This window comes from Mycolicibacterium novocastrense, assembly GCF_001570485.1.
GTDB classification, from domain to species: Bacteria; Actinomycetota; Actinomycetes; order Mycobacteriales; family Mycobacteriaceae; genus Mycobacterium; species Mycobacterium novocastrense.
In genome coordinates, this window is record NZ_BCTA01000036.1 from 1 (window position 1) to 56,621 (window position 56,621).

Annotated in this window: 56 protein-coding genes (1 of these 56 running past the window's edge); 17 read left to right on the forward strand and 39 right to left on the reverse strand. The window is 67.9% G+C overall.

Features of this window, described 5'->3' with window-relative positions:
• The 6 genes from lgt to RMCN_RS13025 form a co-directional block, all read right to left on the reverse strand.
• A partial coding sequence (gene lgt, locus RMCN_RS13000) for a prolipoprotein diacylglyceryl transferase (protein ID WP_067389756.1) occupies positions 1-1,734 on the reverse strand: 1,734 nt, incomplete at its 3' end.
• On the reverse strand, positions 1,731-2,519 hold the full coding sequence (trpA, locus tag RMCN_RS13005; protein ID WP_067389759.1) for a tryptophan synthase subunit alpha: 789 nt from the start codon (positions 2,517-2,519) through the stop codon (positions 1,731-1,733). The genes trpA and lgt, both read right to left, overlap by 4 nt.
• Positions 2,516-3,775: a tryptophan synthase subunit beta gene (gene trpB, locus RMCN_RS13010; protein ID WP_067389762.1), complete on the reverse strand. Its 1,260-nt coding sequence runs from the start codon at positions 3,773-3,775 to the stop codon at positions 2,516-2,518. Before trpB ends, trpA begins: the two co-directional genes overlap by 4 nt.
• Before the next feature lie 3 nt (positions 3,776-3,778).
• A complete protein-coding gene (gene trpC / locus RMCN_RS13015) occupies positions 3,779-4,597 on the reverse strand; it encodes an indole-3-glycerol phosphate synthase TrpC (RefSeq protein ID WP_064416203.1) in 819 nt (272 codons plus the stop codon).
• 77 nt (positions 4,598-4,674) lie between these two features.
• Positions 4,675-5,268 carry a TIGR02234 family membrane protein gene (locus RMCN_RS13020; RefSeq protein WP_067389765.1) on the reverse strand — a complete coding sequence of 198 codons (594 nt, stop codon included), beginning with the start codon at positions 5,266-5,268 and terminating at the stop codon, positions 4,675-4,677.
• Positions 5,265-6,791, reverse strand: a complete 1,527-nt coding sequence (locus tag RMCN_RS13025) for an anthranilate synthase component I (protein ID WP_067389767.1) — start codon at positions 6,789-6,791, stop codon at positions 5,265-5,267. Before RMCN_RS13025 ends, RMCN_RS13020 begins: the two co-directional genes overlap by 4 nt.
• 191 nt (positions 6,792-6,982) lie before the next feature.
• Between RMCN_RS13025 and RMCN_RS13030 the strand changes: the two genes are divergently transcribed.
• Positions 6,983-7,447, forward strand: coding sequence for a peroxiredoxin (locus RMCN_RS13030; RefSeq protein WP_067389770.1), 465 nt, complete (start codon positions 6,983-6,985; stop codon positions 7,445-7,447).
• 28 nt (positions 7,448-7,475) lie between these two features.
• On the opposite strand, the gene RMCN_RS13035 is transcribed toward RMCN_RS13030, so the two are convergent.
• From RMCN_RS13035 to hisD, 9 genes are read right to left on the reverse strand one after another with little or no spacing between them, the layout of a single operon-like run.
• Entirely contained in the window at positions 7,476-8,387 is a 912-nt protein-coding gene (locus RMCN_RS13035; RefSeq protein ID WP_067389773.1) for an alpha/beta fold hydrolase, read from the reverse strand.
• Entirely contained in the window at positions 8,384-8,728 is a 345-nt protein-coding gene (hisI, locus tag RMCN_RS13040) for a phosphoribosyl-AMP cyclohydrolase (protein WP_064406212.1), read from the reverse strand. The genes RMCN_RS13035 and hisI overlap by 4 nt, the downstream gene beginning before the upstream one ends.
• Positions 8,725-9,507 carry an imidazole glycerol phosphate synthase subunit HisF gene (gene hisF / locus RMCN_RS13045; protein ID WP_067389777.1) on the reverse strand — a complete coding sequence of 261 codons (783 nt, stop codon included), beginning with the start codon at positions 9,505-9,507 and terminating at the stop codon, positions 8,725-8,727. Before hisF ends, hisI begins: the two co-directional genes overlap by 4 nt.
• A complete protein-coding gene (locus RMCN_RS13050; protein ID WP_067389780.1) occupies positions 9,507-10,322 on the reverse strand; it encodes an inositol monophosphatase family protein in 816 nt (271 codons plus the stop codon). The genes hisF and RMCN_RS13050 overlap by 1 nt, the downstream gene beginning before the upstream one ends.
• The gene (priA, locus tag RMCN_RS13055; RefSeq protein ID WP_276019088.1) at positions 10,322-11,104 is read right to left on the reverse strand and encodes a bifunctional 1-(5-phosphoribosyl)-5-((5-phosphoribosylamino)methylideneamino)imidazole-4-carboxamide isomerase/phosphoribosylanthranilate isomerase PriA; all 783 of its coding nucleotides are present in this window, start codon (positions 11,102-11,104) and stop codon (positions 10,322-10,324) included. The genes RMCN_RS13050 and priA overlap by 1 nt, the downstream gene beginning before the upstream one ends.
• On the reverse strand, positions 11,101-11,721 hold the full coding sequence (gene hisH / locus RMCN_RS13060) for an imidazole glycerol phosphate synthase subunit HisH (protein WP_067389783.1): 621 nt from the start codon (positions 11,719-11,721) through the stop codon (positions 11,101-11,103). The genes priA and hisH overlap by 4 nt, the downstream gene beginning before the upstream one ends.
• Complete coding sequence (gene hisB / locus RMCN_RS13065; protein ID WP_064419785.1) at positions 11,718-12,332, reverse strand: imidazoleglycerol-phosphate dehydratase HisB; 615 nt, start codon at positions 12,330-12,332, stop codon at positions 11,718-11,720. The genes hisH and hisB overlap by 4 nt, the downstream gene beginning before the upstream one ends.
• Positions 12,329-13,459, reverse strand: coding sequence for a histidinol-phosphate transaminase (locus tag RMCN_RS13070; protein ID WP_067389787.1), 1,131 nt, complete (start codon positions 13,457-13,459; stop codon positions 12,329-12,331). The genes hisB and RMCN_RS13070 overlap by 4 nt, the downstream gene beginning before the upstream one ends.
• Positions 13,456-14,799 carry a histidinol dehydrogenase gene (gene hisD, locus RMCN_RS13075; RefSeq protein WP_201028835.1) on the reverse strand — a complete coding sequence of 448 codons (1,344 nt, stop codon included), beginning with the start codon at positions 14,797-14,799 and terminating at the stop codon, positions 13,456-13,458. Before hisD ends, RMCN_RS13070 begins: the two co-directional genes overlap by 4 nt.
• Before the next feature lie 36 nt (positions 14,800-14,835).
• Here hisD and RMCN_RS13080 point away from each other — a divergent pair, with 36 nt between their 5' ends.
• On the forward strand, positions 14,836-15,246 hold the full coding sequence (locus tag RMCN_RS13080) for a nitroreductase family deazaflavin-dependent oxidoreductase (RefSeq protein WP_067389791.1): 411 nt from the start codon (positions 14,836-14,838) through the stop codon (positions 15,244-15,246).
• 1 nt (position 15,247) lies between these two features.
• On the opposite strand, the gene RMCN_RS13085 is transcribed toward RMCN_RS13080, so the two are convergent.
• Positions 15,248-16,273, reverse strand: coding sequence for a zinc-dependent alcohol dehydrogenase (locus RMCN_RS13085; protein WP_067391068.1), 1,026 nt, complete (start codon positions 16,271-16,273; stop codon positions 15,248-15,250).
• A 64-nt stretch (positions 16,274-16,337) separates the two neighbouring features.
• Between RMCN_RS13085 and RMCN_RS13090 the strand changes: the two genes are divergently transcribed.
• On the forward strand, positions 16,338-16,904 hold the full coding sequence (locus tag RMCN_RS13090) for a TetR/AcrR family transcriptional regulator (protein WP_067389794.1): 567 nt from the start codon (positions 16,338-16,340) through the stop codon (positions 16,902-16,904).
• A gap of 1 nt (position 16,905) precedes the next feature.
• Here the strand turns inward: RMCN_RS13090 and RMCN_RS13095 are convergent, their stop codons facing one another.
• From RMCN_RS13095 to nadA, 4 genes are read right to left on the reverse strand one after another with little or no spacing between them, the layout of a single operon-like run.
• Positions 16,906-17,388, reverse strand: a complete 483-nt coding sequence (locus RMCN_RS13095) for a hypothetical protein (protein WP_234787655.1) — start codon at positions 17,386-17,388, stop codon at positions 16,906-16,908.
• 22 nt (positions 17,389-17,410) lie between these two features.
• A complete protein-coding gene (gene nadC / locus RMCN_RS13100) occupies positions 17,411-18,268 on the reverse strand; it encodes a carboxylating nicotinate-nucleotide diphosphorylase (protein WP_067389797.1) in 858 nt (285 codons plus the stop codon).
• Positions 18,268-19,845 carry an L-aspartate oxidase gene (locus RMCN_RS13105; protein ID WP_067389799.1) on the reverse strand — a complete coding sequence of 526 codons (1,578 nt, stop codon included), beginning with the start codon at positions 19,843-19,845 and terminating at the stop codon, positions 18,268-18,270. Before RMCN_RS13105 ends, nadC begins: the two co-directional genes overlap by 1 nt.
• Positions 19,842-20,885: a quinolinate synthase NadA gene (gene nadA, locus RMCN_RS13110; RefSeq protein WP_067389803.1), complete on the reverse strand. Its 1,044-nt coding sequence runs from the start codon at positions 20,883-20,885 to the stop codon at positions 19,842-19,844. Before nadA ends, RMCN_RS13105 begins: the two co-directional genes overlap by 4 nt.
• Before the next feature lie 47 nt (positions 20,886-20,932).
• Here nadA and RMCN_RS13115 point away from each other — a divergent pair, with 47 nt between their 5' ends.
• Positions 20,933-21,625, forward strand: a complete 693-nt coding sequence (locus tag RMCN_RS13115) for an NUDIX hydrolase (RefSeq protein WP_064416219.1) — start codon at positions 20,933-20,935, stop codon at positions 21,623-21,625.
• Between the two features lie 42 nt (positions 21,626-21,667).
• A complete protein-coding gene (locus tag RMCN_RS13120; protein WP_067389806.1) occupies positions 21,668-23,005 on the forward strand; it encodes a lipase family protein in 1,338 nt (445 codons plus the stop codon).
• On the opposite strand, the gene RMCN_RS13125 is transcribed toward RMCN_RS13120, so the two are convergent.
• Genes RMCN_RS13125 through bioB form a run of 3 tightly spaced genes read right to left on the reverse strand, consistent with a single transcriptional unit; the run spans position 22,962 to position 24,826 of the window.
• On the reverse strand, positions 22,962-23,618 hold the full coding sequence (locus tag RMCN_RS13125) for a DUF2567 domain-containing protein (RefSeq protein ID WP_067389809.1): 657 nt from the start codon (positions 23,616-23,618) through the stop codon (positions 22,962-22,964). The genes RMCN_RS13120 and RMCN_RS13125 overlap by 44 nt on opposite strands.
• On the reverse strand, positions 23,615-23,806 hold the full coding sequence (bsaP, locus tag RMCN_RS13130; protein WP_064346185.1) for a biotin synthase auxiliary protein BsaP: 192 nt from the start codon (positions 23,804-23,806) through the stop codon (positions 23,615-23,617). Before bsaP ends, RMCN_RS13125 begins: the two co-directional genes overlap by 4 nt.
• A 24-nt stretch (positions 23,807-23,830) precedes the next feature.
• Positions 23,831-24,826, reverse strand: coding sequence for a biotin synthase BioB (gene bioB, locus RMCN_RS13135; protein WP_064346184.1), 996 nt, complete (start codon positions 24,824-24,826; stop codon positions 23,831-23,833).
• 69 nt (positions 24,827-24,895) lie between these two features.
• On the opposite strand from bioB, the gene RMCN_RS13140 reads away from it, so the two are divergent.
• The gene (locus tag RMCN_RS13140; protein ID WP_064416222.1) at positions 24,896-25,501 is read left to right on the forward strand and encodes a TetR/AcrR family transcriptional regulator C-terminal domain-containing protein; all 606 of its coding nucleotides are present in this window, start codon (positions 24,896-24,898) and stop codon (positions 25,499-25,501) included.
• 26 nt (positions 25,502-25,527) lie between these two features.
• Complete coding sequence (locus RMCN_RS13145) at positions 25,528-25,863, forward strand: MmcQ/YjbR family DNA-binding protein (protein WP_067389812.1); 336 nt, start codon at positions 25,528-25,530, stop codon at positions 25,861-25,863.
• Here RMCN_RS13145 and RMCN_RS13150 read toward each other — a convergent pair.
• The 4 genes from RMCN_RS13150 to RMCN_RS13165 form a co-directional block, all read right to left on the reverse strand.
• The gene (locus RMCN_RS13150; protein WP_067389815.1) at positions 25,856-26,377 is read right to left on the reverse strand and encodes a 2'-5' RNA ligase family protein; all 522 of its coding nucleotides are present in this window, start codon (positions 26,375-26,377) and stop codon (positions 25,856-25,858) included. The two genes, RMCN_RS13145 and RMCN_RS13150, sit on opposite strands and share 8 nt — an antisense overlap.
• A 2-nt stretch (positions 26,378-26,379) precedes the next feature.
• The gene (bioD, locus tag RMCN_RS13155; RefSeq protein WP_064416225.1) at positions 26,380-27,045 is read right to left on the reverse strand and encodes a dethiobiotin synthase; all 666 of its coding nucleotides are present in this window, start codon (positions 27,043-27,045) and stop codon (positions 26,380-26,382) included.
• Positions 27,042-28,190, reverse strand: a complete 1,149-nt coding sequence (locus RMCN_RS13160; protein ID WP_067389818.1) for an 8-amino-7-oxononanoate synthase — start codon at positions 28,188-28,190, stop codon at positions 27,042-27,044. The genes bioD and RMCN_RS13160 overlap by 4 nt, the downstream gene beginning before the upstream one ends.
• A gap of 69 nt (positions 28,191-28,259) precedes the next feature.
• Entirely contained in the window at positions 28,260-29,549 is a 1,290-nt protein-coding gene (locus RMCN_RS13165; RefSeq protein WP_067389821.1) for an adenosylmethionine--8-amino-7-oxononanoate transaminase, read from the reverse strand.
• Between the two features lie 23 nt (positions 29,550-29,572).
• Here RMCN_RS13165 and RMCN_RS13170 point away from each other — a divergent pair, with 23 nt between their 5' ends.
• The 4 genes from RMCN_RS13170 to treZ are packed head-to-tail and all read left to right on the forward strand — an operon-like array spanning position 29,573 to position 37,947.
• Positions 29,573-31,750, forward strand: coding sequence for an acetyltransferase SucT (locus tag RMCN_RS13170; RefSeq protein ID WP_067389824.1), 2,178 nt, complete (start codon positions 29,573-29,575; stop codon positions 31,748-31,750).
• Positions 31,750-33,927 carry a glycogen debranching protein GlgX gene (gene glgX / locus RMCN_RS13175; protein ID WP_067391074.1) on the forward strand — a complete coding sequence of 726 codons (2,178 nt, stop codon included), beginning with the start codon at positions 31,750-31,752 and terminating at the stop codon, positions 33,925-33,927. The genes RMCN_RS13170 and glgX overlap by 1 nt, the downstream gene beginning before the upstream one ends.
• 11 nt (positions 33,928-33,938) lie before the next feature.
• Positions 33,939-36,230 carry a malto-oligosyltrehalose synthase gene (treY, locus tag RMCN_RS13180; RefSeq protein WP_067391077.1) on the forward strand — a complete coding sequence of 764 codons (2,292 nt, stop codon included), beginning with the start codon at positions 33,939-33,941 and terminating at the stop codon, positions 36,228-36,230.
• Positions 36,223-37,947 (forward strand): malto-oligosyltrehalose trehalohydrolase, encoded by a 1,725-nt coding sequence (treZ, locus tag RMCN_RS13185; protein WP_067389828.1) that lies wholly within the window; start codon positions 36,223-36,225, stop codon positions 37,945-37,947. The genes treY and treZ overlap by 8 nt, the downstream gene beginning before the upstream one ends.
• A 15-nt stretch (positions 37,948-37,962) precedes the next feature.
• Here treZ and ilvA read toward each other — a convergent pair whose 3' ends face one another.
• Positions 37,963-39,243 (reverse strand): threonine ammonia-lyase IlvA, encoded by a 1,281-nt coding sequence (gene ilvA / locus RMCN_RS13190; protein WP_064416231.1) that lies wholly within the window; start codon positions 39,241-39,243, stop codon positions 37,963-37,965.
• A 29-nt stretch (positions 39,244-39,272) separates the two neighbouring features.
• Positions 39,273-39,710 carry a nitroreductase family deazaflavin-dependent oxidoreductase gene (locus tag RMCN_RS13195; protein ID WP_064416232.1) on the reverse strand — a complete coding sequence of 146 codons (438 nt, stop codon included), beginning with the start codon at positions 39,708-39,710 and terminating at the stop codon, positions 39,273-39,275.
• Positions 39,711-39,798: 88 nt separating this feature from the next.
• On the opposite strand from RMCN_RS13195, the gene RMCN_RS13200 reads away from it, so the two are divergent.
• Positions 39,799-40,029, forward strand: coding sequence for a hypothetical protein (locus RMCN_RS13200; protein ID WP_067391080.1), 231 nt, complete (start codon positions 39,799-39,801; stop codon positions 40,027-40,029).
• Here RMCN_RS13200 and RMCN_RS13205 read toward each other — a convergent pair.
• The gene (locus RMCN_RS13205; protein WP_067389831.1) at positions 40,026-40,439 is read right to left on the reverse strand and encodes an SRPBCC family protein; all 414 of its coding nucleotides are present in this window, start codon (positions 40,437-40,439) and stop codon (positions 40,026-40,028) included. The genes RMCN_RS13200 and RMCN_RS13205 overlap by 4 nt on opposite strands.
• A gap of 30 nt (positions 40,440-40,469) precedes the next feature.
• Between RMCN_RS13205 and RMCN_RS13210 the strand changes: the two genes are divergently transcribed.
• Entirely contained in the window at positions 40,470-41,153 is a 684-nt protein-coding gene (locus RMCN_RS13210; protein WP_110765834.1) for a hypothetical protein, read from the forward strand.
• Positions 41,154-41,155: 2 nt separating this feature from the next.
• Here the strand turns inward: RMCN_RS13210 and dnaE are convergent, their stop codons facing one another.
• The 5 genes from dnaE to lspA all read right to left on the reverse strand — a co-directional run bounded on the left by dnaE (position 41,156) and on the right by lspA (position 47,904).
• Positions 41,156-44,701, reverse strand: coding sequence for a DNA polymerase III subunit alpha (gene dnaE / locus RMCN_RS13215; protein ID WP_064416235.1), 3,546 nt, complete (start codon positions 44,699-44,701; stop codon positions 41,156-41,158).
• A gap of 89 nt (positions 44,702-44,790) precedes the next feature.
• Positions 44,791-45,450: a TetR/AcrR family transcriptional regulator gene (locus RMCN_RS13220; protein WP_067389834.1), complete on the reverse strand. Its 660-nt coding sequence runs from the start codon at positions 45,448-45,450 to the stop codon at positions 44,791-44,793.
• Positions 45,451-45,481: 31 nt separating this feature from the next.
• On the reverse strand, positions 45,482-46,381 hold the full coding sequence (gene rarD, locus RMCN_RS13225; protein WP_064416237.1) for an EamA family transporter RarD: 900 nt from the start codon (positions 46,379-46,381) through the stop codon (positions 45,482-45,484).
• Positions 46,378-47,307 carry an RluA family pseudouridine synthase gene (locus tag RMCN_RS13230; RefSeq protein ID WP_067389836.1) on the reverse strand — a complete coding sequence of 310 codons (930 nt, stop codon included), beginning with the start codon at positions 47,305-47,307 and terminating at the stop codon, positions 46,378-46,380. The genes rarD and RMCN_RS13230 overlap by 4 nt, the downstream gene beginning before the upstream one ends.
• Positions 47,308-47,904 carry a signal peptidase II gene (gene lspA, locus RMCN_RS13235; protein ID WP_067389840.1) on the reverse strand — a complete coding sequence of 199 codons (597 nt, stop codon included), beginning with the start codon at positions 47,902-47,904 and terminating at the stop codon, positions 47,308-47,310.
• Between the two features lie 73 nt (positions 47,905-47,977).
• Between lspA and RMCN_RS13240 the strand changes: the two genes are divergently transcribed.
• Positions 47,978-48,445: a hypothetical protein gene (locus RMCN_RS13240; protein WP_064416321.1), complete on the forward strand. Its 468-nt coding sequence runs from the start codon at positions 47,978-47,980 to the stop codon at positions 48,443-48,445.
• Here the strand turns inward: RMCN_RS13240 and RMCN_RS13245 are convergent.
• Complete coding sequence (locus tag RMCN_RS13245; RefSeq protein ID WP_067389843.1) at positions 48,427-49,797, reverse strand: DNA polymerase IV; 1,371 nt, start codon at positions 49,795-49,797, stop codon at positions 48,427-48,429. The genes RMCN_RS13240 and RMCN_RS13245 overlap by 19 nt on opposite strands.
• A gap of 33 nt (positions 49,798-49,830) precedes the next feature.
• Between RMCN_RS13245 and RMCN_RS13250 the strand changes: the two genes are divergently transcribed.
• Positions 49,831-50,064: an RNA-binding S4 domain-containing protein gene (locus RMCN_RS13250; RefSeq protein WP_064416241.1), complete on the forward strand. Its 234-nt coding sequence runs from the start codon at positions 49,831-49,833 to the stop codon at positions 50,062-50,064.
• On the opposite strand, the gene ileS is transcribed toward RMCN_RS13250, so the two are convergent.
• Entirely contained in the window at positions 50,061-53,213 is a 3,153-nt protein-coding gene (gene ileS / locus RMCN_RS13255; protein WP_067389846.1) for an isoleucine--tRNA ligase, read from the reverse strand. The genes RMCN_RS13250 and ileS overlap by 4 nt on opposite strands.
• A 272-nt stretch (positions 53,214-53,485) precedes the next feature.
• Positions 53,486-54,130: a hypothetical protein gene (locus RMCN_RS13260; protein ID WP_067389849.1), complete on the reverse strand. Its 645-nt coding sequence runs from the start codon at positions 54,128-54,130 to the stop codon at positions 53,486-53,488.
• Between the two features lie 136 nt (positions 54,131-54,266).
• Here RMCN_RS13260 and RMCN_RS13265 point away from each other — a divergent pair, with 136 nt between their 5' ends.
• The gene (locus tag RMCN_RS13265) at positions 54,267-54,638 is read left to right on the forward strand and encodes a DNA-binding protein (RefSeq protein WP_067389852.1); all 372 of its coding nucleotides are present in this window, start codon (positions 54,267-54,269) and stop codon (positions 54,636-54,638) included.
• Between the two features lie 44 nt (positions 54,639-54,682).
• Positions 54,683-55,420 (forward strand): hypothetical protein, encoded by a 738-nt coding sequence (locus RMCN_RS13270; protein ID WP_064348408.1) that lies wholly within the window; start codon positions 54,683-54,685, stop codon positions 55,418-55,420.
• Between the two features lie 19 nt (positions 55,421-55,439).
• On the opposite strand, the gene lipL is transcribed toward RMCN_RS13270, so the two are convergent.
• On the reverse strand, positions 55,440-56,621 hold the 3' portion of the coding sequence (gene lipL, locus RMCN_RS13275; RefSeq protein ID WP_067389855.1) for an esterase/beta-lactamase LipL. It continues 93 nt past the right edge of the window; 1,182 of the gene's 1,275 nt are visible here — the last part of the coding sequence; the start codon falls outside the window, past its right edge; its stop codon occupies positions 55,440-55,442.

The window sequence follows — 56,621 nt, forward strand, 5'->3', positions numbered from 1 at the left end:
CTCAAGAATCTCCTCGGCAGGCGCCTCGTCCACCTCGTCAGCTAGGGCTTCGGCCTCCGCGACCGCCTCCGCCTCTACCTCATCGGCTTCAGCTTCATCGGCCAACTCCTCGGCAGCAGCCTCGCCCTCAACCGCAGCTTCGTGTGCCTCAGCGGCATCCGCGAGCGCGTCGCTGGCCTCTTCGCCCTCGACCGCACCCACACCACCGACGTCGGCCGCTTCACCGGCCTCGGGGACCGCCGCACCGCTTACGTCCGCGCCTCCAAAGGGCTCCTCCGCGGCGTCGACGTCCTTCCGCCCGCGCTTCGGCCAGAACCGCAGCCTGCGTCGCGCCTTCGTTGGTGGCGTCGCAGCCGTCTGCGCGGCCGCCTCGTCCGCCAGCTCCTCGGCTGCTTCCTCGGCCTCGACCGCAGCTTCGTGTGCCTCGGCTGCGTCGGCCAACGCGTCGCTGGCTTCTTCACCTTCGACCGCACCGACACCGTCGGCGTCGGACGCCCGTCTGGCCTCCGCGAACTCCTCCGCCTCAAGAATCTCCTCGGCAGGCGCCTCGTCCACCTCTTCAGCGAGGGCCTCGGCCTCCGCCACCGCCTCGATCTCTGTGGCCGACCCCTCGTCGCCCTCGGCTGCGAACTCCTCGGCCTCTTCCAAGTCGTCCGCCGGCACACCTGCCACGTCCGCGCCGAGGTCGTCCCCCGACACTTCCTCGACCGGGATCTCCTCGCCCTCCGGTACGTCCGCGGTGAGCGATTCGGCTTTCACCGTCTCCGACTCTTCGTCGGCGGCGGCCTTGGCAGCGGCGAACACACCTGTCGTCGACGCCACCGCGGCCAACTCTTCGGTGAGGTCCTCGACGGTCGGCCGTTCCGGCTCGGCCTTACCCCTGAGGGAGGCCGGATCTTCGCGGCCCTTCGGCGCGACCATGATGTATACGACTGCACCGATGAACACGAACGTCGCCGTGAAGGAGTTGATCCGGACGCCTTCGATCAACGTCGCATCGTCGACCCTCAACAGCTCGATCCAGAACCGGCCGACGCAATAGCCCGCAACATACAACGCGAACAGGCGGCCGTGGCCGAATTTGAAACGCCGGTCGACGTAGATGAGAACCGCGAAAACCAGCAGGTTCCAGAGCAGTTCGTACAGGAACGTGGGATGGACGAGGTGAACCACTTCGCCGGTCGACACTCCGTTGAGATTGTCGATCATGCCGGCTGAATCGCGGCGCTCATAGATCTTCAGCGCCCAGGGCAACGTCGTTTCGGCGCCCCAAAGCTCCTGGTTGAAGTAGTTGCCGAGGCGGCCGATCCCTTGCGCCAGAATGACTCCCGGCGCGACCGCGTCCGCGAACGCGGGCAGTGGAATTCCCCTGCGCCGGCACGCGATCCACGCGCCGACGGCGCCGAAGGCGACGGCCCCCCAGATCCCGAGACCACCGTCCCAGATTCGGATCACGCCGGCCAACCCGGCGCCGTTGTCCCCGAAGTAACGCCACCAGTCGGTCGCCACGTGGTACAGCCGGCCGCCGATCAACCCGAATGGCACGGCCCACAAGGCGATGTCGTAGATGACTCCGCGTTCTCCCCCGCGTGCCTCCCAGCGCCGGTCACCGATGATCAGCGCCGCCACGATGCCGACGATGATGCAGACCGCGTACGCCCGGATCGGTACGGGACCGAGATGCCAGACGCCCTGAGCCGGGCTGGGGATGGCGGCCAAGACAGTCGTCGTCACGCAGTAACCCTTCGCCTGACTCCATCCGCAAGCTCAGCCGTCAATGCTCCCACCGCGTCGACGCCGTACTGCAACGCCGACACCAACGCCGACCCCACGATCACCCCGTCGGCGTAAGCGCCGATCTCGGCTGCCTGCGCTCCCGACCGCACCCCCAGGCCCACGCCCACAGGGATGTCCGAAACGGCCTTCACCCGGCGAACCAGTTCAGGGGCGGCCGTCGACACCGCATCACGCGCACCGGTCACGCCCATCGTCGAAGCCGCGTAGACGAATCCGCGCGAAGCCTGCACCGTCATCGTGAGCCGTTCCGGTGTCGACGATGGTGCGACCAGGAAGATCCGGTCCAAATCGTGAGTCTCCGAGGCGGCGAGCCATTCGTCGGCTTCGTCGGGGATCAGATCCGGGGTGATCATCCCGAGACCGCCGGCCGACGCCAGATCGCGGGCAAATGCGTCGATGCCCCACCGCAGCACCACGTTCCAGTACGTCATCACCACGGCTCGACCGCCGGCATTGGTGATCGCCTCGACCGCGGCCAGCGAGTCCCGCACTCGCACTCCCCCGCGCAACGCGGCCTCGGTGGCCGCCGCGATCGTCGGACCGTCCATACCGGGATCGGAGTACGCGATGCCGACCTCCACGAGGTCGCAACCGTTTTCGACCAGTGTCGTCATCGCCGAGATCGACCCGGGCACATCGGGAAAACCGGTCGGCAGATAGCCGATCAGGGCGCTGCGTCCCTCGCTTCGGCAGGTGTCGAACAGCGGTGCCAGCCGGCTCACGGCGCACCGTCCAGCAGGCCGAACCACTTCGCCGCTGTCTCGACGTCCTTGTCCCCACGACCCGACAGATTCACCAACACGATCGCCCCGGGTCCGAGTTCCCGACCCAACTGCAAAGCACCCGCAAGACCGTGCGCGGACTCGATCGCGGGGATGATTCCCTCCGTGCGACAGAGCAACGAGAACGCGTCCATCGCCTCGGTGTCGGTGATGGGCCGATACTCAGCACGGCCGGTGTCCTTGAGGAACGCGTGCTCCGGCCCGACCCCTGGATAGTCCAAACCCGCTGAAATGGAATGTGATTCGATGGTCTGGCCATCCTCGTCCTGCAACAGGTACGAGAAGGAGCCCTGGAATGCACCCGGTGATCCCCCGGTGAAAGTCGCTGCGTGCCGACCGGTTTCGACGCCGTCGCCGGCGGCCTCATAACCCACCAGCCGCACGTTGGGATCGTCGATGAACGCGTGGAAGATCCCGATCGCGTTCGACCCGCCGCCGACACAGGCCGTCACCGCATCGGGCAGCCGGCCGGCCTGCGCCTGGATCTGGGCGCGCGCCTCCAGTCCGATCACCCGCTGGAAGTCGCGCACCATCGTGGGAAACGGGTGGGGCCCGGCGGCCGTACCGAAGCAGTAATAGGTGTTGTCGGCGTTGGTGACCCAGTCGCGGAACGCTTCGTTGATCGCATCCTTCAACGTCTTCGAGCCCGCCTCGACCGACACCACCGTCGCTCCCAGAAGACGCATCCGCGCGACGTTCAACGCCTGTCGCGCCGTGTCGACGGCACCCATGTAGATGACGCACTCGAGACCGAGCAGCGCGCACGCTGTCGCGGTCGCCACACCGTGCTGCCCCGCGCCGGTCTCGGCGATCACCCGGGTCTTGCCCATCTGCCTGGCCAGCAGGGCCTGGCCGAGGACATTGTTGATCTTGTGGGATCCGGTGTGGTTGAGGTCTTCTCGCTTCAGGAAGATCCGTGCGCCGCCGGCATGCTCGGACAACCGCTCGGCTTCGTACAACGGCGAAGGCCGTCCGCTGTAGTGCCGCTGCAGCCGATCCAACTCGTCGAGGAAGGTCTGATCGCCACGTGCCTTCTCGTAGGCCGTGGTGACCTCCTCGATGACGGCCATCAACGCTTCGGCGACGAATCGCCCGCCGTACACGCCGAAGTGGCCACGCGCATCCGGGTCGTGGGCGGTGGGTTCGGCTACGGCCGCGCTGGAACGGGGCAACTCAGGCCCGGCGAGATCGGCCACTTCTCAACGCGCGGGTTTCGGGCACGACGGGTGCGTGCCTGCGGTGACCAGATCGGCGACGGCGCTGCGGGGGTCACCGCTGGTGACCAGTCCCTCGCCGACGAGTACCGCGTCGGCACCCGCACCGGCGTACGCCAGCAGATCGGCGGTCCCGCGAACCCCCGACTCCGCGACGCGGATGACGTCGGTCGGCAGCCCAGGGGCGATCCGCGCGAAGCAATCCCGGTCGACTTTCAACGTCTTGAGATCGCGTGCGTTCACGCCGATTACCGCGGCGCCGGCCGACAGCGCGCGGTCGGCCTCCTCCTCGGTGTGCACCTCGACGAGAGCCGTCATACCCAGCGACTCGGTGCGCTCGAGCAATGACTCCAGCACCGGCTGCTCCAACGCCGCGACGATGAGCAACAACATGTCCGCACCGTGGGCGCGGGCCTCGTGGATCTGGTACGGCCGGACGATGAAGTCTTTGCGCAACACCGGGATTGACACCGCGGCGCGTACCGCGTCCAGATCTTCGAGTGACCCGTTGAAGCGACGCTGTTCGGTGAGCACGCTGATGATCCGCGCACCACCACTTTCGTAGGCGCTCGCGAGTTCGGCGGGGTCCCCGATGGGGGCCAGCTCGCCGCGGGAGGGGCTCGCACGCTTCACCTCGGCGATCACCGCGATTCCCGGCGCGCGCAGCGCGGCCATCACGTCCAGCGGGGGCGGCGCGTCCTTCGCTTTGGCTTTGATATCGGCGAGCGGGATGACGGCTTCGCGGGCGGCGACGTCGGCTCGGACTCCCTCGATGATCGAGTCGAGTACCGTCGCCGAACTCATGAGTGCCGCTTCCCTTCCCCCGGAAACACCGAACGATCTTCAACCACGAAGGGTAGCCGCCACCACAACACCGCCGATCACCGACCCTTGTTGTCCGGATTCGTCGCATCCTGCGTCGGATCGGAACCCGCGTCGAGGGCGTCCCAGATCGCGCGTTCGGACATCTCGCCTGCGGGTTCGTCGGCCGGTGCGACGGTGCGTCGCGAATACCGGGCCGCACTGGAGCGCTCACTTGCCGCAGACCGCATCAACAGCATCGCGCAGGCCAGCGCCACCGCCGCGGCGACCACGGTGATCACCGCACCCACGTAGTGCCGCTGTGTCCCGAGCAGGTCCGCCACGGGCGCCTCCGCGATGTGCGAGGCGCGGACGGCCACGTCCTTGACAACCCACAGGCTGATGGCCAGGTAGGCGGTTCCGGCGCTGGCGGCGGCGACCAGCAGAGCCAGCAGCCGAAGCGGCCATCCACGCACCGCCAAGGCCGCGACGGCCGTCGCCAGCAGCAGGACCGCGAGCGGGATCAGAGCGGTCGACCAGGTGCCTCCGGACAGGGCGACCGTCTTCGGCTCCCCGAGGCCGTCGAACGAGGTCACCTCGACCCAGGTCATCCGCGACGCCACCCACAGCCCCGCCGCCGCGAGCACGAGACCGAGCTGGGCGACCCTGATCATGGCTCGGTCAGCGTCTCGGCGGCAGCAATGGCGTTGAGCACCGCGCGAGCCTTGTTGGCCGCCTCGGTGTACTCGTATGGCCCGTTGGAATCTGCGACGACGCCACCGCCCGCCTGCACGTAGGCGGTGCCGTCGCGCATCAACGCGGTGCGGATCGCGATCGCGAAGTCGGCGTTGCCCGCGAAGTCGAGATAGCCCAGCACACCGCCGTACAGGCCGCGACGCGTCTTCTCGACCTCCTCGATCAGCTCCATCGCCCGGACCTTCGGGGCGCCGGAGAGCGTGCCCGCCGGGAAACAGGCGGTCACCGCGTCCAGTGCGGTCTTGCCGTCGGCCAGCAGTCCCGTCACCGTCGACACCAGGTGCATGACGTGGCTGTAGCGCTCGATGTGGCTGTAGTCCTCGACGCGTACGGTGCCGGGCCGGCAGACCCGGCCGAGGTCGTTGCGGCCCAGATCGACGAGCATCAGATGCTCGGCGCGCTCCTTCTCGTCGGCCTGTAGCTCCTTTTCGAGCAGCAGGTCCTCTTCCTCGGTCGCGCCGCGCCACCGCGTACCCGCGATCGGGTGGGTGGTCGCGCGTCCGTCCTTGACGGTCACCAGTGCCTCCGGGCTGGAGCCGACGACCGAGAAGTCCGGTCCGCCTGCGGCATTCGGCACGTTGAGCAGATACATGTACGGACTTGGGTTGGTCACGCGCAGCATCCGGTACACGTCCAGCGGATCGGCGTCGGTCTCCATCTCGAATCGTTGCGAGGGCACCACCTGGAACGCCTCGCCGGCTTCGATGTCGCGCACCAGTTTCTCGACGATGGCCTCGTACTCCTCGAGCGTGCGTTGAGCGCGGTGCAACGGCTCGGGTCGGCTGAATGTCGCGACCGCCGACGGCAGGTGCTCACCGAGTGCGGCCGTCATCACGTCGAGGCGGGCCACCGCGTCGTCGTAGGCCCAGTCCACCCGCTCGTCGGTGCCGTTCCAGTTGACCGCGTTGGCGATCAGCGTGATCGTGCCCTCATGGTGGTCGACCGCCGCGATGTCGGTGGCCAACAGCAGCAGCATGTCCGGAAGGCCGAGATCGTCGACGGCGAGCGAGGGAAGCTTCTCCAGGCGCCGCACCATGTCGTAGGCGAAGAACCCGACGAGCCCGCTCGACAGCGGCGGCAAGCCCGGCAGCGGCTCGGTCTTGAGGAGTTCCAGCGTGGCGCGCAGCGCCTGCAGCGGGTCGCCGCCCTGCGGCGCGTCCTGCGGCGTCGTGCCCAGCCACACGGCCTGACCGTCACGGACGGTGAGCGCCGACGGAGCACCGGCGCCGATGAACGACCAGCGCGACCATGAACGGCCGTTCTCCGCCGATTCCAGCAGGAACGTCCCGGGCCGATTAGCGGCCAGTTTGCGGTACGCCGACAGCGGGGTCTCGCTGTCGGCGAGGACCTTACGGGTCACCGGCACCACGCGATGCTCGGCAGCCAACGCGCGGAAGTCCTCCCGCGAGGTGGTGGTCGCGAGGTCGGCCGTGGTCTGCACGCGTCAAGTGTCCCAGACGCGCCCCGGTGCGGACGACGACGAGGGCGTGAGCCGACGCGGATCCGCGTCGTGCGTCGGCGCTCGAAACCGACGCAATGGTCGATTCGACTGCCCGACACCAGCCCAAACGTCGGCCTGGATGATCGCGCGGGACGGTGGCCCGATCCGTTCCGCGGCGTAGCGTGACCTCCATGAAAGAGGATGACCGAGTTGCCGAGTTCGAATTGCCGGACCAGACGGGCACGATGCGCAGCCTCAGTGAGTTGCTCGCGGACGGCCCGATCGTGCTGTTCTTCTATCCCGCTGCGATGACGCCGGGGTGCACCAAGGAGGCCTGCCACTTCCGGGATCTGGCGGCGGAGTTCGCCGCGGTCGGTGCCAGCCGTGTCGGAATCAGCACCGATGCGGTCGACAAGCAGGCGAAGTTCGCCGACAAGGAGCGGTTCGACTATCCGCTGCTGTCTGACGCCGACGGTGCCGTCGCAACGCAGTTCGGCGTGAAGCGGGGCCTGCTCGGCAAGTTCATGCCGGTCAAGAGGACCACCTTCGTGATCGACACCGACCGCACGATCCTGGCTGTGATCGCATCGGAGATCAGCATGGACAGCCACGCCGACAAGGCTCTCGAGGTGCTGCGTCAGCGCCAGTCGGCTTAGTCGGCCGTGGGGTGTTCGTCGCCTGCGCCTAGGGTGTTGCGGGACCGATGAACTCGACGCCCGCGCGGATCGCCGGGCGATGCCGAAGAATCCGGTAATGCGCCAGCCGGCCGAGGCCCTTGGTGGTCATCAACCGCGCGCCCGGCCAAGATGCGACGACGCGCTGGCTGGTTTCATAGGGCGTGTCCGGGTCATCCGGATCATGGATGAGCAGCAGCGGCGGGTAACCGGTGCGGGCGCTGACGACCGTCATGTTGGTTTCGTACAGCGGCATCTCGATGCGGCGTTCGAGGCCACGTTGCAGTCCGGCGCGGATACGGGGGCCGAAGCCGTGGCGTCTGGCGAAATAGTCTAGGTAGAGCGGGAATTCGCCCATCGGCGCGAGGTACACCAGCCGCTCGACTTTCGCGCCATAGGCGATCGCGAACGTCGTTGCGTTCGCGCCGAGAGAGTGGGCGACCACCGCGCGGGCCGGCCCATGTTCGCGGATCATGGCCCCGACCGCGTGTGCGCATTCGATGGCCGTCGTGCGCCCGGGCTTGAGTGCGCCCGCTTCGGACTCGTTGTGGCTCGGCAAGTCGAACGCGATCACCCGGTGACCGGATTCGATGAGGGGTTTGACGAACGTGCCCAGATGCGGGCGCCGCCCGCCCCAGCCGTGCACCAGATACACCGGGGGCCCCTCGCCCCACGATTCACCCACGACTCGGTGGCCATTCCAGCGCGCTTCGATCGGCTCGCCTGGCCTGACGCCGGGGGGCATGCGCAGGTTCGACTCCATGACCGGCGGGGTGCACCACAGTTCGACTGCCCACCGCGACCCGATGCCGGGCGCGAAGCGCTCCAGCCACCAGAACGCCCGGCGGACACGCGGGTCGACGGGCGGCTCGATGCCTGATCCCTCTAGTTCGACGGCGACGGCACGATCTGCTTCGGTCACGCGGGCCCCATCAACAGGTCCGCATCGAAGCAACTGTGATCGCCCGTGTGACAGGCGCCGCCAACCTGATCGACCTCCAGCAGCACCGTGTCGCCGTCGCAGTCGAGCCGCACCGAGTGGACGTATTGGGTGTTGCCCGACGTCTCGCCCTTGATCCAATGCTGTTGGCGCGACCGCGAATAGTAGGTCGCGCGGCGGGTTTCCAGCGTGCGGGCCAGCGCGAGGTCGTCCATCCACGCCACCATCAGAACCTGCCCGGTGCCGCGCTCCTGTACGACGGCGGTGATCAACCCGTTGGCGTCGCGCTTGAGTCGCGACGCGATGTCTGCATCGAGCGTCATCGAACGGTTATCCCTTCGGCCGCCATCGCCGCTTTCACCTGCGCGATGGTGAGCTCTCGGAAATGGAACACGCTGGCCGCCAGCACCGCATCGGCGCCCGAGGCGATGGCCGGTGCGAAATGCTCGGGCGCCCCCGCACCGCCACTGGCGATCACCGGCACGTTCACGGCACCGCGAACCGCCTCGATCATCGGCAGATCGAAACCGGCCTTGGTGCCGTCGAAGTCCATCGAGTTCAGCAGGATCTCGCCCACACCGAGTTCGGCGCCCCGCGTTGCCCATTCGACGGCGTCGAAGCCGGTCCCCCGACGCCCGCCGTGGGTGGTGACCTCCCACCCCGAGGGCGTCGGCTCCTGATCCTGCGGCACCGTGCGGGCGTCGACCGACAACACGATGCACTGCGATCCGAACTGCCGCGACAATTCGGCGAGGAGTTCTGGACGGGCGATCGCCGCGGTGTTGACCGCGACCTTGTCCGCCCCCGCCCGCAGCAGCACGTCCACGTCGGCCACCGAGCGCACCCCGCCGCCGACCGTCAACGGGATGAACACCTGCTCAGCGGTGCGTTTCACCACTTCGAGCATGGTCGCCCGCCCCGAGGAAGACGCCGTCACGTCGAGGAACGTCAGTTCGTCGGCGCCCTCGGCGTCGTAGGCCGCGGCCAGTTCGACGGGATCGCCTGCGTCACGCAGGTTTGCGAAGTTGACGCCCTTGACCACCCGGCCGTCGTCGACATCCAGGCACGGGATGACCCGCACGGCCAGATCCTTGCCGTCCATCAGAAGTCCTTGGGATCGCCGACCGAGCGAAGCAGATCGAGCAGTTCGTCGTGCACGCCGGGAGCGCCGGCGAGGGCCGAGGGGCAATCCACCGTCCACTCGTTGCCCGCGAGGTCGGTCACGACACCACCCACGGCGCGGATCAACGCCACGCCCGCGGCGTGGTCCCACACATGGCCACCGAAACTGATTGCGCCACCGAGGATTGCGGCCGCCGTATAGGCCAGGTCGATACCGGTGGCCCCGTGCATGCGCATGCGTGAGCACTTGCGGCTGAGGCTCTCGATGACCGCGAGCCGGTAACGTCCCGGCACTTTGCCGCGGGAATCGACGCTGAATGTGCTGACCCCGACCATCGAGTCGGACAGCGCTGCCCGGTCCAGCGTGGGCGACTCGACGCCGTTGTAGCGCAGAGGCCCTCCGACCACGGCGGTGAAGCGCTCCTTGGTGAAGGGCACCCAGGTCAGTCCGGCCACCGGCTCGCCATCACGCACCAGGCCCAGCAGGATCGCCGCCATCGGCGAACCGGCGGCGTAGTTGAAGGTGCCGTCGATCGGATCGAGAACCCACACCAGCGGCGACTTGAGATCCGCGCCGCCGAATTCCTCGCCATGCACCTCGATTCCGGTTCTGGCGGTCAATGCCTCGACGACCTGACGTTCGATGGCCAGGTCCACCTCGGTGGCGAAGTCGTCGCCCTTCTTCTGCACCGCTGAGTCCGCGCGGTGGCCGTCGACGAATGGGACCGCCGCGTCGTCGAGGATCTGCGCGGCCTCGGCGACCAGGGCGTCGAGGTCGGCCGCGTCCAGGGCCATTACCGCTCCACCGCGGCCAGGGCCTCAGGCAGGGTGAATCGACCGGCGTACAACGCTTTTCCGACGATCGCCCCTTCGACGCCACTATCGGTCAGCGTGGCGATCGCCCGCAGGTCGTCGAGGCTGGACACACCGCCGGACGCAATCACCGGCGCGTCCGTTCGGTCGGTCACCTTCGACAGCAGTTCGAGGTTGGGTCCGTTGAGCGTGCCGTCCTTGGTGACGTCGGTCACGACGAAGCGCGAACAGCCTTCTCCGTCAAGCCGTTCCAGGACCTCCCAGAGGTCTCCGCCGTCGGTCTCCCATCCGCGGCCGCGGAGGCGATGGTCTCCGTCGACGATCTTCACGTCCAGGCCGACGGCCACCTTCTCGCCGTGTTCGGCGACGACCTTGGCGCACCACTGCGGGTTCTCCAGTGCTGCGGTGCCGAGGTTCACCCGAGCACAGCCGGTGGCGAGCGCCGCCGACAGCGACTGGTCGTCACGGATGCCGCCGGACAGCTCGACCGCCACGTCGAGCTTGCCGACCACCTCGGCCAGCAGTTCTCGGTTGCTGCCCCGGCCGAACGCGGCGTCGAGGTCGACGAGGTGGATCCACTCCGCGCCGTCGCGTTGCCACGTCAGCGCGGCCTCCAGCGCAGAGCCGTATTCGGTCTCGCTGCCTGCCTGGCCCTGCACCAGGCGCACAGCCCGGCCCTCGACCACATCGACGGCGGGAAGAAGAATCAGTCGTTCCGGCACTGTGGTGGTCTCCTCTTCGCGCGAGCGCTCATCGGTGGTCAACCTAATGCCTTCACCCAGTTGGCGAGTAATGCGGCACCGGCATCGCCGCTCTTCTCCGGGTGGAACTGCGTGGCCGACAGTGGTCCGTCCTCGACGGCGGCGAGGAACGGCACATGGTGTGTGGCCCATGTCAGTTTCGCGGCCGGATCGCCCTCCCACTGCTGGGCGGCGTACGAGTGCACGAAATAAAAGCGGGTGTCCGCCTCCATTCCGGCGAACAGGGTGCTGCCCTCGGGGGCGTCGACCACGTTCCAGCCCATGTGCGGGATCACCGGCGCGTCGAGTCGCACCACGGCACCGGGCCATTGGCCGCAGCCGGTCGTCTCGACCCCGAACTCCACGCCCCGGGAGAACAGAATCTGCATACCGACACAGACGCCGAGCACGGGGCGGCCGGCCGCCACCCGGTCGGCGATGAGCTTGGGGCCGTCGATCTTGCGCAGTCCAGCCATGCACGCCTCGAAGGCGCCGACGCCGGGCACCACAAGCCCGTCGGCGTTCAGCGCGGCGTCGGCGTCGGCGGTGACCGTGACGTCGGCACCGACGCGCTCCAATGCCCGTTGAGCCGAGCGGAGGTTGCCCGAACCGTAGTCCAGGATGACTACTTTGGTTGTCACAGAGTGCCTTTCGTCGACGGCACACCGGTCACCCGAGGGTCGTATTCGACGGCTTGGCGCAGCGCGCGTGCGACGGCCTTGTACTGCGCCTCGGTGATGTGGTGGGGGTCGCGTCCGTAGATCGTGCGCACGTGCAGCGCGATGCGGGCGTTCATCGCCACGGATTCGAACACGTGCCGGTTGACGACGGTGTGGTACGGCGCCGAGGAGCCGGCGATCGTGAAGTGCAGCATGTGATCCGGTTCGCCGGTGTGCACGCAGTACGCGCGGCCCGACACGTCGACCGCGGCGTGCGCGAGCGTCTCGTCCATCGGGATCCACGCGTCGCCGAAGCGGCGGATGCCCTTCTTGTCGCCGAGCGCCTGCCCGAGCGCCTGCCCCAGCACGATCGCGGTGTCCTCGATGGTGTGGTGGCCCTCGATCTCGACGTCGCCCTTGGCCCGCACGGTCAGGTCGAAACTCGCGTGACTGCCGAGCGCGGTCAGCATGTGGTCGAAGAACGGCACACCGGTGTCGACGTGCACCTGCCCGGTGCCGTCGAGGTTCAGTTCGACGACGATGTCGGACTCTTTGGTCTTGCGCTCGATGGTCGCGCGACGGGGTTCGTTCACGGTGCTCCTACTGGGGATAGTTCGGTCGCGGCCAGGCGGGCGCTGGCGGCCAGCAGCGCGTCGTTCTCCTCGGCGAGGCCGGTGGTGGCGCGCAGATATCCGGGGATGCCGACATCGCGAACGAGGATGCCGGCGTCCAGGTAGCGCTGCCAGGTCGCGGGGGCGTCGGCGAACTCGCCGAACAGCACGAAGTTGGCGTCGCTGTCGATCACGCGAAAACCCATCTCCGACAAGGCTTGTGTGACCCGGTTGCGTTCGGCGATGAGGGTGGCGACGCTGCCGAGCGTGTCGTCGGCGTGGCGTAGTGCGGCGCGGGCGGCGGCTTGGGTCACCGACGACAGGTGGTAGGGCAGGCGGACGAGAAGCATCGCGTCGATCACCGCGGGTGCGGCGATCAGATACCCGAGTCGGCCGCCGGCGAACGCGAACGCCTTGCTCATTGTGCGGGTGACCACGAGCCGGGTCGGATACTCGTCGATCAGTCGCACCGCACTGGGTTGTGACGAGAACTCGCCGTAGGCCTCGTCGACGATCATCATGCCGGCGCTCATCGCGTCGAGTAGGCGGCGGAGATCGTCGAGCGAAACGCTCTGCCCCGAGGGGTTGTTCGGGCTCGCGATGAAGACGATGTCGGGGTTGTGCTCCTTGATCGCGTGCACGGCCACGTCGGTGTCGAGGCTGAAGTCGTCGGCGCGGTTGGCCACCAGCCACTGCGTCTGCGTGCCGTCGGAGATGATCGGGTGCATCGAGTACGAGGGCACGAATCCGATTGCGCTGCGCCCGGGCCCGCCGAAGGCTTGCAGGAGCTGCTGAAGGATTTCGTTGGAACCGTTTGCTGCCCAGAGGTTTTCGACAGTGAGTGGAGTTCGGGTTTGCGCCGAGAGGTAAGCGGCCAGATCGGTTCGCAGCGCCACCGCATCGCGGTCCGGGTACCGGTGCAGCTCCCCCGCGACCGCAGCGACGGACGCCGTTACGTCGTCGATCAGCGCTTTGGTCGGCGGATGCGGGTTCTCATTGGTGTTCAACCTCACGGGCACGTCCAATTGCGGTGCACCGTAGGGCGATTTACCGCGCAGATCATTCCGCAGCGGAAGCTCGTCGAGCGTGGCCTTCTTTCCGAGCGTCACCTTTCGAACCTCCGCCGCACCGCTTCGCCGTGCGCGGGAAGGTTTTCGGCCTGAGCAAGCGTGATCACGTAGCCGGAAACATCTTTCAGCGCGGCCTCGTCGTAGTCGACGACGTGGATGCCGCGCAGGAATGTCTGCACGGACAGCCCGCTGGAGTGACGGGCACAGCCCGCGGTGGGCAGCACGTGGTTGGATCCGGCGCAGTAGTCGCCCAGACTGACCGGGGCGTATGGGCCGACGAAAATCGCGCCCGCGGAACGGATCCGACCTGCTACCTCGCGCGCATCGAGGGTCTGGATCTCGAGGTGCTCGGCCGCGTAGGCGTTCACGGTTCGGATACCGGCGTCGAGGTCGTCGACGAGTACCGTGGCGGACTGCTTTCCACCCAGCGCGGCGGTCACCCGCTCGCGGTGCACCGTCGTCTGGAGCTGGTTGGCCAGCTCACGGTCGGTTGCCTCGGCCAATTCGACGCTCGGGGTGACCAGCACGCTGGCCGCCATTTCGTCGTGTTCGGCCTGGCTGATCAGATCGGCGGCCACGTGGACGGGGTCGGCCGTGTGGTCGGCCAGGATCGCGATTTCGGTGGGGCCGGCTTCGGCGTCGATGCCCACCTGGGAGCGGCAGATGCGCTTGGCCGCGGTGACGTAGATGTTGCCCGGGCCGGTGATCATGTCGACGGGCGCGAGTTCGGCGCCGTCGGTGTCGGTGCCGCCGTAGGCCAGTAGCGCGATCGATTGCGCCCCGCCGACTGCCCACACCTCGTCGACGCCGAGCAGTGCGGCGGCGGCCAGGATCGTCGGGTGCGGGAGGCCGTCGAACTGCGCCTGCGGCGGGCTGGCGATCACCAGGGAGTCGACGCCGGCGGTCTGCGCGGGCACGACGTTCATCACGACGCTGGAGGGGTACACGGCGTTGCCGCCGGGCACGTACAGCCCGACGCGCTCGACCGGTACCCACCGCTCGGTGACCGTGGCCCCGGGGGCGAGCGTCGTGGTGGTATCGGTACGGCGCTGGTCGGCGTGCACCGCACGGGCGCGTTCGATGGCCACCTCGAGCGCGGCGCGGACATCTGAGGGCAGTTCAGCCAGGGCGCTCTGTAAGCGAGCCGTGGGTACGCGGACCTGCGCGGGTCGCACGCCGTCGAACGAGTCACCGTATTCGAGCGCCGCCTCGGCTCCGCGCGCGGCGACCGCGTCGACGATCGGGCGGACCTTCGGCACCACCGTGTCCACGTCCACGCCGCCGCGCGGCAGGGCGGACCGCAGCTGGGTGGCGGACAGCTGCGCGCCCCGCAGGTCGATGCGGGCGATCGGCCCCGGCGATACATTCACGGTGTCCATTCTCCCAGAGCAGACCAAATTGGTTATGGAGGCACCATGCGAGCCAGCGAGCACCCGAATAACGCCCCGGGCGTGCCTATGGTGTTCCCGCCATGGTTTGAGAACCTGCAGGTCAAGTACCTGAATAAGATGATCAGACCGTTTTCTCGACTGATGCCGGGAATGGCGACCATCAAACACCGCGGCCGCAGGTCCGGAAAACCATACGAGACGATCGTCACGGTCTATCGCAAGGGAAACACCGCGGCCGTCGCACTCGGGCACGGCAAAACTGACTGGGTGAAGAACGTGTTGGCCGCCGGCGAGGCCGACCTGCGTCTTGCCCGCCGGGACTTGCATCTGGTCAACCCGCGCATCGTGCCCGCCGGCGGCGACGCGCAAGGCCTACCTTTCATGGCCCGCCTCCAAGCCAAGAAGATGGGCGTCTTCGTCGCCGACATCGCCTGAGTTACAACCGGCTGAACACCGTCTTCCCCGTCATTCTCGGCCACACCTCCGGCGCCTCCTTCCACGGGGCCACACGTTCAACAGCAGCCGAAAGATCCTGTCCGGCAAGCAGTTCCAATACCTCCGGTAGCACCGCGCGGGCATTGACACGCCCCGTGACGAAACGCGCGCCGCGCGTGTACATCGACAGCAGCGGCATCTCCACCGCGCCCTGGTAGTAGATGCCGGTGTCGGTGCACACACCATCCGGCCAGGTCGCCCGCAGCGTCGCCGCCAACAGCGCCGGGTCCGCCGACGTGTGCACCGTCACCGGATACGGTTCGGCGGTCTTGTCGGGCTTAGCGCGGTCCTGCACGACCGCGCCCAGCTTCTCGGCCACCGCAAGCCGGTGCGGATCGGTGTCGACGTAGTCCACGTGCACACCCGCCGCGACCGCCGTCGCCGCCGCGTACAGGCCGATCGACAGCCGTCCCACGACCAGCACCCGTTGATCCGCCACCGGTAGCGAAGCAAGCTCGTCGCGATACGGCCCGACACCGCGCCAACCGTCGGGGATGTTGTCCGACATCGAGGCGACGGCGACGGGGTCCGCGCCCTCGGGTAACGGCACGAGCATCGCGTCGGCATACGGCACCAGCACCAGGTCGGCCATGAATCCCCCACCGTCGAGGCCCGCCAACGGCGCCATTCCGTACGTCGCCATCAGCGGCAAGGTCGCACACGACCCGGTCACACCGCGCAGACACGCGCCGCACTCACCGCAGCTGATCTGGAACGGCACGACAACCCGATCGCCGACCGCGACGCTGCGCACGTCGTCACCGATCGCGACCACCTCGGCCACCCCCTCATGCCCAACCGCATGACCGGGCGGCATCGGCAGCCGACCCTGCACCACCGCCACATCGAGGTCACAGCACGCCACCGCAATTGGTCTGACGAGCGCTTGCCCCGGACCGGCGAGTTGCGGGTCGGGTGCCTCACGCCAGGCGTACTTACCGGCGTCTTCGAGCATCAGCTGTTGCATGGTCACGCCCTTCTTTAGTGATCGCTCAACTATTCTTGAGCGATCTTTCTAGTAAAGTCAAGACATGCCTCGCCCGGACCGCAGTCGCGCCGCTCTGATCGACACTGCGGCACTACTGTTCCGCAGGCAGGGCTACGCGGCGACCGGCGTCAACCAGATCCTTGAGCTCGCCGAGGTCAAAGCGGGCTCGCTGTACCACCACTTCCCCGAGGGCAAGCAGCAGTTGGCGGCCGCCGTGGTTGAGCGTGTCGGCGCCGACATCGAACAGCGACTGCGGGATCTGCTGGCCACGGAGGCACCCGTGCCCGACCTCATCGACGGCTGGCTCGACCTGATGGCCTCGGGACTGACCTCCGACCCGCGCGACGGCTGCCCCATCGAGCCGATCGCCACCGAGTCGGTCGACGCCAGCGCACTGATCCGGCAAGCATCGGCGACAGCGTTCGCCGGCTGGCGCCGGGCCATCGCGGACCGGCTGCATGCCGACGGGTGGGCGCAGGACGACGCCGAGCAGACCGCGCTGGCTCTGATAGCGCTCGTCGAGGGTGCGCTAATACTCGCCCGGACCGCGGGCGACACCGCCGCCCTCGACTCTGCGAAGGCCGCCGCTCGGACGCTGCTGAGCCGGTGAGCTACTTGCAGAGCTCGGTGATGCTCTTGTTTTCCGCGTCGGCGTCGCTCAACCTTTTCGCTTGCGCCGGATCGTCATTGGCCACTCCAGCCGTAGCGTTGGCGCCGATGTCCATCAAATTGTTCGCGAATTGTTCGACTTTCTCCGCGAGCACCACAGGGGTCGCCGGATCGAGCCGCTCCAGCAGGTACTGACCCCCGTCGTACAAGGAGATCCGCGCATTGGCGGCCACCGCCTGCGCCCCGGTGACGTCCTGCGGACCGCCTTCCGGCTGCAAGTTCGTGTTGAGCGTGATGCCTTTCCGGACAACGTCGGCGGCGCTGCAGATCTTGGTCTTGGCGTCCGCGATCTGAGCCGAATCGTATTCTGGGTCCGACGGACTGGTCCTGTACAGCGTCCATCCCGCGAGCGCCAAAGCGAAGACGGCTACGGCCAGGCTGACGACGACCAACAATCCGAGGCGTCGCGACGAATCCTCATCCACGCGACCGATGCTATCGGCCGAATCAGATATCGAGCCCGATATCGAGCACCCGCACCGAGTGCGTGAGCGCACCCACCGCGAGATAGTCGACGCCCGTTCCCGCATATTCCGCCGCGCTTTGCAGCGACAGCCCGCCAGAGGATTCCAGCTTGGTCGCAGGTGACCGAGAGTCGCGGCGCTGCACCGCGATCTGCGTCTGCCACACGGGAAAGTTGTCGAGCAGCACGAGCTCGACGTTCTCCGCCAGCACTTCGTCGAGCTGCTCGAGTGAGTCGACCTCGACCTCGCATTCGATATCCGGCGCCGATGCGCGCACCGCGCGCAGGGCCGCCACCACCGACCCGGCCGCCGCGACGTGGTTGTCCTTGATCAGCGCCGCATCACCCAGCCCCATGCGGTGGTTGACCCCGCCGCCGACGCGCACCGCGTACTTCTGCAGTGAGCGCAAGCCCGGCAACGTCTTACGGGTGTCGCGGATCTTCGCCGCACTCCCGGCGACCGCTTCGACCCACGCTGCTGTCGCGGTCGCGATGCCCGAGAGGTGACAGACCAGGTTCAGCGTGGTGCGCTCGGCGGTCAGCAGCCCCTGCGTGGGCGCCTCGACGGTGAGCACAAGGCCACCGGGTTCGAGCCGGGCACCGTCCTCGACACGATGCTTGACCAGGTAGTTGTCGGGACCGATCACCTCGTCGAAGGCAAGCAGCGCGATGTCCACACCGGCGATCACGCCGGCCTCGCGCACCACCATCGACGCCGTCGTCCTCGCATCGGCGGGCACTGTCGCCAGCGTGGTGACATCGGGTCCGTACCGCAGGTCTTCTTCGAGCGCACGGGCGATGACGCTGCGAGCCTCGGTGAGCTCGTCGGCGGTGAACTCCATCAGCAACACACTTCCGCCGGTACCAGGACGCGCGCCTGTAGCGGGTCGACGTCGGGGTAGTCCCGGCGATGATGGCAGCCCCGAGATTCGGTGCGGGTCAACGCCGCCGCGGCGACCGCCGCCGCAGCGGTGGTCAGCGCGGCGTCCTCGAAATCGGCGCGCGAGTCGATCACGCGGGGCGGCGCGGTGTCGAGTTCCTTGGCCAGAATCCGCAGACCGTCTGCGTCGCGAACCACCCCGGCGTTCTTGGTCATCGCCCGCTGCAGATCGGCACGGGGCAGCGCGCGCCGCACCACCGGCTCCGGCGGCCGTGCCGTCACCGATCCGGCGGCCAAAGCGTGTGCGGCGGCGGCATTTCCGGCCCTGTCCCCCACCACGAGACCCTCGAGTAGGCTGTTCGACGCCAGCCTGTTCGCACCGTGCATGCCCGTACGCGCGACCTCACCCGCGGCGAACAGGCCGGCCAGCTCGGTGCGCCCGTACGCATCGGTGACCACGCCGCCGCAGCTGTAGTGCGCGCCGGGTAGCACGGGGATGGCCTCCAGCGTGGGATCGATTCCGGCCGCTCGGCATGCCGCGGTCACCGTCGGGAATCGATCCTCGAAGTTGTCGATTCGCCGGGCGTCGAGAAACACGCAGGGCGCGCCGGTCTGCTCGATGCGGGCGTGGATCGCCGCGGCAACCACATCGCGCGGCGCCAGATCGCCCATCGGGTGAACCCCGTCGGTGACCGAACGACCTTGCGAGTCAACGAGTATCGCACCCTCGCCGCGAACGGCCTCGGTGATCAGCGGGCGCCTACCGCCGTTGTGGCCGTCGAAGAGCATGGTGGGGTGGAACTGGATGAACTCGATGTCGCTGACCTCAACTCCGGCCCACATCGCCAGCGCGACACCGTCTGCCGTCGACCCATCGGGGTTGGTGGTCGCCGAGTAGAGGTGGCCCAGTCCCCCGGTCGCGAGAATCACCGACGGCGCGTGCACCACGCCGAACCCGTCGTCGTTGAGCACCAGCACCCCGGTGACCGCGCCTGCGTCATGCAGGATCTCGACCGCGACATGGTTGGGGCGGATGTCCAGCGTGGCCGCGGCGCCATTGAGGGTTCGCTGTACCTCGGCGCCGGTCGCGTCGCCGCCGGCGTGGATGATCCGGCGTCGCGAATGCCCACCTTCGCGGGTCAGCGACCATGTGCCGGGTGTCGACTCGTCGAACTGCGCACCGTGCTCGACTAGTTCGGCGACCGCGCGGTAGCCGTCGGTCACGATCGAGCGCACGGCGTCCGGATCGCACAGGCCCGCGCCCGCCGCGAGCGTGTCGGCGATGTGCGCCTCGTTCGAATCGCCGTCCTCGCGCAGAGCGTCGGGCAGCACGACGGCGATCCCACCCTGGGCGTAGAACGTCGCGGTGGTCCCCACCAGTTTGGGGGCCTTGCTGAGCACCATGACTTTTCGGCCACGACGGTGTGCGGCCAGGGCCGCCACCAGGCCCGCCACTCCGGTCCCGATCACCACGACGTCGGCGCGCTGCTGCCAATGGCCGGCCCACCTGCCGGCACCGCAACCCGCCGGGCGCGTCATTCTCCGCCGCCGGGCTGGCCGATCGCGATCATGCGCTGCACGCTGGCCCGCGCCAGCCGCGCGGTCTCGGGATCGACGTGCACTTCGTCCTTGCCCTCGACCAGGCAACGCAGCAGCGCGGCGGGGGTGATCATCTTCATGAACCGGCAGGACGCGCGGTCGTTGACGGCCATGAAGTCGACATCCGGTGCGGCACGGCGCAACTGGTGCAGCATCCCGACCTCGGTGGCGACCAACACCTGCCGCGCGCCGGTCTCGCGCGCGGCGTCCAGCATGCCGCCCGTCGACAGGATCTTGACCCGGTCCTCGGGAACGGCGCCCTCACCGGCGAGGTACAAAGCCGATGTCGCACAACCGCATTCGGGGTGAACGAACAGCTCGGCATCCGGGTGGGAGCGGGCTTGGTCGGCGAGCTCGTCGCCGTTGATCCCGGCGTGCACGTGGCATTCGCCCGCCCACACGTGCAGGTTCTTGCGGCCCGTGACGCGCCGGACGTGCGCACCGAGAAACTGGTCCGGGCAGAACAGCACCTCGCGGTCCTCGGGAATCGAGGCCACCACCTCGACCGCGTTCGATGACGTGCAGCAGATGTCGGTCTCGGCCTTCACCGCCGCGGTGGTGTTGACGTAGGACACCACGACCGCGCCGGGGTGCTCGGCCTTCCACGCGCGCAGTTCGTCGGCGGTGATGGAGTCGGCCAGCGAACAACCGGCTCGCTGGTCCGGGATGAGCACCGTCTTGTCCGGGGACAGGATCTTGGCCGTCTCAGCCATGAAGTGCACGCCGCAGAACACGATCGTGTCCTCGGGCACGTCGGCGGCGATTCGCGACAGCGCCAGCGAGTCACCGACGTGATCGGCGACGTCCTGGATGGCGGGCAACTGGTAGTTGTGCGCCAGAAGCGTGGCGCCCCGCAGATCGGCAAGGCGACGAACTTCGGCGGCCCACTCCTCGTCACCGTCGACCCCGGAGAAACCGGCAGGACCGTCGACGATGCGGCTCGAAAGGTTGTCCGCGGGCATCCGGTCCAGAACCGTCATCGCCGCCTCCTTCGTCCAAATCGAGTTTTCGACTTACAATCGAAAACATGGCACATATTAGCACCGCCCACGAGGTGCTCGCCGCCGTGTTCCAGGTTCGGGAAGTCGCCAGCGGGAAACCAGCACTTCATGTGCTGTTGTGGCAGCGGGCACTCGATCCGCAACGCGGCAGGTGGTCGCTTCCCGGCGGGCGTCTCGGCGACGACGAAGACATGACGAGCTCGGTGCGCCGTCAACTGGCCGAGAAAGTGGACCTCCGTGAGCTTGCCCACCTCGAGCAGCTGGCGGTGTTCTCCGATCCGCATCGCGTCCCTGGTGATCGCATGATCGCGTCGACGTTTCTCGGGCTGGTGCCCTCCCCCGCCACCCCGGAGTTGCCGCCGGACACGCGCTGGCATCCGGTGAGCGACCTGCCGCCGATGGCGTTCGATCACGGCACCATGGTCGAACACGCACGTACCAGGCTGGTCGCCAAGCTCTCTTATACGAACATTGGATTTGCCTTGGCACCAACGGAATTCGCCCTATCGGCGTTGAGGGACATCTACAGCGCCGCGCTCGGCCACCACGTGGACGCCACCAATCTGCAACGCGTGCTCGAACGCCGCAACGTCATCACCCGCACGGGCACCACGGCGCGGTCCGGGCGCAGCGGCGGCCGCCCCGCGGCGTTGTACCGGTTCACCCAGGCGCGCTACCGCGTGACCGACGAGTTCGCCGCCCTGCGCCCGCCCGGGTGAGTCGACTGGATTCTTAAGGCTTCCTTAAGTAAGAATGGCCGAATGTCTCTGGGCAACGCCGCGCCAGCATCAGGTGCCGAGTGGATCGGGCACGTCCCCCACGAGGACCTGACCCGCGGCACCCGTCCGCAGCTTCCCGCCGATGACCCGTTCTACGAACCGCCCAGCGGCTTTCAGCACGCCGAACCGGGGACCGTGCTGCGCAGTCGCGATGTCGAGCTGGCGTTTCTCGGGCTGATCCCGCAGAAGTTCACCGCGACGCAGCTGCTGTACCGCACCACCGACATGACCGGTGCGGCAGAAGCCACCGTGACCACCGTGATCGTGCCCGCCGAACGCGCGAACCGCGACGTCATACCGGTGATCTCCTACCAGTGCGCCATCGACGCGGTGTCCTCGCGTTGCTTCCCGTCCTACGCGTTGCGCCGCAGGGCGCTGGCTCCCGGTGCGCTCGCCCAGCTGGAGTTCCTCCTGATCGCCGCCGCGCTCGCCGAGGGGTGGGCGGTGTCGGTGCCTGACCACGAGGGCGCGCACGGGCTGTGGGGCACACCGTACGAGCCGGGCTATCGCATTCTCGACGGCCTGCGTGCGGCTGTGAGCTGCGAACGGCTCGGGTTGGACGAATCGGCGCCCATCGGGCTGTGGGGCTACTCAGGCGGCGGCCTGGCGTCGGCCTGGGCGGCCGAGATGCACAGCCAGTACGCCCCCGAGCTCAACATCGTCGGAGCGGTGCTCGGCTCCCCGGTCGGAGACCTCGGGAGCGCCTACCGGCGGCTCAACGGCAGCCTGTACTCGGGTCTGCCCGCGATGGTGGTGGCGGCGCTGACCCATGTCTATCCGGAGCTGGACCGCGTCATCCAGCAGCACGCGACCAATGCGGGCAAGTCGATGCTGGTGCGCATTCAGGACATGACCACCGCGCAGGCGGTGCTGCGATTCGCGGGCATGGACATGGGCAAGCTGGTCGACCGGCCGCTCAATGAAATCCTCGACCTGCCCGAGGTCAAGCACGTCTTCGACAGCATCAAGCTGGGCACCGCGGTGCCCACCCCGCCCGTGCTGATCGTGCAGGCCGTCCACGACAAGATCGTTTCGGTCGACGACATCGATGAGCTCAGCGAGATCTATCGCAGCGGCGGCGCCTCGGTGACCTATCACCGCGACATGTTCAGCGAACACATGCTGCTGCACCCGATGTCAGCGCCGATGGCCCTGCGTTGGCTGATCGACCGGTTCGACGGTAAGCCGCTGTCGGAGCATCTGGTCCGCACCACGTGGCCGACGCTGCTGAACCCGATGACCTATGTCGGAATGACGCGGCTGGTCCGGATCGCGGTCAAGGTGATGACGGGCCGGAAGGTGGAGCGCTCTCCGCTGTGACGTCCGCCGTGGCCGGTGGTGGGACGAACGCCGGCACCTCGACCGGCGGCCAGGCACCGAGATCGTCGCGCGCGGTGGAGACCGCGGCCAACGAGTAGACGAGCGCGGCCGCCGCGGCGGGAAACAGGATGGTCAACGCCGCCTGTAGCGGGGAGGGCCCGAAGAAGACCGGCGGCGCCTCGGTGACGTAGTGCACGCGGTGTTCGGGGGTCACCGGGGCGGCGGCGACGTCGACGGTCCCGTAGCGCAGGTGCACCAGAAGCGCGCCCACACCGGCGGCCACCCCCGCGGCCAGCATGCATCCGGTCGCCAGCGCCGCCGTCATCACCGGTCCGCGGTGCGCCCGCCACTGCCACACCGCGACCGCGGCGACGACCCCGACGACGCACAGCATGCCGACGAGCAGGAAGGCCGCCACGAAGAAATGGTCGCTCTCGTTGCCCAGGTGCGCGCGGACGCGCTCACCGTCACGCGCCAACGCGACGACACCATGGACAGGCGGCGCCAGCCACGCCCACAGTGCGCCGACCGCAGCGCCGGTCGCCGTCAGCGCCACGGCGACGGTCAGTGCCGCACGGACACGTGAGAAGCGTGGCGCCCCAGCGTCGTTCATCGCAGCTCCAGATCTTTCGAATCTGTCAGCCCGTGCCGTGAGCACTTGGCCGACCAGCCGTCGGGGCGCACCTGGACGATCATCCGCCGGCCGCATTCGGCGCAGAACCGGGGCGGCTCCAGACCCAGCTGGGCCGCGGTCGGCACCGTCGTGCCGTCGGGCTCGCCCGTGTAGACGTTGAACGCCATACCTGTACGTTCTACCGGCTGGCCTCAGAGACTGGCATTGAGCGCCTTGATCGGCATCTGCAGATCGTCGAGCAGCTCGAGGTCGGCCTCGGCGGGCCGCCCCAGCGTGGTCAGGTAGTTACCGACGATGACGGCGTTGATCCCGCCGAGAATGCCCTTCTTGGCGCCGAGATCGCCGAGGGTGATCTCCCGGCCACCCGCGAAGCGCAGCATGGTGCGGGGCAGCGCCAGACGGAAGGCCGCGACGGCCCTGAGCGCGTCGGCGGCGGGCAGCACCTCGAGGTCGCCGAACGGGGTGCCCGGCCGCGGGTTGAGGAAGTTCAGGGGTACCTCGTGCGGATCGAGTTCAGCCAAATTGGCGGCGAATTCGGCGCGTTGTTCGAGGGTTTCGCCCATGCCAAGGATGCCGCCGCAGCAGACCTCCATGCCGGCCTCGCGGACCATTTGCAGGGTGTCCCAACGCTCTTCCCATGTGTGCGTGGTGACGACGTTGGTGAAGAACGACCGCGCGGTCTCCAGATTGTGGTTGTAGCGGTGCACGCCCATCTCGGAGAGCCGCTCGACCTGCTCCTTGGTCAACATGCCCAGCGAGCAGGCGATCTGGATGTCGACCTCGTTGCGGATCGCCTCGATTCCCGCGGCGACCTGTGCCAGCAGCCGCTCGTCGGGTCCGCGCACCGCGGCCACGATGCAGAACTCGGTCGCACCGGTCTTCGCGGTCTGCTTGGCCGCCTCCACCAGGCTCGGCACGTCCAACCATGCGCTGCGCACGGGTGAGGCGAAAAGCCCTGACTGCGAACAGAAGTGGCAATCCTCTGGGCAGCCGCCGGTCTTCAGGCTGATGATGCCCTCGACCTCCACGTCGGGACCGCACCACGCCATGCGCACCTCGTGCGCCAACGCGAGCAGGTCGTCGAGGCGGTCATCCGGCAACTGCAGCACTTGCAGCGTCTGGTCCTGGTTCAGGCCTTCGCCGCGCTCGAGCACCTGCTCGCGGGCCACTGCCAGAATGTCGCTCACTGATCACCTCTGTCACTTGAACACGTCGGCGAGCCGACAATTGAACGGTGTTCAGGTTAGGGTACGGGCGTGCAGCTTCACAAACGCGATGTGGTGGCCGCGGCGGCGACGTTGTTGGACAGCTATGGCCTTGCCGACCTGACCATGCGTCGGCTGGCACGCGAGCTCGAGGTCTCCCCCGGGGCGCTGTACTGGCACTTCACCAGCAAGCAGCAGCTGCTGGGTGCGGTCGCCGACCGCATCCTCGAGCCCGTCGGTGACCCCACCGGAGCCTGGCGGGACCGGGTGTCGGGGATCTGCGCGGCGCTGCGCGATGCGCTGTTGTCGCACACCGACGGCGCCGAGCTGGTGTCGGCCAGCTTCGCGGCTGGGCAGTCGACCGCGATGGCGCAGATCCTCGAACGGCTCACCGAGGCGGCCGCCGACGCCGGGGTGCCCGTCGGCCACGCCGAGCTGGCCGCCCGCACCGTCGTGTACTACGTGTTGGGCTTCACGGTCGACGAGCAGTCGCGGCTGCAGTGGGACGCCGCCGGCGCCGACCTGCCCGGCGACCAGTCGGTACTCACCGAGGACGCCTCGGCACGGTTCCGCTTCGGCGTGGGACTGCTCATCAGCGGGATCCGCGTCGGCGAACGTGAGCTTGTTCGCGAAGATTCGCCGATTTCTCACGCATAAGCGCACTCTCGACGAGGATCGGAGCAGTGATCACCGTCGACGACGTGCGGCGCATCACCGCGACGTTGCCGCGGTCATCCGAGGCGGTGGTCCGCGACAGCGTCAGGTTTCGGGCGGGGCGCCTGGTCTACGTCGCGTTCTCGCGCGACGAGACGGTGATGGGGGTCGCCTTTCCCAAGGAGGAGCGGGCCGCGATGGTGGCCGCCGAGCCCGACAAGTTCGCGTTGCCGCGCAAGTCGGAGATGCGGTTCAACTGGATTCTGGTCAGGCTCGACGCGATCGCCTACGACGAACTACGCGAGCTGGTGATCGACGGTTGGCGGATGTGCGTGCCGAAAAGCGTTGGCGCAACGGTCAGCTGATGGGATACTCGACCCGGTTGTCGCCGTCCCAGTGACGCAGGCCGGTCACCGTACCCCGCAGTTCGCGCCCCACAGACTTGAGCGTCAGCGCGGCGGGAAGCTTGTCGGGCCCGACGCGACGCGCCAGCGTCACATGCGGCGTCCACTGCCCCGGATCAGCGTGGCCCAGGACGCCGGCCGGCATGTGCGGCAGGCACAACTCGTGCACGTGGCGGTGCAACGCCAGCAATTCCTCCGAGGGCACCACCAGTCGCACCAGGGTGAACACGCGACCGCCGAACAGCATCGGGGCCCCGACGGTGCACGCCAGCGGCAGCAGTTTGAGTACCGGACGTAATGCGGTGTTGGCCGCCTCGTCGATGTTCTCGGCGACGGTCACCGTGATGTGCGGCCGATTGCTCGGCGACGTGTTGCTGGCCTGACTGCGGATCCCGGCGCGCGTGAGGTCGTCCCAGACAGCGCGGATCTTCGCGTCAGTGTCCGGATCGAAGATCAGCTCGACGGAATGCACCATGCCTACACCAGACTTCGGACCCACGCGGGGTCGAAGGCGCCGGCGCTCATGCTCTCGAACTCCGCAGCGGTCAGTGCCCCGGCACCCGCAGGCAGGATCGCCCGCACGGGAGCCAGCTCGGCCAGCGCCTCGCGGTTGCCCTGCTCGGCGAGACCCGGCGCCGACGGCCATGCGCCGATTACTAGGCCGGCACACGAAATGCCTTTGCCGGCAAGGGCTTCCAGCGTCAACGCGGTGTGGTTGAGCGTGCCCAGACCGGCGGAGACGACGACCAGCACCGGCGCGCCCAGCTCGGCCGCGAGGTCGCGCAGCGTCGTTCCCGCTCCGATTTCGACGAGCAACCCGCCGGCCCCCTCGACGAGGGTCAGCGCCGCGGTCACCGATCGCACCGATTCGACGAGTTCGGCGCGGGTCGGCAGCGTCATCCCCGCTCTTCGCGCGGCCGCGACGGGCGCCAGCGGCTCGGGATACCGCCATCCGCCGTGCAGCCGCGTCCCACCCGAGAGCCGCCCGACGTCGGCGAGGTCGTCGTCGCGCGGGCTGCCGGTCTGGACGGGTTTGCACACCGCGACATCGATGCCCGCAAGCCGGGCATGGCATGCCAGGGCGGCGGTGGCGACCGTCTTTCCGACGCCGGTGTCGGTGCCCGTGACAAGGAGCGTGCTCACCGGCGCGCGGTCGCCAGCACGTCGGCGAGCACCTCGCCCGCCAACTGAATCTCGTCGTCGGTCAGCGACGCCCGGGCGGTCAGTCGCAGCCGCGAAGTACCTGCGGGCACCGTCGGAGGGCGGAAGCACCCCGCCCGGACACCGCGATCCAGGCACGCAACCGCGGCGCCGAAGGCGACCTCGGGGTCGCCGAGAATCACTGACACGACGGCCGATTCGGGCCGCTCGGGCACCGCGCAGATCGACGCGAGTTCCGCGGCGCGGTCGATCACGGCCGCTGCGCGCCACGGCTCGGCGATCAGGATGTCGAGTGCCGCCCAGGCCGCACCGACGGCGGCGGGCGCGAGTCCGGTGTCGAAGATGAACGGCCGGGCCGCGTCGATCAGGTGGTCCCGCACGGCCGCCGGGCCCAGCACCACGCCGCCTTGACTGCCCAGCGCCTTGGACAGCGTCGTCGTCATCACGATGTCGGGCGCACCTGCCAAACCGACTTCGTGCAACAGCCCGCGTCCGCCCGTGCCGCGGACGCCCAGACCGTGGGCCTCGTCGACGATCAGCAGTGCGCCGTGGTGCCGGCATACGTCGTGCAGGGCGCGCAACGGGGCGAGGTCGCCGTCGGCGGAGAAGACGGAGTCCGTCAGCACCACCGCGCGCTCCTCACCGCGCGCCGCCAGCGCCGCCTCCACCGCGGCGACGTCACGATGGGGCGTGACGACGACTCGGGCCCGCGACAACCGGCACGCGTCGACCAACGACGCGTGGGTGAGGGCGTCGGACACCAGCAGTGACCCGGCACCCGACAGCGCCACAACGGCGCCGAGGTTGGCGGTGTAGCCGGAGGAGAACACCAGCGCCGACTCCGCGCCGACGAACTCGGCCAGCGCCCGCTCGAAACCTTCGTGCAGTTCGGTGTTTCCGGTCACCAGCCGTGATCCGGTGGAACCCGCACCCCAGGTCCGCAATGCGGCCACCCCGCCGTCGATGACCGCGGGGTGCTGCGACAGGCCCAGATAGTCGTTGGAGGCCAGGTCGAGTTCGGTGCCGACCGGTGGCCGCGGACGCAGGGATCGGCGCAGACCCGCGGCGCGCCGCTGCCTTTCGACATCGTCGAGCCACGCCAGCGGTGAGAGACCTGCGCGCGTCACCGTGCTCCTCGCATCGGACTTGAACAGCGTTCAGGTTAAGTCACCTGCGCGCGACGGCACAAATGCGGTTCACACCGCCCGGGCGACGGCCACCATCCCCGCGGTGATCTGCGCGATCTCTTCGGGCGTGCAGATGTACGGCGGCATCGCGTAGATGAGGTTGCGGAACGGGCGCAGCCACAGCCCGTGCTCCAGGGCCGCGGGCGTCGCGACCTTCAGGTCGACGGGTCGGTCCATCTCGATGACCCCGATGGCGCCGAGCACCCGCACGTCGGCCACACCGGGCAGCGACGAGGCGGCGGCCAGCCCCGAACGCAGTCCCGCCTCGATCTCGCGCACCCGCGTCCGCCAGTCCTGGCCGACCAGCAGCTCCACCGCGGCGACCGCGACCGCGCACGCCAGCGCGTTGGCCATGAAGGTGGGGCCATGCATCAACGCGCCGGGCTCATTCGAGCTGATCGTGGCGGCGATTTCGCGCGTGCACAGGGTCGCCGCCAACGTGATGTAGCCGCCGGTCAGCGCCTTGCCGACGCACATGATGTCGGGGCTCACGCCCGCGTGGTCGGCGGCGAACAGTTCACCGGTGCGGCCGAAGCCGGTCGCGATCTCGTCGAAGATCAGCAGCACCTCGTGCCGTGAGCAGATATCGCGAAGCGAGGCGAGGTACCGAGGGTCGTGGAAACGCATCCCGCCCGCGCCCTGCACGACGGGTTCGACGATCACCGCGGCCAGTTCGTCGGCGTGTTCGGCCAACTGCCTCTCGAACGCCTCGACGTATCCGGCGTCGTAGTCGCGCGGCACCGGCGGCGCGAACTCCTGCGCCATCAGCACATCGGTCCACAGTGCATGCATCCCACCGTCCGGGTCGCACACGCTCATCGGGGTGAAGGTGTCGCCGTGGTATCCCCCGCGCCACGTCATCAGGCGATGTTTGGCGCCCCGCCCCAGGCTCCGCCAGTACTGCAGCGCCATCTTCACGGCGACCTCGACCGATACCGATCCCGAGTCGCTGAAGAACACGGTGTCCAGGCCGTCGGGGGTGATCTCGACGAGCAACTGCGCGAGCCGCGCGGCCGGTTCGTGGGTGAGCCCACCGAACATGACGTGATTCATGGTGGCGAGCTGATCGGTGACGGCGGCGTCGAGCAGCGGATGCCCATGGCCGTGGATCGCGGTCCACCACGAAGCCATCGCGTCGAGTACCTGCAGCTCGCGCCCCTCGTGATGAAGTGTGAGCCAGGCGCCGCGGGCCCCGACCGCGACGACGGGGGCCAGGGCTTCCGCGCCGATCGTGCTATAGGGATGCCAGACGTGGGCGGCGTCGATCGCACCGATCTCGGCAGGCGTCAGTCCCGGCACCTTCGGTAGATTATCGGTCGACCATGATGACCCTCGCCCCTGCCCGGTCGGCGCCCGTCCGCTATCCGGGACGTCCGTCGCGCGCCGCGAAAGTTTCGAGCGGCACCCGCTCTTCAGCGGCCTACCGGCACGATCTCGACGGTTTGCGCGGCATCGCGATCGCGCTCGTCGCCGTCTTTCACGTGTGGTTCGGCCGGGTGTCCGGCGGTGTGGACGTGTTCCTCGCGTTGTCGGGCTTCTTCTTCGGCGGACGCCTGCTGCGCGCGGCGATGACGCCGGGTGTGTCGCTGCGGCCCGGGCCTGAGGTGTCGCGGCTGATCCGGCGGTTGCTGCCTGCGCTGGTGGTCGTGCTCGCGGCGTCGGCGGTGCTGACCGTGCTAATCCAGCCGCAGACGCGCTGGGAGACCTTCGCCGACCAGAGCCTGGCCAGCCTCGGGTACTTCCAGAACTGGGAACTCGCCAACTCCGCGTCGAACTACCTGCGCGCGGGCGAGGCGGTGAGCCCGCTGCAGCACATCTGGTCGATGTCGGTGCAGGGCCAGTTCTACATCGCGTTCCTGGCGATAATCTTCTTGTCCGCCTTGCTGTTTCGACGGGTCTTCGGCCGGTACACGCGGGTGGCGTTCGTCGTGCTGCTCAGCGTGCTGACCATCGCGTCGTTCGTCTACGCCGTTTACGCCCACAACGCCGACCAGGCCACCGCGTACTACAACAGCTTCGCCAGGGCGTGGGAACTGCTGCTCGGGGCGCTGATCGGTGCGCTCGTGACACATCTGCGGATGCCGATGTGGCTGCGGACGACGGCCGCGGTGGTGGCGCTGGCGGCGATCCTGGCGTGCGGCGCGCTGATCGACGGCGTCAGGGAGTTCCCCGGGCCGTGGGCGCTGGTCCCGGTCGGCGCCACCGTCCTGTTCATCCTGTCGGCGGCGAACCGGGTGGCCGACCCGCACACCGCGGGCCGGATGCCGCTGCCCAACCGCCTGCTCGCGTCGGCGCCCTTCGTATCGCTGGGCGCGATGGCCTACTCGCTGTATCTCTGGCACTGGCCGCTGCTGATCTTCTGGCTGTCCTACACCGGGCACAGCCGCGCCACCTTCGTCGAAGGAGCGGTGGTTCTGCTGGTGTCCGGGGTGCTGGCGTGGCTGACCACCAAGTACGTGGAGAACCCGCTGCGCTACCGCAGTGCCTCCGCCCAGCGCACGGTCGCACCGAAGAAGGCGCGCCGGCGCAGGCCGCCGGTGGTACTGGGGTCCGTGGTCGCCCTGCTGGGTGTCGCGTTGACCGTCACCTCGTTCACCTGGCGGGAGCATGTGCTCGTCCAGCGCACCAACGGGGCCGAGCTCGTGTCGCTCTCGACCCAGGACTACCCCGGCGCCGCCGCGCTGCTGAGCAACGCCAGGGTGCCCAAGCTCCCGATGCGCCCCAGCGTGCTGGAGGCCAAGAACGACTTGCCGGAGACCACCGAGGACGGGTGCATCAGCGACTTCGAAACCGTCGACGTGATCAACTGCACCTACGGCGACAAGCACGCCAAGCGCACGATCGCGCTGGCCGGCGGATCGCACGCCGAACACTGGGTCACCGCGCTCGACCTGCTCGGCAAACGGCACCACTTCAAGATCGTCACTTATCTGAAGATGGGGTGCCCGTTGACCACCGAAGAGGTGCCGCTGGTGATGGGCGACAATCGCCCGTACCCGAAGTGCCATGAGTGGAACAAGCGGGTGATGGCCAAGATCGTGGCCGACCGGCCCGACTACGTCTTCACCACCTCCACGCGGCCCTGGAACATCAGGGCCGGTGACGTGATGCCCGCGACCTATGTCGGTATTTGGCAGGAATTGTCCGACAACGACATCCCGATCCTCGCCATGCGGGACACGCCCTGGCTGGTCCGCAACGGTGAACCGTTCTTCGCCGCTGACTGCCTCGCCGACGGCGGTGACGCCATCTCCTGTGGAACACGGCGATCCGACGTACTCTCGGAGCGCAACCCGACACTCGATTTCGTCGAGCGGTTCCCGCTGATGAAGCCGCTCGACATGAGTGATGCGGTGTGCCGCAAAGAGATTTGCCGAGCCGTGGAGGGGAACGTGTTGCTCTACCACGACGCTCATCACATCTCGAAGACGTATATGCGCACGATGGCCCCCGAACTCGGCCGTCAGATCGCCGCCGCCACCGGCTGGTGGGTTGGCTGATGCCTTCCGGCGAACCGGCTTCCCGTACGCGAGGAGGACCGGAGACTTCGGTACCCACCGTCTGGCCGGGAGCGGCGTATCCCCTGGGCGCGACCTATGACGGCGCGGGCACCAACTTCTCGGTGTTCTCCGAGGTGGCCGATCGGGTCGAACTGTGCCTGATCGGCAAGGACGGCAGCGAGCAGCGGATCAACCTCGAGGAGGTCGACGGCTACGTCTGGCACTGCTACCTGCCGACGGTCACCCCGGGACAGCGCTACGGCTTTCGCGTGCACGGCCCGTGGGATCCCGCGGCGGGCCACCGGTGCGATCCGAGCAAGCTGCTGCTCGACCCGTACGGCAAGTCCTTCCACGGTGACTTCGAGTTCTCCCAGGCGCTGTTCTCCTACGACCTGAACGCCGAGGATCTCGCGTCCGGCGGTACCCCGCCGGGCGTCGACTCCCTCGGGCACACCATGACCAGCGTCGTGATCAACCCGTACTTCGACTGGGCCTCGGACCGCGCACCGCGCACGCCCTACCACGAGACGGTGATCTACGAGGCCCACGTCAAGGGCATGACGCAGCGGCATCCGGGTATCCCCGAGGGGCTCCGCGGCACCTACGCGGGCCTGCACCACCCGGTGATCATCGACCACCTCAAGTCGCTGAACGTGACCGCCATCGAGCTGATGCCGGTCCACCAGTTCCTCCACGATCACCGGCTCGTCGACCTCGGGCTGCGAAACTACTGGGGCTACAACACTTTCGGGTTCTTCGCGCCGCACCACGAATACGCCGCGAACAAGCATGCCGGCGGCGCGGTCGCCGAGTTCAAGACCATGGTCCGGGCGTTCCACGAGGCCGGGATCGAGGTCATCCTCGACGTGGTCTACAACCACACCGCCGAGGGCAACCATCTCGGCCCGACGCTGAACTTCCGGGGCATCGACAACGCCGCCTACTACCGGCTGCTCGACGGTGATCTTCGGCTGTACAAGGACTTCACCGGGACCGGCAACAGCCTCAACGCCCGCCACCCGCACACCCTGCAGCTGATCATGGACTCGTTGCGTTACTGGGTGATGGAGATGCACGTCGACGGGTTCCGGTTCGACCTGGCCGCCACCCTGGCCCGCGAGTTCTACGATGTCGACCGGCTGAGCGCGTTTTTCGACCTGGTGCAACAGGATCCGGTGGTCAGCCAGGTCAAGCTGATCGCCGAACCGTGGGACGTCGGCGAAGGCGGCTACCAGGTCGGCAATTTCCCAGGTTTGTGGACCGAGTGGAACGGGAAGTATCGCGACACTGTGCGTGATTACTGGCGGGGCGAGCCCGCAACCCTCGGCGAGTTCGCATCGCGGCTGACCGGTTCATCCGACCTCTACGAGGCGACCGGCCGGCGCCCCAGCGCGAGCATCAACTTCGTCACCTGCCACGACGGCTTCACGTTGAACGACCTGGTGTCCTACAACGAGAAACACAACGAGGCCAACGGCGAGGACAACCGCGACGGCGAGAGCCACAACCGGTCGTGGAACTGCGGTGTCGAGGGCCCCACAGACGATGCGGACATTCTGGCGCTGCGCGGTAAGCAGATGCGCAACATCATGGGCACGCTGATGGTTTCGCAGGGCACGCCGATGATCTCGCACGGCGACGAGATCGGCCGCACCCAGCGGGGCAACAACAACGTGTACTGCCAGGACTCCGAGATCTCCTGGATGGACTGGTCGCTGTGCGAGAAGAACGCCGACCTGCTCGAGTTCACCCGCAAGGTCACTCAGCTGCGCACAGACCACCCGGTCTTCCGCAGGCGCAGATTCTTCGAGGGCAAGCCGATCCGCAGCGGCGATCAGGTCCGTGACATCGCGTGGCTGACTCCCGCCGGTGAGGAGATGACCCTGGAAGACTGGGGTACGGGACTGGGCAAATGTGTTGCGGTGTTCCTCAACGGTGACGCCATCGCGGCGCCGAACGAACGCGGCGAGCGAGTCGTCGACGACTCATTCCTGTTGTGCTTCAACGCCCATGACCGTACGCAGGACTTCGTCACTCCGTCGGGCGACTACGCAAAGGAGTGGACCGCGGCGCTGGACACGGCGGACACCACCGGGTCCACCGAGCTGGTGGCCAAGGCCGGCGAGAAGATCTCGCTGCCGGCGCGCTCGCTGCTGGTCATGCGCAAGACGGCCTGATGGCGCGACAGATGCCGGTCCAGTCGACGTACCGCCTCCAGATGCGTGGCGACTCTTTCACATTCGCCGATGCCGAGAAACTGCTCGATTACTACTCGGCGCTCGGCGTGTCCCATCTGTACCTGTCGCCGATCCTCACCGCGGCCGAAGGGTCCACGCACGGCTACGACGTCACCGACCCGACGACGGTGTCCGCCGAGCTCGGCGGGCCCGAGGGGTTCGCACGCTTGTCGCGCGCGGCCCGCGACAAAGGCATCGGCTTGATCGTCGATATCGTGCCCAACCACGTGGGTGTGGAGAAACCGCGGCAGAACGCCTGGTGGTGGGACGTCCTCAAGCACGGACGCGCATCGGCCTACGCGTCCTTCTTTGATGTTGATTGGGATCTCGACGGCGGGCGGGTCGTGCTGCCGGTGCTCGGATCCGACGACGACGCCGACGATCTCGAGGTCGACACCAGCGGCGCCGAGCCCGTGCTGCGCCTCGGCGACCTCGTCTACCCCATCGCGCCCGGCACCGAGAACGGGACCGGTCCGCAGGTGCACGCTCGCCAGCACTATCACCTGATCGGTTGGAAGAACGGGGTCTGCGGCTATCGCCGATTCTTTTCGATCACCTCGTTGGCCGGATTGCGCCAGGAGGACCGCGCCGTTTTCGACGCCACCCACGCCGAAGTGAAACGGTGGTTCGACGAGGGGTTGGTCGACGGCATCCGCATCGATCACCCGGACGGGCTGTCGAACCCCGCCGGATATCTTTCCTGGCTGCGTGAACTCACCGGCCCCGACGCCTGGATCGTGATCGAGAAGATCCTGGCCGCAGACGAGCCGCTGGAGCCGACGCTGCCGGTGGCCGGCACCACCGGCTACGACGCGATGCGGGAGATCGGCGGGGTGTTCATCGATCCCTCGGGCGAGGAGGCGCTGACCAACCTGTTCGACTCCACCGGCTTGGCCTACAGTTCGATGCCGGATCTCGCGCGCACCCTCAAGGCGAATGCGGTGACCGAGACCCTGGGCAGTGAGCTGGCCCGGTTGCGCCGCACTATGGTCAGCGCCACCGGCACCGACCACCACGACCTGCCCGCAGCGATCGCCGCTCTGCTCAGCCGCATCGACGTCTACCGCTCCGACTACCGCTCGCTGTCGGGTGTCCTGCCCAGCGCGCTCGCCGAAACAGCCTCCGCGGAACCGGAATTGGCCGAACCGCTGGCGCTGATCGCAACCGCGCTGGCGGTCAGCAAGGAGGCCGATGTCCGGTTGCAGCAGCTGTGCGGCGCGGCGACGGCGAAATCGATGGAGGACTGCCTGTTCTACCGCGACGCGCGACTGGTCTCGCTCAACGAGGTCGGTTCCGAACCGCACCATTTCGGGGTCAGCGTCGCCGAGTTCCACCAGCGGGCCGCGGTGCGCGCACGGATGTGGCCCGACGCGATGGTCGCGCTGACCACCCACGACACCAAGCGCGGTGAGGACGTCCGCGCACGCATCGGAGTGCTGTCGCAGGTTCCGTCGCTGTGGGCAGAGTATGTCACCGCGTGGGAGCAACGCACCCCGGCTCCCGACCGCACAACCGGTTTCTTCCTGCTGCAGAACATGTTTGGGGTCTGGCCGGCCGACGGCAGCGTGAGCGACGAGTTGCGTGAGCGACTGCATGCCTATGCGGAGAAGGCCATCCGCGAAGCCGCGGCGCACACCACCTGGAACGATCCGGACGATGACTTCGAGACCCGCCTGCACGCCTGGCTGGACGCCGTGATCGATGGCCCGGTGGCCACGGAGATGTCTGGTTTGGTCGCGCGGCTCGACCTGCATGCCCGCAGCGACGCGCTCGGCCAGAAGTTGTTGGCGCTCACCGCGCCCGGCGTGCCCGACGTCTACCAGGGCACCGAGCTGTGGGAGGACAGCCTGGTCGATCCGGACAACCGCCGGCCCGTCGACTACGCGGCTCGCCGCGATGCGCTGCAGGCGATGCGCCATCCCAAGCTGCGGGTTGTCGCCGCCGCGCTGGCGGTCCGAAAGGAGCGGCCGACAACGTTTTCGACCGGCGGCTACACCCCTGTGCTGGCCGACGGGCCCGCGGCGCAACACCTCGTGGCGTTCCTGCGCGGTGACGATGTCCTGACCGCGGTCACCCGGCATTCGGTGCGGCTCTCCGAAACCGGTTGGGGGGACACCGCTGTCGCCCTGCCCCCGGGCACCTGGGCGGACCGCATCGGCGGGCGTCGACACCACGGGCGGGTGCTGGCCGCCGAACTCTTCACCGACCTGCCGGTCGTACTGTTGGAGCGGGTCGATGGCTGAATTCAGCGTGTGGGCGCCGCGACCGCAACGGGTCCGGCTCGACGTCGACGGCACACTGCATGACATGACCCCGGCGGCCGATGGGTGGTGGCGCGCCGAGGTCGAGGCCGCGTCCGACGCACGCTACGGCTTCGTCCTCGACGACGACCCGAAGGTGCTCCCCGATCCCCGCTCCCCCCGTCAGCCCGACGGCGTGCACGAGAGATCGCAGCTGTGGCAACCCGATCCGACGGCATGGACGGACGGCGACTGGGCAGGCCGCTCGATCGAGGGTGCGGTGATCTACGAGCTGCACGTTGGAACCTTCACCCCCGAAGGCACATTCGACGCGGTGATCGACAAGCTCGACTACCTCGTCGATCTCGGCGTCGACCTCGTCGAGCTGATGCCGGTCAACGCGTTCGGCGGGACCCACGGGTGGGGTTACGACGGTGTGCTCTGGTACGCGGTACACGAACCCTACGGCGGGCCCGACGCGCTGGTGCGCCTGATCGACGCCTGCCACCAACGCGGACTCGGGGTGCTGATCGACGCCGTGTTCAACCACCTGGGCCCGTCGGGGAACTACCTGCCCAAGTTCGGGCCCTACCTGTCCAGCGGTAGCAATCCGTGGGGTGAGTCGATCAACATCGCCGACGCCGACGCCGACGAGGTGCGGCGCTACATCATCGACTGCGCGCTGCGCTGGATGCGCGACTTCCACGCCGACGGGCTGCGCCTGGACGCGGTGCACGCGCTCATCGACACGACGGCGATCCACATCCTCGAAGAGCTGTCGGCCGAAACCGATGCGCTGGCCGCGGAGTTGGGCCGGCCGCTGTCGTTGATCGCCGAGAGCGACCTCAACGATCCGCGGCTCATCACGCCCCGCGACCAGGGTGGACTGGGGATGACCGCGCAGTGGGACGACGACATCCACCACGCGATCCACTCCGCCGTGTCCGGCGAACAGCAGGGCTACTACAACGATTTCGGCACGCTCGAGGCGCTGGCCGCGACGCTGAAGAACGGTTACTACCACGCGGGCACGTACTCGTCGTTCCGGCACCGCAGACACGGGCGTCCCCTGGACACCGCCACCATCCCCGCCACCCGGCTGCTGGCCTACACGCTGACCCACGATCAGGTGGGCAACCGGGCGGTCGGCGACCGGCCGTCGCAGAACCTGACGTCCGGCCAGCTCGCCGTCAAAGCCGCCTTGGCACTCGGAAGCCCTTACACGGCCATGCTTTTCATGGGTGAGGAATGGGGGTCGTCGTCGCCGTTCCAGTTCTTCAGCTCACACCCCGAGCCGGAACTGGCGCGCGCCACGGCCGAGGGCCGCAAGCGCGAGTTCGCCGAGCACGGCTGGGACGCCGACGAGATCCCCGATCCGCAGGACCCCGAGACCTTTTTGCGCTCGAAACTGAAGTGGGACGAGATCGACGAGGGTGACCACGGCCGGCTGCGGCGGGTGTACCGCGAGCTGATCGCGTTGCGACACAACGAGCCCGACATGGCTGACCCGTGGCTGGACAACCTCCAGATCGACTACGACGAAGCCCGGCGCTGGATCGTGATGCACCGCGGGTCGTTCTCCATCGCATGCAATCTTGGCGCCGAGGCGGTCGAGGTGCCGGTCACCGGCGAGGTGGTGCTGGCGTGGGATCAGCCCGAGGTGGGCGCGACATCAACGCGGGTGCCGGGGCATTCGTTCGCTGTGGTCCGCCGAAACTGAGGCGGCGCGAAACCGTCAGAGCAGGTAGCGGTACGCCGGCGAATCGGGCTCGAGCGCCTCGACGTGGATGTCCGAGGCGCGCATGCGCTCGAGCAGGCCCTCGAAGTCGGTCGCCGAACCCAACTCGATCCCGACCAGCGCCTCGCCGGTCTCACGGTTGTTGCGCTTGACGTACTCGAACAAGGTGATGTCGTCGTTCGGGCCGAGTATCTGGTCGAGGAACCGGCGCAGCGCGCCCGGTTCCTGCGGGAAGTCGACCAGGAAATAGTGCTTGAGACCGAGATGCACCAGCGAACGCTCCAGTACCTCGCCGTAGCGGGACACGTCGTTGTTGCCACCCGAGATCACGCACACCACAGTGGATCCCGGTGCGATGTCGGCCTCCATCAACGCGGCCACCGACAGCGCCCCCGCCGGCTCGGCGATGATGCCCTCGTTCTGGTACAGGTCGAGCATCGCGGTGCACACGGCGCCCTCGTCGACGGTCGTCATCGACACCATGTCACCGGCGGCCGCCAGCACCTCGTACGGCAGCGTTCCCGCGCGGTTGACCGCCGCGCCATCGACGAACTGGTCGACGTCGTCGATGGTCACCGGCTCACCCGCCGCCAGCGCCGCGATCATCGCGGGCGCCCCCGCCGGCTCGACTCCCAACACGGCGGTGCCGCTCGTCCGTTCGACCACATAGGTGGTGATGCCCGCGATGCATCCGCCACCGCCGACCGGAACGACAACGAGGTCGGGCTCGGTGTCGAGTTGGTCGAGGATCTCCGCGGCGATCGTGCCCTGTCCGGCCATCGTGCGCAGATCGTCATACGGGTGAACCAGCGTCGCACCCGTGCGGGCGACGTCGTCGAGCGCGGCGGCCGCGGCGTCGTCGTAGGTTCTGCCGCCGACGATCAACTGGATGAACTCGCGACCGTGGTACCGGATGCGGTCGCGCTTCTGCTTGGGCGTCTTGCCCGGCACATAGACCCGGCCGCGGACCCCCATCGAGCGGCACGCCATCGCGAAGCCCTGCGCGTGGTTGCCCGCCGACGAACACACCACGCCTGCGGCCAGCTCGTCGGCAGACAACTGCATCAGCAGGTTGTGCGCGCCCCGCAGCTTGTAGGACCGCACGGGCTGCAGATCCTCACGCTTCAGATACACCGCCGCGCCGGTGGCCTCCGAGAGCCTCTCGCTGAGCTCCAGCGGACTGCGCAGCACGACGTCCGCAATTCGCTGAGCGGCCTCGTCGATATCCGACGCACGAAGCGGCGACGTCCTCGGGCTTTGGCTCAGTTCAGCGGACACCGGTCAATGGTGCCACCAACCAGCGGTTTTCAAGAAATCGGGCTCAGCACGAACACCGGGATCTGGCGGTCGGTCTTCTTCTGGTACTCGGCGTAGTCGGGCCATGCCGCCACGGCCCGCTCCCACCAGAGGGCCTTTTCCTCACCGGTGACCTCGCGCGCGTCATACTCCCTGGTCACCGCCCCGTCCTGCAGTTCCACCCGCGGATGAGCCTTGATGTTGTGGTACCAGACCGGATGCTTGGGGGCGCCACCCAACGAGGCCACGACCGCGTACTGGCCGTCGTGTTCCACCCGCATCAAGGGGGTCTTCCGGATCTTGCCCGTCTTCGCGCCGACGGTCGTCAGGAGGATGAGGGGTTTACCTTTCATGTCCACACCCTCGGTGGTTCCGGACTCCGTGATGCGGTCGGCGTGTTCCCTTACCCAGTCCCACGGGCTGGGTTCATACTCTCCGGAAAGTGGCATCTCATCAGCTTAGACGCGCTTTAAATCCGCGGGCCTGATCCGGTGTTTCGGGTGGCCGAAAAATCAGTTACGAGCTATCGTGGAGGTCATGACCGCCGCAGGTAACTTCCGCACCGCAGCCGCACGCGCGACGTGCGACGTGTCGGTGGCGGGTGTGCCCTGGCCGGCGTACAAGCTGATCGCCCTCGTGCTGGGCGCGGTCGTGGCGCTGGTGATCGGGATCGCGACCGGCACGGCGGCGACGGCGGTACTCGCGGGTGCCGCGGTGGGCACCGTCACCTGGGTGGCGTTCAGCGCGCTCTGCTCGGCGCGCCTCTAGTCCTCGAGCAACCTCTTCAGCGTCGCCAGGTCGGCGGCGACCGCTTCGGTGTCGGCATCGAACTCCTCGTCGGTCATTTCCGGCCGTCGGCGCACGCTGAACACCACCTCGCTGTGCGCCTCGTCGGCGTCGGTCGGCACACTCCAGGGCTGCACCCGCATCGGGTTGTAGACCGCTTCCCCGGTGGGCAGCCGCACCACGTGGTCAAGCACACCGAGGTCGTTGCGCGGCGAGAACTCGACCGTCACCTCGCCCATCGGTGAGTCGGCCACCCAGCCGCTCGGAGTCTGGCGAAGCCCGCCCTGCGCGAGACCGGCCGCCCAGCGCGGCCACGTCTGCGGATCCGCGGCGAACCGGTAGACGGTCTCGGGTGGCGCGGCGATCCAGATGCTGACGTGTTTTGACTCCATCCGATCATCCTGGCGCATCAGAATGACGTGATGGAATCACCGCCGGAACAGCACCGCACGCCGGCCTGGCTGCGGCGAGGCGATCCAGAGAGCACGCTGCCCGTGCTGATCGCGGTGGTGGCCGTCATGGCGTTGCAGCTCGCGATCCCCAAGGGCTACACGCTGGTCCCCCGCTGGCCGCTGGTGGTGTTGGAGGGACTCCTGCTGCTGGCGCTGCTGGCGATCAACCCGCGCGTCATGACCCGGCGCACCCGGTTCGGCCGGTACACCACATGGGTCCTGCTGGCGGCGATCACCCTCGACAACACGCTCTCGGCGGTCGTGCTGGCGGTCGGCATTCTCAGCGGCGACGAGAGCAACGACGCGGCGGTGCTGCTCGGCAGCGGCGCCTCGATCATCGTCACGAACGTGATCGTGTTCGGCATCTGGTACTGGGAGCTGGACCGGGGTGGGCCGTTCGCGCGGCACGCGGGAGAGCGGCCCTATCCCGATTTCCTGTTCCCGCAGATGACGACTCCGCATGTCGCCGAACCGGATTGGCGGCCCACCTTCGTCGATTACCTCTATGTCAGCGTGACGAACGTCATGGCGTTCTCCCCGACCGACACCATGCCGCTCGCCCGGTGGGCCAAGATGATGATGACGGTGCAGGCGATCGTCGCGCTGGGCACCGCGGGACTCGTCATCGCGCGGGCGGTGAATGTCCTGAACTGACGTCAGCCGCCCAGACAGCCGGGCCCCAGCAGGGCCTTGAGGTCGCCCATCAGCGCCGACGACGGCGTGACACGCAGCGATGTGTCCAGTTCCAGCGTGGTGATCCGCTCCCCGCTGATCAACCGCAGATGCACCTGCGACGTGCCGGGATGGCGGGCCAGCACCTGCTTGAGCGCGGTCACCTTGTCCACGGTGCACTGTCGGGTCGGCAGGCTCACCGCCAACGGGCGATCCAGTTGCGCATTCGAGAAGTCGGGCACCACAAGGTCATTGGCGATCAATGAGATCCGATCGTCGCGGATCGCCACCTTCGCGCCGACCAGCACGACGGCGTCGTCGGCGATCTCGGCACCGAACGTCGAGTAGGTCTGCGGGAAGAACAGCACCTCGATGCCGCCGGTCAGATCCTCCAATTGCGCCGAGGCCCACGGCAACCCGTTCTTGTTGACCCTGCGGTTGACCGAGGCCAGGATGCCGCCGACGCGCACCTGCGTGTCGTTGGGCAGGTCGCCGTCCAGAATGGCCGGGATCGCCGTGTCGACCTGGGCGGCCAGCAGGTGGGCGATGCCGTTGAGCGGATGACCGGACACGTAGAGGCCCAGCATCTCGCGTTCGAGCGCGAGTTTGTGCTTGTCCTCCCACTCCTCGTCGGGCACCTTGATGGTGAACACCGCGTCGGTGGCCGTGTCGGCGCCGCCGAACAGGTCGAACTGCCCCATCGCCTCGGCCTTCTTGGTGCCCAGCACGGAGTCGACGGCGTCGGTGTGGATCAGGAACAAGCCCTTGCGCGGGTGCCCCAGCGAGTCGAACGCACCGGCCTTGATCAGCGACTCCGTGACCTTCTTGTTGCACGGGCCGATCTCGATTTTGTTGAGGTAGTCGGAGAAGTCGATGAACTTCCCCTTCTCGGTGCGCGTATTGATCACCGAGGCAACCACATTGGCGCCGACGTTGCGCACCGCGCCCAGCCCGTAGCGGATGTCCTCGCCGACGGAGGCGAAATTCAGGTGCGACTCGTTGACGTCGGGCGGCAGCACCGTGATGCCGAGCCTGCGGCAGTCGGCCAGGTATACGGCGGCCTTGTCCTTGTCGTCACCGACCGACGTCAGCAACCCGGCCATGTACTCGGCCGGATAGTTGGCCTTGAGGTAGGCCGTCCAGTACGAGACGAGGCCGTACCCGGCGGCGTGCGACTTGTTGAACGCGTAGTCGGCGAACGGCAGCACGGTGTCCCACAGCGCCTTGATGGCGGCGGCGGAGAAGCCGTTGGTCTTCATGCCCTCGGAGAAGCCCTCGAACTCCTTTTCCAGGACTTCGCGCTTCTTCTTGCCCATGGCTTTTCGCAGAATGTCGGCTCGGGCCAGCGAGTACCCGGCAACCTTCTGCGCGATCCGCATGATCTGCTCTTGGTAGACGATCAGGCCGTAGGTCTCGGCGAGGATCTCGCGCAGCGGCTCTTCGAGCTCCGGGTGGATCGGCTTGATCGCCTGGCGGCCGTTCTTGCGGTCGGCGTAGTCGTTGTGGGCGTTCATGCCCATCGGACCGGGGCGGTAGAGCGCGATCACCGCGACGACGTCCTCGAACCCCGTCGGCTGCATGCGCCGCAGCAGGTCGCGCATCGGCCCGCCGTCAAGCTGGAACACCCCGAGCGTGTCGCCGCGGCCCAACAGCTCGTAGGTCGCCTTGTCGTCGAGTGGAACGGCTTCGAGGTCGAGCTCGATCCCGCGGTTGGCCCTGATGTTGTCCAGCGCGTCACCGATGATCGTCAGGTTGCGCAGCCCCAGGAAGTCCATCTTCAACAGGCCGATGGCCTCGCACGACGGGTAGTCCCAGCCGGTGATGATCGCGCCGTCCTGGGGCCGCTTCCACAGCGGGATCGCGTCGACGAGCGGCTCGGAGCTCATGATCACCGCGCAGGCGTGCACACCGGCGTTGCGGACCAGGCCCTCGAGTCCGCGTGCGGTCTCGTAGATGGTGCGGACGTCGGGGTCGGTGTCGATCAGGCCGCGGACCTCGGCGGCCTCCTTGTACCGCTCATGGTTGGGGTCGGTGATGCCCGACAGCGGGATGTCCTTGGCCATGATCGGCGGAGGCAGCGCCTTGGTGATCCGGTCGGCGATCGCGAAGCCGGGCTGGCCGTAGTGCACGCGCGCCGAGTCCTTCAGCGCCGCTTTGGTTTTGATGGTGCCGAAGGTGATCACCTGGGCCACCCGGTCGCTGCCCCACTTGTTGGCGGCGTATCGCAGCATCTCACCACGGCGGCGGTCGTCGAAGTCGATGTCGATATCGGGCATCGACACCCGCTCGGGGTTGAGGAACCGCTCGAACAGCAGCCCGTACGGGATCGGGTCGATGTTGGTGATGCCCAGTGCGTAGGCGACCAGCGACCCGGCGGCCGACCCGCGGCCGGGGCCGACCCGGATGTCGACCGAACGCGCGTAGTTGATCAGGTCGGCCACGATCAGGAAGTACGACGGGTAACCCTTGTCGCAGATGACCTTGATCTCGTAGTCGGCGCGATCGGTGTACTCCTGCGGTACGTCACCGGAGGGGAAACGACGCTCGAGCCCGGCGCGGACCTCGTGGCGCAGCCAGGACTCCTGGGTGTGGCCCTCGGGCACGGGGAAGACCGGCATCCGGTCGCGCACCGTCCACACGTCCTCATACGACGACACCCGCTCGGCGATCAGCAGCGTCGAGTCGCACGCGCCGGGCACCTGGTCGTCCCACAGGGCACGCATCTCGGCGGCCGTCTTGAGGAAGTAGCCGTCACCGTCGAACTTGAACCGGTTCGGGTCCGAGAGCGTCTTGCCGGTCTGGATGCACAGCAGCGCCTCGTGATTCTGGGCGGCGTCGCGGGTGACGTAGTGGCAGTCGTTGGTGGCCAGCGGCGGGATGCCGAGCTTGCGCCCGATGTCGAGCAGCCCCTCGCGCACACGGCGCTCGATGTCGAGGCCGTGATCCATCAGCTCGAGGAAGAAGTTGTCCGGTCCGAAGATGTCCCGCCACTTGGCGGCCGCAGCCACGGCCTCGTCATGGTGGCCGAGCCGCAGCCGGGTCTGCACCTCGCCCGACGGGCAGCCCGTGGTGGCGATGATGCCCTCGGCGTGCTCGGCGATCAGCTCGGCGTCCATGCGCGACCACTTGCCGAGTTGCCCCTCGAACGAGGCGAGCGAGGACAGCTTGAACAGGTTGCGCAACCCGGTGGCGTTCTCGGCCACCATCGTCATGTGGGTGTAGGACCCGCTGCCGGATACGTCGTCGCCCTTCTGGCTCGGATCACCCCACAGGATGCGCTTGGTGTCGAACCGCGAACCCGGCGCGATGTAGGCCTCGACACCGATGATCGGCTTGATCCCGGCGTCGGTGGCGGCGTTGTAGAACTCGCTGGCGCCGAACATGTTTCCGTGATCGGTCATCCCGATCGCGGGCATCTCCAGACGCTGAGCCTCGGCGAGCATCGGCTTGACCTTCGCGGCACCGTCCAGCATCGAGTACTCGGTGTGGTTATGCAGGTGCACGAACGACCGCGAATCCGAAGGGCTCATAGGAGGGCCAGTCTATGACCGCCCTCCGACAGTTCCCGGCGTGTCGGAAATGCGTGTCTTCGAGCCGCGGACAGAATTCCGGCTTCTCGCTAGACCGCGAGGCGCTCCGATGACTGGAGCAAGCCTCTACGCAACAGTCTGTTCAGTTGCTTGGCAACTGCGATCGCCGGTTCGGATCCGTGGACGAACCGGCCGAAGAACCCCATTCCCCAGAACATCGCCGAGAGCATGTTGACCACCGCGCGGGCGTCCACGTCCTCGGGGATCTCACCGCGGCGGATCGCTTCGTCGACCATCCAGGTGTAGAAGTCGGCCACCGCCTCGGCGACCGGTGTGACGCTGCCGCGCAGCCCGGGATGACGGTGCTGCTCGAGTCGCGACGCAATCACGAACCGCATCATCGAACCGTCCGAGGGATCCAGCTCACCCGCGGCGGCGACGAACGCAGTCAGCTGTTCCAGCAGCGTATTCCGCTGACTAGCGGCCTCGATCGAGGCCGAGACCGCCGCGTATGCCTCACGCTGGAGGCAGTCGTAGAGGTCTTCTTTGGTGGCGAAGTAATAGTGCATGGTCGGCCGGCTGATCCCCGCGCGCACCGCGATCGCCTTGAACGTCGCCGCCTCGTACCCGCGTTCGTTGATCACCGCGCGTGCGGCCCGAAGGATGCCGGCCCGCGTCTCGGCCGAGTCCGATCCCACGGGACGTCCCCGCCCGCGCGGGCCGAGAGCCGGCTCGGTCTCGTCAACCACGAGCAAACGTTAAGACATTGCTAGTTCAAGGTCAACCGGCAGTTTCGCAAAGTTGCCGATCGGCCCGCGACCGGCCGACGGCGTCGGCGCTGAAAACCACCAGCGCCACCCAGATCAACGCGAAGCCCACCCAGCGGGCCGGCGGCATCGGCTCCCCGCCCACGAACACGCCCCACGTCAGCTGCATCACCGGCGTCAGGTAGAACAGCAGGCCCATCGTCACCAGCGGCAACCGCTGTGCGGCCGCGGCGAACAGCAACAGCGGCACCGCCGTCAGGACACCCGAGAGCACCATCAGCGCGACGTGGTCACCGCCGTGGTCGGTGAACGTTGCGTGCCCGGTGCAGTGCAGCACGACGATGTAGGCCGCCGCGAACGGCGTGGCGATACCGGCCTCCACCCCGACGCTGACCCGCGGGTCGGTCGCCACGACTTTCTTGACCGCGCCGTAGAGGCCGAAAGACAACGCCAGACCCAGACCGATGTAGGGCGGTGCGCCCACTTGCACCGTCAGCACCACCACGCCGGTCACCGCGACGGCCAACGCCACGAACTGCGCGCGGTTGAGCCGCTCCCGGAACACGATCAGCCCCAACCCGACGACCACCAGCGGGTTGATGAAGTAGCCGAGCGCCGCGTCCACCACGTGCCCGTTGTTGACGGCATAGACGTAGATCCCCCAGTTGATCGAGATCAGCGCCGACGCGGCGGCCAGCAGCAGCCACGTGCGGCCGGAGATTCGTTTGAGGTCGCCAAGCCTGCGCACGACCGCGACCACGACGATCATCAGCAGGAAGTTCCACACGATGCGGTGCGCGAGCACCTCGAGGGCCGAGGCGGGTTTCAGCAGCGGGAAGAACGCGGGAAAGGTTCCCCAGCACGCGTAGGCGCCGACCCCGAACAGCAAGCCGGGTCTGCGGGTGTCGCTCACAGTTCGTGGTTGCGCAGTGCGTCGAGGGCGTGTTGCAGATCGGCCGGATAGGGACTGGTGATCTCGACGCGGCGCCCGTCGGCGGGATGCGCGAAGGCCAGCGATCGTGCGTGCAGCCACTGCCGTTCCAGCTTGAGCCGCTTGGCCAACGTGGGATCGGCGCCGTAGGTGAGATCGCCGACGCACGGATGGTGCAGCGCGGCGAAATGTACCCGGATCTGGTGTGTGCGACCGGTTTCCAGTTCGATGTCGAGCAGGCTGGCGGCGCGGTGCGCCTCGAGGGTGTCGTAGTGGGTGACACTGTGCCTGCCGTTCTCGGTGACCGCGAACTTCCAGTCGTGTCCGCGGTGCCGGCCGATCGGTGCGTCGATCGTGCCGCTCGACGGGTCGGGATGCCCTTGCACGAGCGCGTGATAACGCTTCTCGACGGTGCGCTGTTTGAACGCCCGCTTGAGCACCGTGTAGGCGCGTTCCGAGAGGGCCACGACCATGACCCCCGAGGTGCCGACGTCGAGGCGGTGCACGATGCCCTGGCGCTCGTGGATTCCCGAGGTGCTGATGCGGAAGCCCGCCGCGGCCAGGCCGCCCAGCACCGTCGGACCCGACCAGCCCACGGTGGCGTGCGCGGCGACCCCGGGCGGCTTGTCCACGGCGACGATGTCCTCGTCGGAGTACAGGATCGCCATCCCGTCGATCTCGACGGGTGTGTTCTCCACCGGCGCAGGCGCTTCGGGCAACCGCACATCCAGCCAGGCGCCCGCGGTCAGTTTGTCCGATTTGCCCGCGGGGGCGCCGTCGATCGCGACACCGCCTTCTTCGGCCAGCGCCGCAGCGGCCGTGCGCGACAGGCCGAGCAGCCGAGCGAGGCCCGCGTCGACCCGCATGCCCGCCAGACCCTCCGGGACCGGAAGCGACCGATCGGCCATCTATTCGTCCTCGGCGGCCTTCCGCCGCCCGACGGTGTCGTAGTCGAACCCGAACAGCGACAGCCCCACCAACAGGATCGCCCCGCCGACGACGCACGGATCGGCCACGTTGAAGACCGGCCACCACCCGATCGACAGGAAGTCCACGACGTGGCCCTGCAGCGGGCCGGGCGAGCGGAAGAACCGGTCGATGAGATTGCCGAGGGCGCCACCGAGGATCATGCCGAGCCCGACCGCCCACCACGGTGACACCAGCCGGCGACCCATCCACACGATCCCGATCACCACGCAGGTCGCGATCAGTGTGAGCACCCACGTGTAGCCGGTGGCCATCGAGAACGCCGCGCCCGAGTTCCGCACCAGGGTCCAGGTCACCGTGTCGCCGATGATCGACACGGGCTGGCCCGGGGTGAGGAGTTTGACCGCGAGCACCTTGGTGACGACGTCGGTGACCAGCACGACGCCCGCGATAGCGAGCAGCAGGCCCAGCCGTCGCTTCGGCGGCGCGGTCTCCTGGGTGGTCTCGTCGGCCACTTCTGGGTCGTCAGTCACCGGACCATCATCCCAAAACGTCGATGCAGAGGAATTCCGCACCATGGGTCGCGTCGACGAAGCCGTCGACCGATGGGGTTGACGCGCATGGCACCGTGGACGCGTGCACTTCGAGAACATGGTTCGCCGAGGCGCCACGCTGACCGCCGTTCTGGCGCTGACCCTGGCCGCCGGCGCAGTGGCCCGTGCCCAAGCGCCCACGGGAGCGGACGCGATCGATCACTACCCCGTCGCCGAAGGCTTCTACCGACCCGGCCCACCGCCCAACTACCACGTGTTCTTCACGACACCCGACGGGCTGTCCTGCGGCATCGGCCCCAACGGCGGCCCCATCGGTTGTGACGGGGTTCCGCTGGAAGCCCCGCCCGGCACCAACCAGACGTTTTTGACCAGCGGCGGCCCGGCAGAATATCGCCACTCCCCCGCACCGACATTCACCCGCGAGGGCGTCGACGTCCTGCCTGCGGGGTACCGGCTCGAAAACTGGGGAGCCAGTTGCGGTGTCGGACATCAGGGCACGGTGACCTGTACGACGTACGGCGGTCACGGCTTCACGATCTCGAGCGTTTACGGGGTGCTCTGGTAGCGCGCCAGTTCGGCGATGTAGTCGGGCCAGTCGAGGGAATCGACGGGGTTCGCGCGCTCGATTCCGGGCGTGTCGACCGGGAACGTGCGGGCCTGGCCCGGTCCGCTGGTTCTGGTCTCGAAGCGGACCGTCATCACCCCGTGCCCGGCGCCCTGAATCCACCCGTGTCCAAAATCCGGGTGGGTGACATCGTCGCCGATGCGCCAAGCGGGTGCGCTCGCGGCGAGATCCGAGACGGTCGGCGGCACCCCGGTGTGCGTCACGTCCTCGTCGTACGCCATCAGCTCCAAGTCCGGAAACAACGACTCCTGTCGAACATCGGAAAGCCCCGAAAAGCCAACGCCCAGAAGGCGAATCGGACCGACCTCGACGGGGTCGAGCAGCAGCCGGCGCGCGGTGGCGATCAAGGTGGCCGCATCGGCGGTGGCATAGGGCAGGGTCGCCGATCGGGTGAGGGTGCTCATATCGGACTTCTTGAGCTTCACGGTGACGGTGCGCGCGCCGCGGCCGTCCTTCTCCAGGCGCCGGTGGGCGTGCTCACCGATCGGGCCCATCGCTTCGCGAAGCTGGTCGAGGGTGGTCAGGTCTTCGGGGAAGGTGGACTCCGCGCTGATCTGTTTGGCCGGCGCGTTCTCGGCCACCGGCCGGTCGTCGATACCGCGGGCGAGGCGGTGCAGCGCCGGGCCCACGGTGCCGCCGAGGATGTCGGCGGCCTCGGCCTCGCTCAGCGCGGCGAACGCACCGATGGTCTCGATGCCGAGCCTGTGCAGCTTCTCCCCGGCGACAGGTCCGATCCCCCACAGCCGCCGCACCGGCAGGCCGTCGAGCAACGAGCGTTCCTCGTCTCGGCGAACCACCCGCATACCGTCGGGTTTCGCCAACCCGGATGCGATCTTGGCGAGTTGCTTACCCGAACCCGCCCCGATCGACGCGACGAGCCCGGTCTCGGCGAGCACCCGGGCGCGCAGCGTCCGACAGAAGTCCTCGACGTCGGCCGCCGATGCGCCGGCGAGTTCGGCGGGCTCGCCGAAAGCCTCGTCGTACGAGAGCTGCTCGAGAACCGGCACCATCGCGCGCACCGTCTCGAACACCCGGCGGCTGGCCACGCCGTAGACGACTCCGCGCGGCGGAAGAACCACCGCTGCGGCGCCGACCAGCCTGCGGGCCTGGTGCATGGGCATCGCCGATTTGGCGCCGTACACCCGCGATTCGTAGCTCGCCCCGGCGACCACACCGCGCCCGCCGAGCCCACCGACCAGCACCGGGCGTCCCCGCAGCGTTGGACGGGTCAGCTGCTCGACGGACGCGAAAAAGGCGTCCATGTCGAGGTGCAGAACCCAGCGAGCGTCCATTGCTGCAGATGCTAAGGCGCTAACCTGACCCACATGGCACACCCGGGCGCCGAACCCCTCGATGTCGTCATCTCCGACGACTCGATCCGGTTGGGCCAGTTCCTCAAACTGGCCGGGCTCATCGACTCGGGCGCCGACGCGAAGTCGGTGATCGCCGACGGGCTGGTCACCGTCAACGGCGAAGTCGAGCACCGACGGGGCAGACAGCTGCGCCGCGCCGATGTGGTGGTGTTCGACGGCCGCGGCGCCCGCGTCGCCGATGGTTAGCGGTCGACCTTCGCGATCGCGACCTTCACGCCGTCGCCGATCTCGCTGCCGTCCGCGGGCTCACCGAAATCGAAAGTCGTGGCGAGGATTTCGCGGGCGATCAGGTCGCGGTGCGTGCGCGCCCACGCCTCGCGTTCCTGCGGAACCGAGATCACGACGCTGATGCGGTCGGATACGTCCAGACCCGTCGACTTGCGCAGATCCTGCAGTTCGCGGATGCGGTCTTTCGCCCAGCCCTCGGCCTCCAACTCCTCGGTGACCGTCCCGTCGAGCACCACCAGCCCGGCCCCGTCGGACAGCGCCGCGGTGTACTTCGGATCGGCGGCGACCAGCCGCGAACTGTACTCATCGGGCTGCAACACGGCCGGTCCGGCGCTCAGAGTGCCGTCGGCGTTGACGACGGCCTCGCCCGCCTTGACCGCCTTGATGGCCGCCTGGACGTCCTTGCCCAGCCGCGGACCCGCGACGCGCGCGTTGACCGTGAGCTCGAACCGGCCGTAGGTGTCGATGTCGTCGGTGAGTTCGACGGCCTTGACGTTGAGCTCGTCGGCGATCAGGTCGGTGAACGGCTCGAGCCGCTGCGGGTTGTCCACGGCGACAGTGAGTTTCGGCAGCGGCAACCGCACCCGCAGCTTCTTGGCCTTGCGCAGCGACGACGCCGCCGACGCCACCTCGCGCACCAGATCCATCGTCGCGACCAACTCGGGGTCGGTGGGTAGCAGGTTCTCCTCGGGCCAGTCGGTCAGGTGCACCGACCGCTCACCGGTCACCCCCCGCCAGATGACCTCGGTGATCAACGGCAGCAGCGGTGCGGCCAGCCGGGCGGTCACCTCCAGCACGGTGTGCAGGGTGTCGATCGCGTCCGGATCCTCGTCCCAGAACCGGGAACGGGACCGTCGCACATACCAATTCGTCAGCGCCTCGGTGAACTGCCGCAGCTCGTCGCAGGCCCCGGAGATGTCGCAGACATCCAGCGACGCGGTGAGCTCGTCGCGCAACACAGCCAGCTTGGCCAGGATGTAGCGGTCCAGCACATGCGTGGAGTCGGTGCGCCACGTACCCTTCTTCGGCGCGTACAGCGCCAGGAACGTGTAGGCGTTCCACAGCGGCAGCAACACCTGCCGGACGCCTTCGCGGATGCCCTGTTCGGTGACGATCAGGTTGCCGCCGCGCAGGATCGGCGAGGCCATCAGGAACCACCGCATGGCATCGGAACCGTCGCGGTCGAACACCTCGGTCACATCCGGGTAGTTGCGCAGCGACTTGCTCATCTTCTGGCCGTCGTTGCCGAGCACGATCCCGTGCGCCACACAGGTTTTGAACGCCGGCTTGTCGAACAGCGCGGTGGCCAGAATGTGCAGCGTGTAGAACCAGCCGCGGGTCTGCCCGATGTACTCGACGATGAAATCACCCGGGAAGTGCCCGACGACCTGCTCGTCGGGGTCGGCGGAATCGACCCCGGCGAACCAGTCCTGGTTCTCGAACGGGTAGTGCACCTGCGCGTACGGCATGGAACCGGAGTCGAACCAGACGTCGAAGACGTCTTCGATGCGGCGCATCGTCGAGCGGCCCGTCGGATCGTCGGGATTGGGCCGGGTGAGCTCGTCGATGTAGGGCCGGTGCAGATCGGTGGGCCGCACCCCGAAGTCACGCTCGAGCTCGTCGAGGCTGCCGTAGACGTCGATGCGCGGATACGCCGGATCGTCGGACTTCCACACCGGAATCGGCGTGCCCCAGTACCGATTTCGCGAGATCGACCAGTCCCGGGCACCGGCCAGCCATTTGCCGAACTGACCATCCTTGACGTGTTCGGGATACCAGGTGATCTCCTGGTTGAGCTCCACCATGCGGTCGCGGAATTCGGTGACCCTGATGAACCACGACGACACCGCACGGTAGATCAGTGGATTGCGGCACCGCCAGCAGTGTGGATAGGAGTGCTCGTAGGTCTCGTGGCGCACCAGCACCGCACCGTGCGGTGCCGCCGGCCCGGTCTGGTTCTTCAGATCGCGGATGATCTGCGGGTTGGCGTCGAAGACGTGCTGTCCGGCGTAGTCGGGGACGGTGGCGTCGAACCGCCCCTTGGAATCGACCGGTGTGACGGCCTCGATGCCTGCGGCCTGTGCGGTGAGCATGTCGTCTTCGCCGTATGCGGGCGACATGTGCACGATTCCGGTGCCGTCCTCGGTGCTGACGAAGTCGGCGGGCAGCACGCGGAACGATCGGGGCGCATCGGCGAAGTAGGCGAACGGCGGCAGGTAGCGGGTCTCGAGCAGATCGCGCCCGGAGAAGGTGGCCAAAACCTCCGGCTCCTCGCCCAGTTCCCGCGCGTACGCGCCGACCCGGGCCTCGGCCAACACGACGCGACGCCCGTCGGGCGCCTTCACCTGCACGTAAGTGACGTCGGGGTGGACCGCGACCGCCTGGTTGGAGGGCAGGGTCCATGGCGTCGTCGTCCAGATCAATAGGTACGCACCGGCCAGATCCCCCTCGGCGACCCGGAAGCCCACTGTGATCGCGGGGTCCTGGCGGCTCTGATAGACGTCGTCGTCCATGCGCAGTTCGTGGCTGGACAACGGTGTCTCGTCATTCCAGCAGTACGGCAGCACACGATTGCCCTCGTAGGCAAGGCCCTTGTCCCACAACTGTTTGAAGGCCCAGATCACCGACTCCATGAACTCGGGCTCAAGGGTCTTGTAGTCGTTGTCGAAGTCCACCCAGCGGGCCTGCCGGGTCACATAGGCACGCCATTCGTCGGTGTACTTGAGCACCGAGGCCCGGCAGGCGTCGTTGAACTTCTCGATGCCCATCTCTTCGATCTGCGCCTTGTCGGTGATGCCGAGTTGGCGCTGCACCTCGAGTTCGGCAGGCAGGCCATGGGTGTCCCAGCCGAAGCGGCGCTCCACCTTGTAACCGCACATGGTGCGATAGCGCGGCACGATGTCCTTGACGTAGCCGGTGAGCAGGTGCCCGTAGTGCGGCAACCCGTTGGCGAACGGTGGGCCGTCGTAGAAGACGTACTCGGGCGCGTCGTCGCGGCGGGCGATGCTGGCGCGGAAGGTGTCGTCGCGGTCCCAGTATTCGAGGACTTCGGCTTCCAGCGCGGGGAATCTCGGCGCCCCAGCGGCCGGCTTCGGGTAGGCGGTCATAGCTCCTGTGCCTCGTTCGGCTTCCGGTTCGGAAGCCTCAGGTGTTCGTCCAAGGCACGGGGACGACGTCGCGCCGGTGCGCGAGCGCCGCGGTACCACCCCGCTTGCGCACCTCGAGGTCGCGATGTGCGCCGCTCACTTAGGGCGTTGACGGGCCCACCCGTTCGGTTCTACTGGGCTCACGCCGCCGCAGAGCTGGCGGCGCCGAACTGTTCTTCCGAAGGCTCCCCGGTGATGGCCGGATCCAAGCCGTTGACGCCGATCTTACCGAGTCAGTTTGGGGGCAGCGCGTCCGATGTCATCTCGACGAGCGCGAGCGGGAACTGCTCGGACAGCTCCTCGACGGTGTACTGCTCGAAGCGGCTGGTGTCGTACCACCAGTCGACCCGCACCTCACCACCGGCGCGGTAGACCCGCACCTCCAACGCATGACCGAGGCCGGGCGGCGTCTCCTGCACCGGCACGGTGTCCGACGGCAGTTCGCCGATGTAGTTGAAGTACACCTCTGGCGAAGCGGCCACCTCGCGCTCCGAGGCAGCGGCCAGCGTCTGGTGCACGGAGGCCAGTACCTCGGTGGCGGTACCGTGCTGCCCCGTCACACACACCAGCGGTACGGCATCGAGTAGGGAGCCGCGCTCGCTCGCGATGTCGACACGGACAACGCCCTCGCCGAGCGTGCGGGCGATGGTCCTGCTCAACGCGGCGACCAGGATTTCGTCAGCCGGCAGGCCGAACCATTCGGTGGCCCCGTCGAGCTCGGCCGTCAACTCCTCGCCTGCGGGGGTTGAAACCTTGACCATGCCGGCGGAGCCATCGGCGTCCGCAGCGTCGTAGTCCGTGACGCGGACCGTTGCCGTAGCAAACTCGCCGAGCGGGCGCAGAACCTCTGTCGGCGAAGCCAGGTAGGGAGCAACCATGCGACCAAAGATAGCTCAGGTGTCCCAGAAATGGGAGACACCTCCCAAAACTGTGACGCCAGTGTCAATATAGGCAAACTCCTCCAGTTTGCGGACCGCACTGCCCAAACCCGGGACGTTGGTTTAGAGTGGACGAGTGCCTCGGACAGACGAGAACGGCAGACAACTCAAAGCGCTGCTCGACTACCTGCTCGACGGGGACATCGAAGCCAAGGACATCTACGACGCGCTGGGCACGTCCAGCAGCACGTACTACCGCCGGATCAAAGAACCGGACTATCCAGACGCCGAGGAGCTGCGGCGGGTCGCCGACCGATTCGGCCTGAACTATCCCGACCTGCAGATCAGGTTCGGCCTGATGACCAGGCAAGAAGTGCTCAGTTACGTCGAATACCTCGAACGCACCAACGGTTCGGGCCAGACGGCCGTGCGGGAAACGACCAAGGCGCGCACCCGGATTCCCCGGCTCTCCGAACTGCGACCGCGGAGTGACGCTCCGCCCCTTTAGCCGTACACTTTGCCCAGTACTGCAGCAGCTCCGAAGGCACCCCTATGGCTTTGGCGACCCTGATCGCGATCACGCTTTGCTGTATCGCGTGGAGCCTGTGGATTCGCCGGGTCACCTGGTCCTCCCGTTGGGAAGTCGCCGCCACCCTCAACATCGCCCTGCAGGGCATGGCCGTGCTGTTGATGTCCCCCTGGGCCTCCGAAACGCTCGGGGTCGCGCTGCACGCGCTGACCGGGAAATGGAACCTCGAGGACTTCATCGGCCACGACTGTTACATCGTCGCCGCATCGGCCGTCGTCTACAACGCCCTCGGGCGCCTGCAGGACGACCACTCGCTCCAGAGGTCGTTCAAGCAGTACGTCGAGATTCCGGCCACGCTGTGCATCCCGCTGCTGCTGGTCACGTTCTCCCTCGGTAACGGCGCGCGCATCTTCAAGCGGGACTTCTTCCAGGTGCCCACCGACTTCTGGCTGAACACCTACTGGCTGATCCTGTGCGGCATCCTGATCTACCTACTGGGCTACGGCAGCCGGGCCCTGTTGGTGCTGCGCAGGGATCCGCGGTCGCGCAAGATCGCCAACGTCTACCTGATCTCGTCTGCCGCCGGCATCGCCGCGTGCATCGTGCGCCTGCTGACGGCCTACATCCCCGCGCTGCAACAGCACGACGGCGGCGCGACCCTGGTCTGGGTGTTCGCGTGCATGTGCGGCGCCGGTTTCGCGCTGACCTCGGCGGAGTCCTGGCGGCAGAAGACGAAGTGGTTCAGCAGCGCGTCCCAGTGACTCAGCCCGCGAGCGAGCGCTACAACGCGACCGGCCGCGACACGCTGTAGAACGGCGCGCCCAGATCGGGCACCGTCTGATAGCCGCGCCTGCGCGCCCGCGCCGCGTCCCGCCGGATCAACACACCGAGCCCGGCGAACGTCGCCTGGTCGAGCACCATCCGCGTGAGCAGCCGGTTGTGCACGAAGCCGAACGCCAACCCGCTGCTCGGATCGGCCCAGCCGACCGAACCGGCCAGCCCGGCGTGGCCGAATCCGGGCATCACACCCGGCGGCAGCGGGAGCGAGTGGTAGCCCAGATTGAAGCTCAACGGCACGAAGATGTTGCGGTCGGGCCAGTAGCTCGCCCGGCCGGTCAGCGCCGCGACCCGCTCCTCGGACAGGAACTGTTTGCCCTCGATGCGCCCGCCGTTGGCGATCGCGCCGTACATCTTGGCCAGGCTCCTGGCGGTGGCGACACCGTTGGCGGCGGGGATCTCGGAGTCCAGGAACGGGGTGTCCCCCTGAACCACGGACTTCATGCCCGGGAAGTACATCGAACCGAACATCCCGGACACACCGAGGGCCGCGACGCGCGGGGCGACGAAGTTGAACACCGGGTTGGCGAGGGCGCCCTGCGGGGCGAGGATCTGGGCGGCACGCGTCGGCGCTTCGGCCGGCGGGCGGCCCAGGTGCAACCCGTCGGTGTCGAGCGGCTCGGCCAGCTCCTCGCGGATCAGGTCGCGCATGCCCTTCCCGGTGACCGCTCGGCCCAACCCGGACATCAGCCAGCCGTAGGTCAGCGCGTGATAGGCCTGATGGCCGAACAGCAGCTTGTTGACCGGCGCGGCCGCCACGCGCTCCTCCATCACCCGATGGTCGAGCAGCTGCGCCTTGGTGCATCCGTTGAGGTGCGACAGCCCGGCCCGGTGCTGCATCAGCTCGCGCACCGTGATCGCGGCCTTGCCCTTCACGCCGAACTCCGGCCAGTACTCGGCAACGGGCGTGTCGTAGTCGATCAGCCCGCGATCGGCGAGTCGGTGGATGACCGTCGACGCCATGCCCTTGGTGACCGAGAAGACCATCGCACCGGTGTCAGCGTTCCAGTACTGCGTGCCCCGGCGGTCCGAGTAGCCGGTCCACACATCGACGACGGGCTCACCGTGCAGGTAGATCGATAGGGCGCCGCCACCGTAGCGAGGGCCGGGGAACAGTCGCGAGAA

What these genes read in the sequence shown, in the direction of transcription:
- trpC (WP_064416203.1), bottom strand. Translation starts at nt 4,597, where the DNA reads ATGAGTTCGGCGACGGTACTCGACTCGATCATCGAGGGAGTCCGAGCC.
- RMCN_RS13020 (WP_067389765.1), bottom strand. Translation starts at nt 5,268, where the DNA reads ATGATCAGGGTCGCCCAGCTCGGTCTCGTGCTCGCGGCGGCGGGGCTG.
- RMCN_RS13030 (WP_067389770.1), top strand. Translation starts at nt 6,983, where the DNA reads ATGAAAGAGGATGACCGAGTTGCCGAGTTCGAATTGCCGGACCAGACG.
- hisI (WP_064406212.1), bottom strand. Translation starts at nt 8,728, where the DNA reads ATGACGCTCGATGCAGACATCGCGTCGCGACTCAAGCGCGACGCCAAC.
- hisF (WP_067389777.1), bottom strand. Translation starts at nt 9,507, where the DNA reads ATGGACGGCAAGGATCTGGCCGTGCGGGTCATCCCGTGCCTGGATGTC.
- RMCN_RS13050 (WP_067389780.1), bottom strand. Translation starts at nt 10,322, where the DNA reads ATGGCCCTGGACGCGGCCGACCTCGACGCCCTGGTCGCCGAGGCCGCG.
- hisD (WP_201028835.1), bottom strand. Translation starts at nt 14,799, where the DNA reads ATGGACACCGTGAATGTATCGCCGGGGCCGATCGCCCGCATCGACCTG.
- RMCN_RS13080 (WP_067389791.1), top strand. Translation starts at nt 14,836, where the DNA reads ATGCGAGCCAGCGAGCACCCGAATAACGCCCCGGGCGTGCCTATGGTG.
- RMCN_RS13085 (WP_067391068.1), bottom strand. Translation starts at nt 16,273, where the DNA reads ATGCAACAGCTGATGCTCGAAGACGCCGGTAAGTACGCCTGGCGTGAG.
- RMCN_RS13090 (WP_067389794.1), top strand. Translation starts at nt 16,338, where the DNA reads ATGCCTCGCCCGGACCGCAGTCGCGCCGCTCTGATCGACACTGCGGCA.
- nadC (WP_067389797.1), bottom strand. Translation starts at nt 18,268, where the DNA reads ATGGAGTTCACCGCCGACGAGCTCACCGAGGCTCGCAGCGTCATCGCC.
- RMCN_RS13105 (WP_067389799.1), bottom strand. Translation starts at nt 19,845, where the DNA reads ATGACGCGCCCGGCGGGTTGCGGTGCCGGCAGGTGGGCCGGCCATTGG.
- nadA (WP_067389803.1), bottom strand. Translation starts at nt 20,885, where the DNA reads ATGACGGTTCTGGACCGGATGCCCGCGGACAACCTTTCGAGCCGCATC.
- RMCN_RS13115 (WP_064416219.1), top strand. Translation starts at nt 20,933, where the DNA reads ATGGCACATATTAGCACCGCCCACGAGGTGCTCGCCGCCGTGTTCCAG.
- RMCN_RS13120 (WP_067389806.1), top strand. Translation starts at nt 21,668, where the DNA reads ATGTCTCTGGGCAACGCCGCGCCAGCATCAGGTGCCGAGTGGATCGGG.
- RMCN_RS13125 (WP_067389809.1), bottom strand. Translation starts at nt 23,618, where the DNA reads ATGAACGACGCTGGGGCGCCACGCTTCTCACGTGTCCGTGCGGCACTG.
- bsaP (WP_064346185.1), bottom strand. Translation starts at nt 23,806, where the DNA reads ATGGCGTTCAACGTCTACACGGGCGAGCCCGACGGCACGACGGTGCCG.
- RMCN_RS13150 (WP_067389815.1), bottom strand. Translation starts at nt 26,377, where the DNA reads ATGGTGCATTCCGTCGAGCTGATCTTCGATCCGGACACTGACGCGAAG.
- RMCN_RS13170 (WP_067389824.1), top strand. Translation starts at nt 29,573, where the DNA reads ATGATGACCCTCGCCCCTGCCCGGTCGGCGCCCGTCCGCTATCCGGGA.
- glgX (WP_067391074.1), top strand. Translation starts at nt 31,750, where the DNA reads ATGCCTTCCGGCGAACCGGCTTCCCGTACGCGAGGAGGACCGGAGACT.
- treY (WP_067391077.1), top strand. Translation starts at nt 33,939, where the DNA reads ATGCCGGTCCAGTCGACGTACCGCCTCCAGATGCGTGGCGACTCTTTC.
- treZ (WP_067389828.1), top strand. Translation starts at nt 36,223, where the DNA reads ATGGCTGAATTCAGCGTGTGGGCGCCGCGACCGCAACGGGTCCGGCTC.
- RMCN_RS13195 (WP_064416232.1), bottom strand. Translation starts at nt 39,710, where the DNA reads ATGCCACTTTCCGGAGAGTATGAACCCAGCCCGTGGGACTGGGTAAGG.
- RMCN_RS13200 (WP_067391080.1), top strand. Translation starts at nt 39,799, where the DNA reads ATGACCGCCGCAGGTAACTTCCGCACCGCAGCCGCACGCGCGACGTGC.
- RMCN_RS13205 (WP_067389831.1), bottom strand. Translation starts at nt 40,439, where the DNA reads ATGGAGTCAAAACACGTCAGCATCTGGATCGCCGCGCCACCCGAGACC.
- RMCN_RS13210 (WP_110765834.1), top strand. Translation starts at nt 40,470, where the DNA reads ATGGAATCACCGCCGGAACAGCACCGCACGCCGGCCTGGCTGCGGCGA.
- dnaE (WP_064416235.1), bottom strand. Translation starts at nt 44,701, where the DNA reads ATGAGCCCTTCGGATTCGCGGTCGTTCGTGCACCTGCATAACCACACC.
- RMCN_RS13230 (WP_067389836.1), bottom strand. Translation starts at nt 47,307, where the DNA reads ATGGCCGATCGGTCGCTTCCGGTCCCGGAGGGTCTGGCGGGCATGCGG.
- lspA (WP_067389840.1), bottom strand. Translation starts at nt 47,904, where the DNA reads ATGGTGCGGAATTCCTCTGCATCGACGTTTTGGGATGATGGTCCGGTG.
- RMCN_RS13240 (WP_064416321.1), top strand. Translation starts at nt 47,978, where the DNA reads ATGGTTCGCCGAGGCGCCACGCTGACCGCCGTTCTGGCGCTGACCCTG.
- RMCN_RS13245 (WP_067389843.1), bottom strand. Translation starts at nt 49,797, where the DNA reads ATGGACGCTCGCTGGGTTCTGCACCTCGACATGGACGCCTTTTTCGCG.
- RMCN_RS13250 (WP_064416241.1), top strand. Translation starts at nt 49,831, where the DNA reads ATGGCACACCCGGGCGCCGAACCCCTCGATGTCGTCATCTCCGACGAC.
- ileS (WP_067389846.1), bottom strand. Translation starts at nt 53,213, where the DNA reads ATGACCGCCTACCCGAAGCCGGCCGCTGGGGCGCCGAGATTCCCCGCG.
- RMCN_RS13260 (WP_067389849.1), bottom strand. Translation starts at nt 54,130, where the DNA reads ATGGTTGCTCCCTACCTGGCTTCGCCGACAGAGGTTCTGCGCCCGCTC.
- RMCN_RS13270 (WP_064348408.1), top strand. Translation starts at nt 54,683, where the DNA reads ATGGCTTTGGCGACCCTGATCGCGATCACGCTTTGCTGTATCGCGTGG.